Below are 56,686 nucleotides of genomic sequence, written 5' to 3'. Positions count from 1 at the left end.
CTGTTCGGTGTCGCTGCTCTCGATTGCCATCCCTCGTGCCCATCCCGGTTGACCGACGGTGGTCGAACCGATTCGTTCGAGATCGTACAAAGGATGCGTTCTACGACACAAACCGCTGTGCCAGCGGTTTCGCTGCCGACTGATGCCGCCGTGGGCGGGGTGGGCAGTGTTGGTGTTTATAAGAGGCAACGACAGGGAATCACCACGAGTAAGACCCACCGCGTGAGCCGCGGTGCCGGTCGACCAACCGCAGATCGACGAGGAGCCCGAATAATGGTCGCAGCCCAGCCACTGCCGACAGTTCGTACCGATTACACCAGCGATCCGGCGATCGACGCGACCACGGTCTACGACCGCATCCGGGTGCCCGCCGGAGTCTACGCACCTCAGGATGATTCGAAACTGCTGTTGACGGCGATGGCCGAACGGGACCTCGTAGCAGGGCGACGGGTGTTGGATCTCTGTTCGGGCAGCGGTGTGCTGGCCATCGGAGCTGCCGTCTTCGGTGCCGGTGAGGTTGCGGCGTATGACATCTCTGCTCCCGCCATCGCCTGCGCCCTCGACAACGCAGCGGCCTTCGGTGTTCAGATCGACGCGCGCCAGGGATCGCTACCGGAGGCGCTGGCGCATGGACCGTACGACGTGGTCGTCTCCAACCCGCCCTATGTGCCCGACAGCACCGCGCTGCCGGGCAAAGTCGGCCTGACCCGCGCCTGGCATGGCGGCCGGGACGGTCGATCGTTGCTCGACCCGCTGTGCATCGTCGCCCCGGAGTTGTTGACCGACAACGGAACACTGTTGCTGGTGCAGTCCGAGTTCGCCGATGTGGAACGCTCGGTGACGATGTTGGCCGCCGGTGGGCTGCAGGCCCGGGTGGTCGAACGTCTGCAGATCCCGTTCGGGCCGGTGATGAACACCAACGCGCCGTGGCTCGAAGCGGTCGGAATGCTGGAGCCGGGTCGACGTTTCGAAGAACTCTGCGTCATTCGTGCGGACAAACCGGGCCCGGACGCATGACGGATCCGTCCTCCGACCGGCGGGTGGTCCGGGTCGTGGCCGGCGGTCCGCTGATGGTGGAGGGACCGGTCAGCATCGAGATGCCCGATGGGCGGGTGGTCGATTCGGACCGGTTCATGGTCGCCATCTGTGCGTGCAAACGCAGCAAGAACTTCCCGTTGTGCGACACCAGTCACCGACGGAAAAGCTCAGCGAACAAAGCGGGTTGAGGTCTCGCTCCTCAACCCGCTCCATCCGTGTTCAGCTGGATGGGTTGAGGAGCGAGGTTCGGCCGTCGGTCCAGCAGGTCATCAGATGATCGGCGAACTTGTCCTCCAAGTGGAGAAACGCCTTCACACCGAATGCGACGTCGGCTTCGATCTCGGGCTCGCGGGTCAGTAGATCGCCGATCACGTCGTGGCGGACCACCTGTTCGTGCATGGCGTCGGCTTCGACATGTTCGCGATAGAACTGCACGCAGGCGTCAGGGGCGTCAAGGCGCTCGAGTGCGTGTACCAGTCGCTGCGACCCCGGTGGGGATGTGATCTCGGTGGCCGCGAAGTGCCCGACCGTGGCGCCCCGCCGGTTGCGGTGCAGCCCGAACATCGACATCACGTTCACCAGGGCCAGGGTCTCGCCCGGAACGTCTTCGAGATAGGCGAGGTAGTCCGAGCTCAGATCGGCGGCGTCGAGCAGATCCGCGAACAGCTTCTGGTGCACGTGGTTCCCGTGACCACCGCCGTACTCGTCGAACTCGATGGCCACGAACGACGCCTTGGCCTGGCCGGTGAGACGCGGGATCGCGAACGCGTGTGGGTCGGCTTCCTTGAGGTGATAGATCGAACGGTGGATGAAGTACTCCCGCATCTGTTCCCAGGTGCCCTGTTCCTTCAGGAACCACGACGGGCCGCTGCCGTGGGCGGGTTCGGTCAGTAGGGAGCCGATCGCATCACGGGCACTGCCGGCCAGATCGATGTCGGCGACGAGAGCACTGGTGAAGTGGCGCTCGAGTTCGGCCCGGAGTCGCAGCAGGTCCGGATTCCATTCCCAGTCGTCGTCGACATCTGTGAATCCGCGGTAGTGCAGCTCGTAGCAGACGTACAGGGCCAACTGCAGGTCCTGGCCGTAGGGGTCGGCCTCGCGGAGGTCGACCGACAAGCCGCTGCCCGTCGATGACGAGGCCGGACCGGACAGGGCAGAGAAGATCGTCGACGACAACGGACCGCTTGCTCGGGGCAGGGTCCGCGCGATGGAAGCCACAGATGTAGTCACTCGGTACTCCTACCCGCCGATGGGACGTCGGAAACCTGATCGGCACAGGTGAGACCATTGTCTCCCGCTTCTCAGCGCCACGCGAACACCGGCTGCTCGAGCTGGTCGACGCGGGTGTCGCGGCCGCCGAGGACGACCTCGGCGAACTGGTACATCACCGCGCCGGTCGGGGCGTGGATCAGCGAGCCGACCAGTGGCATCTGGACCACCGGGCGCTGCGATTCCGGGATGCTGATGAACCGCGGCTTCACCTGCAGGTCGTTCATCGGGATGAAGAACAGGTGGGCGACCTCACCGGGGTTCGGCGTGGTTTCCCGATCGGGTCCGGCCCAGCAGACGATGGGGGTGATGACGTATCCGGACCTGGTCACATAGTCGTCGAGCCGGCCGAGCACATCCGCGCGATCAACTTCCACACCCAGTTCTTCGTGCAGTTCGCGGAGCGCGGCGGTGGCGTAGTCCTCCCCGGGGTCGATCCGGCCTCCGGGCAGGGCGAACTGGCCCGGATGTTCCCGCATCTTCGACGGACGCTTGGTGAGCCAGATGCCGTACTCGCCGTCGCGACTGGTCACCGCGAGCACCACGGCGGCTGCCCGGGATCCGTCGAGTTCGGCAGAGGTGTGGTCGAAGTTCTCCAACGCGGCGACGATGTGGGCGCGGACCGCACCGGGATCGTCGGTCTCCCAGAATCTCGGACCCGGCGCCTGGGCTGTTTCACCATCCATGTTCCCTACTGTGCCGCATCGGCGAGGGGCCGGGGGAGGGCGAGGTGGGAAAGCCCGCGATGTCGTTGACGTGAGGCCGGATCGGAGTAGTTTGGCGGCATGGCTGATGCTGCTGTGTCGACAATTGATGTGGGTCCCCGCAAGGTCGCTCGCCAGGTTGTGGTGAATGCGCCTGCGGCCGAGGTTTTTGCGCTCGTCGCCGATCCGCACCGGCATCCCGAACTCGACGGGTCGGGCACGGTGCGCGACACTGCCGTCAAAGGGCCGGACAAGCTCAGTGAGGGCGCACGATTCAGCGTTGGGATGAAGCAGTACGGAGTCCCGTACAAGATCACGTCGCGAGTGACCGCGTTCGAGAACGACAGACTGGTCGAATGGCAGCATCCGCTCGGTCACCGCTGGCGTTGGGAATTGCAGCAGACGTCGCCGACCACCACCAAGGTCACCGAGACCTTCGACTACTCGACCGCCAAGTCGCCGAAGATGCTCGAGATCATGGGCTTCGACAAGAAGAACGGCGACGGGATCAGCGCGACGCTGCGGGCTTTGGCTGCGCGGTTCGCCTGAGTCGAACCGCCCGGGCGAGCGTTACGCGGACTCGTCGGACGCCGCGGCTTCCTCGTATCTTTTGTGGAGCCGGGCCCGGATGTCGTCGGGTGTATAGGAGTTCCGCTGGCGGACATCCCGTCCGACCAGCACCCCACCGGCGGCCACTCCGACAACGCCTGCGAGCCCGAGCCATTTCCACGCACTGTGCACCCGTCGAACAATAGCCGTCGAGTGATCGTCGCGCCGGTGATCGCTGCGGCGTTTAGTCTTTCGGGTGTGCATCCGAACAGGACCGAGGCGATTTCCCTCGACAAGGCGCTCGAGTCCACCCGTACCGGGGACGTATGGCTGTTCCGTGGGAAGTCCGGGCCCGACCGTGCGATTCAGGCGCTGACCAACAGTCCGGTGAACCATGTGGCGATGGCTGTTGTGCTCGACGACCTGCCGCCGTTGATGTGGCATGCCGAGCTCGGCAACAAGCTGACGGATATGTGGACGGGGACAAATCATCGCGGTGTCCAGCTCAACGACGCTCGGGAGGCGGCGTTGCAGTGGATGGACAAATACGGTCAGCGCTGCTGGATCCGTCAGATCACGCCGTATGCAGGTCGGGAACAGGAAGACCTGCTGCTGAAGGTGATCGCGCGCATGGACGGGACCGCATTTCCGACCACCGCCAGGTTGGCCGGACGGTGGTTCAAGGGTCGGGTTCCCACGGCCGCCGACCTCACCAGGGGTGTACCGGTCCTCGACAAAAAGGTGCGTAACCGGATCGACAAACGCAGGGAATCCGACGACAAGACCGGGCTCGAGACTGCCTATTGTGCAGAGGTCGTCGCGATGACCTATGAGGCGATGGGACTGCTCGAGACCCATAAACGCTCGAACTGGTTTGACCCGGGCCGGTTCTGGAGCGGCGACACGTTGCCGATGGCCCCGGGATATGCGCTCGGCGCAGAGATCGCCGTCGAAAGGTAGATGGTCGGCAGATAATGCCGTTGAGCGTGCTTCGTCGGACTCGAATGCTCCCCTGAAGGGCTCACCCGGTGGTGGACGAAGCACGCTCGGTGGCGTCAATCTGGCTGATTCGCAACCAGGACTGTCGTCTGTGGGTCGGGGGCGAGGACGACGAGAATCAAGCGTGCGCAATCCACCCCGTCTGCGTCGGCATCGAACTTCCGCTCCCGCAGGGTTTTCATTCTGACACAGAAGATCAAATATAGCGGCATTTTCCACATAAACGACAAACGAAATTCTCGAGTCGACGAGATGAAATCGCCGACCTGTCGAAGGACTCAGGACCGTGAGCCGCCCGACCATTCCAGTAGGCGCGGCAAAGTCCACGTGGTGACGATGCGGTCCGGTTCGATTCCCAGGCGTTCCGCGCGCTCGCAGCCCAGCGACTTGAAGTCGAGCTGGCCCGGCGCGTGGGCGTCGGAATCGATGGCGAACAGGCAGCCGAGATCCATGGCGATCCGGATGAGTTCGTCAGGAGGGTCGACACGTTCGGGCCGTGAGTTGATCTCGACCGCGGTTCCCGACTCGGCACAGGCCTCGAATACCTTGTGGGCGTCGAACTTTGACTGTGCCCGTTTACCGCGGCCGCCGGTCACCAGGCGACCGGTGCAATGCCCGAGCACGTTCACGTACGGATTGCGGGCGGCGGCCACCATCCGCCGGGTCATCGGTCCGGCATCCATTGCCAGTTTGGAGTGCACCGAGGCCGTGACGATGTCGAGCTGGCTCAGCATGGCTTCGGTCTGGTCCAGCGAGCCGTCGTCGAGGATGTCGACCTCGATGCCGCGCAGCAGCCGGAACCGGTCACCCAGGGCGTTGTTCATCTTGTCCACGACACCGATCTGTTCGGTCAGTCGCTCGGCGGACAGTCCGTTGGCCACGGTGAGCCGAGGGGAGTGGTCGGTCAGGGCCAGCCAGCTGTGATCGAGTTCCATCGCGGCCAGGACCACCTCGTCGATGGGCGATCCGCCGTCACTCCAATCGGAGTGGCAGTGCAGATCGCCGCGGGCGGCCGCGTAGAGATCGCCGCCGCCGGATGCCAGTGGTGCGTCGGCCTTTTGCTGCAAGGTGTTCAGATAGTCGGGTAGTTTGCCGTCCACTGCCTGGGTGATCACCGCAGCAGTCGATTTCCCGATGCCGGGCAGGTCCGTCAATACGCCGCTCGTGGCCCGCTGGTGCAACTCGTCCGGGGGCGTTTTCTGGACAACCTTGAGCGCCTTGCGAAATGCCTCGACCCGGTAGGTGCCCTCGCGGGCCCGTTCGAGCAGGAACGCGATGCGGCGCAATGCCTCTGCGGCACCGACCGGTGCACTCAGTGGCTCGACAGATCTCACTGGGAGAGTTTATCGCCGACTTTCGCGCTCTGGTCGGGCGTCGGCTCGTCTTCGTCCCGGTGCATCCCGTCGACTCGTGGAATCCACTCGAGCCAGCTGGGGAACCACCAGTTGGCCTTGCCCAGGATCTCCATCGTCGCGGGCACCAGCAGCAGTCGGACGATACTGGCGTCGATGAGCACTGCGACGGCCAGACCCACGCCCAAGATCTTCAGGCTGCGGTCGGGCAGGAATGCCAGCGAACTGAACACGCAGATCATGATCAATGCCGCGCAGGTGATCACCCGGGCCGTGCTCGCGAGTCCTTCGGCGACCGACGTGGTGGCGTTGCCGGTGCGTTCGTAGCGTTCCTTGATTCGTGAGACCAGGAAGACCTCGTAGTCCATGGCGAGTCCGATCGCGGTGACGAACAGCAGCATCGGAACCCAGCTGTCGATCGGACCGGCGCGTCCGACGCCGAATATCTCTGCGCCCCAACCCCATTGGAAGATGGCGACGATCACGCCGTAGGCTGCGCCGAGGGACAGGACGTTGACGATCACCGCTTTGATCGGGATGACGATCGACCGGAACGCCAGTACCAGCAGGATGAATGCCGCCGCCAGCACGGCCGCGATGGTCCAGGGGAGCAGGTCCAGGGTGACCTCGGCGTAGTCGATGGATCCCGCGCTCTGTCCGGTGATCTGGACGTTGACGTCGGAATCGGATCCGAGGGTGTTGGGGATTATCTCGTCACGCAGGCGGTCCACCAGCTCTGTGGTGGCCTCGTCCTGTGGGCCGGTGGCCGGGTTCAGCGAGATGATCGAGATGTCTTTTCCGTCGGCTTGACCAACCGGAAATGCCTGGTCCACTCCGTTTTCCGCAACCCCCGGATCGGCGGCGATCGCGGTGCGCAGGGCTTCGAGTTCGGACTGCGGGTTCGTGCCGGCCGGGTAGTCGGCGACCACGATCAGCGGTCCGTTGGCACCCACCCCGAAGCCTTCCGTGACGTAGTCGTAGGCGACGCGGGTGGTGGCGCTGGTGGGCCGGTTGCCGGCGTCGGAGAATCCGAGCCGTAGTTGGAACGCCGGGATCGACAGGACGATCAGGATGAGCAACGCGACCGAGACGCCGACCCACGGGGTCGCCTGGATGCGGGCGCTCCACCGCTTCGCCCACACGCCTTCGAGCGCCTTGTCGGGGTCTTTGCCCTTCCGTTTGCGGAGCCAGTGCAACGAAAGCCGATTGATGCGCATGCCGATGACGGCGAGCAGTGCGGGTAGTAGCGACACCGAGGCGATCAGGGTACCGAGCACGCCGGCGATGGCGGCGAAGGTCAGAGCCGGTCCGATGTCACCACCGGAGATGAGGATGCCGCACATCGCGATGATCACGGTGCCGCCTGCGAACAGCACCGACCGGCCGGCACGCAGCATGGCGATCGTCACGGCGGCGTTGACATCCAGTCCGTCGTGGAGGCCGGATCGGAAGCGGGTGACGATGAGCAGCGCGTAGTCGATACCGACGCCGATACCGATGATCAGTGTCAGCGAGATGGCGAAGTTCGGGACATCCATGAAGTTCTGTGCCAGGACCAGGACGGATGCGCCGACGCCGACGCCGAACAGTGCCGACAGGATCGGAAGTCCTGCTGCGACAACAGATCCGAACGCGATCAACAAGATGATGAGAGCAAGGAAGACGCCCACTGCTTCTGCGGTGCCGCTCGGTGGGACGTCGTCGAAGCGTGGATCGCTGAATTCGACGTCGACACCGGCTATTTGGTTGTCGTCCGCGATCGCCTTGATGTCGTCGATCCGGTCCTGGACCTCCGAGTCGGTTCCGGTGCCCACATCAAGTGGGGCCACTGCGATCCGGTCGTCAGCCGAGATCTGTGACTGCGGGCTATAGGGGTCGGTGACACTGACCTCGGGGGAACTGGCGGTGATCTCGTCCACCAATGCGGAGACCGCGGCCTCGACCTCCGGGTTTCGCACCCCGCCGTCGGCGTCGGGTGCGGCGATGACTATCTGTGTCGCGTTTGCCTGTTTCTCCTGGCCGGCTTGCTCCAGAAGCTCAGAGGCCCGGCCGGATTCGGTGCGGTCGTCCGAGGTGAAGGATGTGATGGTGGGTCCGGCCCACATCGCTGCGGCGAAAAGCGCGCCGATCAGGACCACCACCCAACTCCCGATGATCAGCCAGCGGTGGCGAATGATGTAGGCGGTATAACGGTCCATGGCGGCCTCCGGGGCTGCGGCAGATGGGACGGTTCACATCGACGTTCTCCATCCTGAACCCAATTGGAGCGTCGATCCATAAGGGAAGACCCTGAAGTTTCAAAAAATTCATCGCTCGCCCCGCGACAGAACCCCGGGCTTCTCCGTATGTGCGCTTTTACCGCTGTGGAGGTCTGTCCTCAGTTGTCGCCGGGGATCGCGACGTGAAATCCGCCGGGCAGTGGCGCGATGTGCAGACGGGTCAATTTCGATCGGCTGATCCGCCAGCCGTCATCGGTGCGGGTGTATTCCTCGTGATAGTGACCGGACCCGGTGAGGCCTTTTTCGGGGCTGCCGCCGGCGTGGAGTTCGTCGGCCATCGCCCAGATCGCGTGTGCGGTGGTCGGGGAGTCGATGGTGATCTCCGGGGTGTGGCCGTGGTGCACGGTGGTGATGCCCTCGAGTGAGGTACGGACCCGGTCTGCGATGGTCTGGGCACCGGTGATCGTCCAGGCGCCCGAATCGAGGATTGCATCGGGGGTGAACACCGCGGCGAAACCGTCCCAGTCCTTGGTGTCGAGCATGCGGAAGTAGCGAGCCTTGAGCTGCCGGATCTGCTCGATGGCAAGGAGTGTGAGCATGGCGTCCTGATTCGGCGACGCATCGGTATCCGGAAGTGACATGGGGTCGACGCTATCGAATACGTGGTCGGCGCGTGGCCGATCGGGAAACTCGTGATGTGGGCGCCGCCAAGGGGATTCGAACCCCTGACCCTTATCCGCGGATGGCGCGCAGTACCAGCCGGACAGCGTGGGTGACCACTGCGTCCAGATCGTCGCCGAGGTTCCCGGCGAGCCAATCCTGCGCGAGTTCGGCCATGGCGCCGGTGTACATCGAGGCGCCGACCCGGGCGGCAACCGGATTCGAATCGGGATGTGATTGCCCGCTTTCGGTGAGAACGACGTCGCGCAGCATGTCCTGGGTGAGCGCCCGCCGCGAGATGAGCACCGGATTGGCCCGTGCATCGGTGAACAGGACCCGGCCCCGGCGTGGATCGGCGGAACTGAATCCCAGCACTGCGCGGATTCCGGCGGCGGTGCGCTCGCGGACCGAACCGCCGGCACCGTCGATCGCCTGCTCGACGGCTTCGCCGAGACCCGCGGCCACGTCGTCGTAGACGGCGCCGAGGAGGTCATCGGTATCGGTGAAGCTCTCGTAGAAATAGCGCGTGTTCAGACCGCATTCGCGGCAGACGGAACGTACCGAGAGAGCGGCTTCGCCGCCCGCGCCGAACAGGGCGAACCCGGCTTCGACGAGCAGCGCTCGGCGCTCGGTGCGGCGATCACTCAGCGGCACACCGGCCCAGCGCGTGGGGGTCGACATGATCCGCAGCATACGTCCGGCGAGCGGACTTCTACGAACTTCTGGTCACAGTCGTCGCCAAACACTATTCTGGTCACAGACGTATCCACACATTGAAGGGATGCTCGATGTTGCCACCGCTACCGCACCAAATGGCTGGTCAGTGGATCAATCAGCGTTTCGACCGGGATGTACGCAGTCACTACTTCCGCGGGATGGAGTTCGCCGGCCCGGAAGGCGATCCGGGCTGGTTCGGGCCCGACAGCGCGGTGTGGCACGTCCACTCGCATACCCCGGCCCTGATCTTCGGGTTGCAATGCGCGTCCTATCTCGAGCGCCTCGACCCGAGCATCTTCTGGATGGGTATGCACCATTCGCGGCTGGTCGGAAAAGACGACTCGGGCCGGCCCAACGGTCAGCTCGACCCCGCCGGTCTCGCGGTGCGATTGGGTCATTCGGTGGCGTTCTTCATCGGGACCGCATATGGATCGACCGAAACCGCGGAGCGGCTGGCGCGGACCGTGCGGTCGATGCACCACACCATCAAGGGAACCCGGCCCGACGGCTTGCACTACGACGCCGACGATCCGAAGTGGTTGCGCTGGAACTACGCAACGGTGGCCTGGGGTATCGCGACCGCGCACGAGATCTATCACCCGCGGCCGCTGCGCGGCAAAGCACTTGACCGGTACTACGGCGAGTTCGTACGGGTCGGTCACGCCCTCGGCGGTGAGGATCTGCCGACCACCAAAGCCGAGACGTTGGACTGCCTGCAGACATATGTGCCGAAGCTCGGTCTGACCCACGGCAACGCGATGGCCACCGGCATCAACCTGACCGACCCGTTGCAGGGCGCTGTCGATTGGGCGGTCCGTGACACCATGCCGAGCTGGGCGGCTCAATTGGTCATGTACAAGCCGCCGAACTTTCTCGAGCGCACGGCTCGTCGATCAGCGGTGTGGACGTCCCTCAACGGCCTGTATGTGGCGATGGGATCGACTCCGGAGTTCGAGGAAGCGAAGGCTCGCGTCGCCGGGGGAACAACGGTTCCGCACACCGAGCCGACCTACGTCCTCGGTACCGATCCGGCGCTGGACCGCACGACCGTGGAGGCAGAACTCGTCTGAGCGGTCGGCGTTAGCGTCAGTCGACGTCCTGGATTCCGACGGTCGGCAGGAAGTAGCAGGTCCCGCTCGAATGGTTGACCGACCCGACGACAAGCGACAACACCATGCCCCGTCCGGTGTTGACCACAGCTGCCCTTGATCCTGCCTGTGGGAATCGGTTCAGGACGTTTTCCACAGCTGCCAGCGCGGCTCTGGCCGCGACCTGTTGGGGTGCGGGGAGCTTGGCGACCTGTTTCCTGATCGGCGTCAGTATCGCGTCGGACAGGCTGCCCATCGGAACAAACCCTCCCTGCAATGTATTGACGTTGAACCAACCCACATTCATACCGGATTTGTTCGCGCTGTCCTTGACGATGCCGGACGGGAAGAATCCGTAGAGGACCTCACCACTCTTGACGGCATTGAAATCAAAAGGCCGCATCGGGTCGGCGGCATTCTGCAGAGCGAGATATCCGAGGCCCGGGGTGTGCGGTCCCGACATCGCCCCGGCGACTGCGGGTACGACCCCGAGCGGGGTGCCCGGTACCTGTGAGCAGTTCACGGCGGCCGTCGGCCACAAGAAGGGGACAAAACCGAGCCTGCTGAGCTGCCTGTTGGCCGATTCGAGCTGGGTCATCAGGTCATTGGACAGGGCAGCGGGGGTCGCCGCGATGGCCGCCCGTGGGTCCGGGCGCGGCGCCGGGTCGGCCTGTGCCGCCGGCGTCACCGCGAGCGAAATCGCCATTGCGCCTGCGGCGCCGACAGTCATCAACCGCTTCAAACCCGTACGCATCAAGGACACCCCGATCTGTTTTGTAATTTGTGGGCCCAAAAGAGGAGACCATAAAACTATTTCAAGGACGTGAATTACTGCGAAATGACGAAACTGCATTCAACCAAATTCCGTGCAGGTCCACTGATCAGGTACCGATGCCACGCTGCTGTGCGCGGCGGGCGGACCCCGTGTGGAGCGCCCAGACCCGCCGAGCCCGATGCCCCGTTTTCGTCTGCGGCGGGTCCGTCTGTAAACTCCGTATCGCACTGAAACCGAAGGTTCCAGAGCATGCCCCTTTAGCTCAGTTGGTAGAGCTACGGACTTTTAATCCGCAGGTCCTCGGTTCGAGCCCGAGAGGGGGCACCGACAAAAACCCCCGGTTCGCTGGGGGTTTTTTCTATGTGGGCTCACTGCGGAGATCGCGGAGCACGCCAAGTTGCACTTCTGAGTTGCACACCGTGTTTCATTTGCCGGCTGGGCGGCTGCCGTCGGCCGACCCCCTGTGGTGTCCGGGCGTTGATCCGTCGAAACTGGCGAATCGGCCAAAAAACAGCACCTGGCCTGCTGATTTGGGAATTGATGTGTCCGTGTCATATTCTGATTCAGCTCCCAAACGGAGAACACCGGCCCCCTTCGTCTAGCGGCCTAGGACGCCGCCCTTTCAAGGCGGTAGCGCGGGTTCGAATCCCGTAGGGGGTACGCATTGCCACTGACAATGGCAGAGCACAGCAAGGCCCTGTGGCGCAGTTGGTTAGCGCGCCGCCCTGTCACGGCGGAGGTCGCGGGTTCGAGTCCCGTCAGGGTCGCAAGAAATTGCGACTAGGTATCCAGGTTCGCCTGGATATCGTTCGGCCAGGTAGCTCAGTTGGTACGAGCGTCCGCCTGAAAAGCGGAAGGTCGTCGGTTCGATCCCGACTCTGGCCACAGTGTGTAGGCCAGTCGGTTTCTGGCAATCAATCCGGTCCTCATCGAGGACCGGATTTTTGCGTTTCGCCGCCAGTAGCCAGGGGTGCTGTGCGCCGCGGAAAAGGTTAGCCCCTGCGGATGGTGGCTACACCTCAGAGATGCGCTCACCGATCGAGGACTACCTGGAACGCGTCTTGACCGAATGCCGGGATGATGACGCCGGCGAGGTGATGACCGGCAACCGGCAGCTCGAGGAAGCCGATCCCGACTTGTTCGGCATTGCGTTGGCGACCGTGGACGGCACTGTCTACGCGGCGGGCGATGCACACCACGAGTTCTCGATCCAGTCGATTTCCAAGGCGTTCGCGTATGCCCTTGCCCTTCGCGACGGTGGAATCGACCGGGTGCGGAAGCGCGTCGACGCTGAGCCATCGGGGGAGAAGTTCAACGAGATCTCGCTCGAGGAAGACACCGGACGGCCGCGCAATGCCTTCATCAACGCCGGCGCGCTGGCCGTCCACGACCTCATCGAGGGGGACGATGCGCAACACCGTTGCCGCCGCATCGTCGAGGAGATGAGCCGTCTGGCAGGCCGCGAACTCAAAGTGGACCAACAGGTGTACGAGGCCGAGCTCGCAGCCGACGACCACAACAAGGCGCTTGCCTATCTCCTTCGATCGACCGGTCAACTCGACAACGCACCAGACGAAGTGGTCGACGGCTACGCGATGCAGTGCGCAATCCGGGTCGACGCCAAAGACCTTGCGACCATGGGTGCGGTGATGGCGAACGGTGGGTGGTCGACCTCGTCGAACGAGCAGCTGCTGGAGGGCCCGATCAATCGTCATTTGCTCTCGGTGATGGCGACCTGCGGGATGTACAACGGCAGCGGCAGTTGGATGTCGACGGTGGGCATACCGGCGAAGAGTGGTGTGGCAGGCGCCATCATGGGGGTGCTGCCGGGACAGGTGGGACTTGCGGTGTTCTCGCCCCGGCTCGATCAGCAAGGAAACAGTGTGCGGGGAGTTGCGGTTTTCGAACGCCTGTCCCGAGACATGGAACTACACATGATGCACGTCGCTCCCACGGGACGATCGGCGCTGCGGTCGGTCGAAGAACGAGACGGGGCGACCGTGATCGCCTTACAGGGTGACATCCGGTTCGCCGGCGCGGAGATCTTCGCAAGCCGTGCCTGCGAGGGTTTCTCCGGCAACGAGGTCGTCATCGATCTTTCTCAGGTGCGCGTCATCGACAATGCCGCGCGACGACTGATCGGCGAGGTGCGGCACCGGCTGGCCGATGACTACACGACGACGGTGAAGGATCCGGAGGGACTGCTCGAGCACAGCGAGGAAGGGTAAGGACCTGCGGCGCTAACCGGTTTTGGAAGCGGCGAGCGATTCACTGATCTGTCGGGCCCACTTCGCGACCTCTTCGGGCGAGCGATTGTCACCATCGGCGGCATGAACCACCGACGCCACGATCCGCTCGGTGCGGCCGAGGGCGGACCGGTCGAGTTTGCCGCCGAAGGTGTGGTGGTCTTCGGCCCATTCCACGCGCTCCCACGGTGACTCGGGGATGGTTGTGTCCTCGGTGGCCACCGGCCCACTGGAGAACAACCAGACCGGGATTGCCTGCAGGGTCTCGGCTTCGCGATCGACGAGTTTGCGTGCGCTCTTGAGCCAGCGACCCATGTAGACAGCGCTGCCGAGTACGAGGGCGTCGTACAGGGCGAGGTCATCGACATCGTCGACGTCGCGCACATCGACGTTGACCTCGACGCCGTGTTCTTTCAGGCGGGCGGTGATCTCGGCGCCGATTTGATCACCGATTTCCCTTGTCGATCCATGCCGACTTGCAGTTGCAACCAAAACCTCGAGCACGGTGGTTCTCCGATCTGCACCCTGTCGGGGATGGCTCTGGGCAGTGCGGCGGAATCAGCTGCTCACCAGGGCGAATCGTGGGCAGTCACCGAAGATCTTGCCAGTGTTCGGTCCGGTTCGCACGGCGCGGAGGTTGTCGGTGGCACCGTCGCGTCGGCCGAACCATTCAGTCGCGAGGGATCAGGCGGATGATGGGGAGTTCGCGATCGGTCTTTTCTTGGTAACCCGCGAATTGTGGTGCACTGGTGGTGATGTCGTTCCACGCCTGCTCCCGCTCGGCGCCGTGGAGTTGGTTTGCCTTGACGTCGATACTGCGGTCGTCGAGCTCGATGCGGATCTTGTCCGGGTGGGCCTTGATGTTGTAGTACCAGCCCGGGTTCCCGGTGGCACCTGCTGCCGACGCCACGATCAGCCAGCTGCCGTCGGGGCCGGAAAACCAGTTGACCGGGTTCGAGCGTTCCTGTCCGGTCTTGGCGCCGATGGTGTGCAGGACGAGGGCCTTCACGCCGCGGAAGCTGCCATCGCGGCGAATCCGTTTGGCCGCGATCTTGTTGAACAGTCGGAACAAGGGGCCCGCCGGTCTTTTGTCGCCGCGAGTGCCGGCGCGTGTTTCAAAGCTCATGGTTCGTTCCTTCGCGTTGATTGACGAAACGTCATGGGTGTTGCATGCCATTGATTGTCGCGCTCCCGGCGGCGCGATGGACGGGGTTCGGCCGCCGAGATCGGGATCTGCCCTATGCTGATTCGGCTCCACAACGGAGACTGTCGGAGGGATGAACACAGCAGATGGCGTATCTCCGGATCAACGGGATGGATCTGTACTCGGAGGTCGAGGGCCGCGGCAGCCCGGTGCTGTTGCTTCACGGTGGTTACTGCTCTCTCGAGTCCCTGCGGGCGCAGTCCGATGCCCTGGTCACGGACCATCAGGTATTCGCGTACGAGCGCCCCGGCCACGGTCGATCGGCGGACATCGACGAGGAGTACAGCTATGCGCGCGGCGTCGCCGACACACTGGAGTACCTGGACGCGCATGGTCTCGACGCAGTGGACGTGATCGGTTACAGCGACGGTGCGATCATCGGACTGTTGCTCGCCCTCGATCATCCGGAGCGGATCCGGTCGCTGGTCGCCATCAGCGCGAACCTCGACCCGTCCGCGTTCACGCATTCGGCCGAGGCCGCGGGCGCTGTCGTCCTCGATTCGCCGGCGCAGTCCGCGGGTGAGAGTGCCGGCGAGCCCGATGTCGAGCGGATGCACTATGAGCGGCTCTCTCCGGACGGGCCGGCACATGCAGACGCGGTGCTGGCCAAGCTGTTTCGCCTCTGGGCGGCGGAGCCCGAGATCGCACCGACCGATCTGGCGAGAATCACCGCACGCACGTTGGTGATGTCGGGCGACCGTGACACCATCCGCCCGGACCACAGTTTGCTGATTGCTTCATCGATCCCCGGCGCGCAGCTGTGCATTGTGCCCGGAGCGACCCACAATCTGATTGCGGAACGTCCCGAGCTGATCAGTCTTCTCATCAAAGAGTTTCTGCAGCAGGAAAATTGATGATCGTCGGCGGGTTCGCCTGCTAGTCGCGTGAGCGGCTGAGCAGCCAGACGAAGTAGGGTGCGCCGACCAAGGCGATCATGAGTCCGGCCGGCACCTGCGCGGGCGCAATGAGAGTCCGGCCGAGGATGTCGGCGACACAGACGAGCAGTCCGCCGAGCAGCATCGAGACCGGGATGACACGTCCGTGACGGGAGCCGACGATGCCGCGAGCGAGGTGCGGCGCGACGAGACCGACGAATCCGACGACGCCGACTGCGATGACGCTGAGGGCGGCCAGTAGTGCCGCGATCGCGAGCAGGATCAGTCGGGTGCGTTCGAGCCGGATACCGACAATGCGCGGGGTGTCCTCGTCGATGGCGATGATGTCGAGTTGGCGCCGCATCCCGTACAGCATCGGTACCGCGACAACAAGCGCTACGGCGATCGGGATGACGTCGGGGAGCGTGCGCCCGTAGGTCGTGCCTGACAGCCAGGTGAAGATGCGGGGCGTGTCCCACGGGTTGGCCCGTAGGAGAAGGAAAGTCGTCACCGCACTGATGCCGTAGCTGCAACCGATCCCGATCAGCACGAACCGGTCGGGCAGGAGTCCACCGCGCCAGGCCAGCAGTGCAATCAGTGCGAACGTGGCCATACCCACGACAACAGCCATGACGATGATCGCCTGACGTCCGCCGCCTCCGTCGGACGTCACCACGCTGACCGCACCCAGGCCGGCCCCGGCCGTGATACCCAGGATCCCAGGTTCGGCCAGCGGATTGCGTACGGTGCCTTGCACAATGCATCCCGCCAGGGCGAGTGCTGCTCCGGCGAGCACGGCCGCAGCCACGCGTGGGAATCGTTCGTCGAGAGCTCGGCTGACGAGATCGGGTGCGGTGCCCTGGCTCCAGAGTATGAGGTCGCCGGTCCGCAGCCACAGGCTCCCCGCGAGCAGGTCGATGATGATGGCCGCGACCAGCAACACCGCCGCGACGATCAGCGTGAGGACGAATCGGCGACGCGAACGGATGCCGATCCGTTGCGCGGGCGGCTGCCGGGTAGATCCTGAATCACGAAGTCGCAGTGCGAGGATCACGATCATCACCGATCCCAGCAGGGCGGTGGGAATGCCGGTGGGAATCGAGGTGGCGGCCTGGGCTCCCATTGCCGCCCGCAACAAGACGTCGGCGAGCAGAATGAGCAACGCACCGAGCAACCCCGAGGCGGGTACGAGGAAGACGTGCCTGCGGAGTGTCGGGACCCGTCCGGCGATCAGACGGGCCAGCACGGGGGCGGCGAGTCCGAGGAAGGCGATCGGTCCGGCCAGGGTCACCGAGATGGCAGTCAGCAGGACGGCACAGATCACGGCGATCACGCGGGTGGACTGGATCGGTACGCCCACCGCTGAGGCGGCGTCGTCGCCGAGCCCGAGTACATCGAGACGGCGCGAGAGCAGTAGCGCCGCCCCGAACACCGCGACGATGATCGGTGCGGCGCGGACGAACGCGTCGATGTTCAGCTGGGCAAGTGAGCCACTGCCCCAGGCGAACAGGCCGGTGGTGTTCTCCTTGAACAGGATCAGGAACATCGCGGTCAACGCGTCGAGTGCCATCGCAATTGCGGCCCCGGCGAGGATGAGCCGGGTGGTACCGGTCCCTGCCGCCCGCCCGGAAAGTCCCAGAACCACAGCCGCTGCGGTGATGCCTCCGAGGAATGCAACGCCACCCGATGCCCACAGCGGCACCGAGAGGCCGAGCGCGGCGACCAGGGTGAGTGCGAAATACGAGCCGGCGGTGACGGCCAATGTGTCGGGAGAGGCCAGGGCGTTGCGGGTGATCGACTGCAGCAGTGCTCCCGCCACGCCGAGGGCGAAACCCACTGCCACACCTGCGAATAGGCGCGGCAGGCGGGATCCGGTCAGCACGTCCCGGACCGGCACGCCGCCGACATTGTCTTCCGCTCCGCCGAGAAGCCGCAGCAGGTCCCACATCCCGACACCGGATGTTCCCTGGGTGAGGTGCCACATCCCGATCAGGACAACCGCGACGAGAAGTGCGGCCAGCACGGCCACTCCGCCCACGCCGCGGCGAACGCCGACACCGGGCAGCGTCTGCTGCCCGGTGTCGGCGTCACGTGTGGCGATCAAGCGGTGGTGAGGATGTCGACGTAGGCGTCCACTGCCTGCTGGCAGGAGAGCGGGCCGCCGGCGCCCCAAACCCCCGGCGGGAACGGGTAGGCACGTCCCTGCTGCACGGCGGGCAACGAGGTCCAGATCGGGCTCTTCACAAGCTCGTTGACGTAGCTGTCGGCTTCGTCGTCGGTCGAGTAGAAGAGGTTGGCGTTACCGACGGCGGTGAGGCCTTCGATGTCGGTCTGGGCAAGTCCGTATGCGGGATCGACTCCGCCGCTTCCGTACGCCTCGTTGATCTCGTGCGTCCAAGCGGAGGTCATACCGAGCTCTTCACCCAGCGCGGTGAACAGGGCGCCGTCACCGTAGGGACGGACGATCACGTTGCCGCCTTCGATCCATCCGTCGAAGAACAGGAAGTCCCGTGTCGGGAGATCGACGTTCTCGACCTTTGCCTTTGCTGCTGCGAGATGGTCGTCGAACTCCTGCAGCACCTGATCGGCCCGCTCGGTGCGGCCGGTCGCCTCACCGATCATCGAGAACACGTTTTTCATGTTCCCGATGGGGTCGGAGCCGTCGGCGCCCAGTGTGGCGAGCACGGGCACGCCGCGCTCTTCGAGCTGGGCGATGATCTCGTCGTCGGCGCTGAACGCCTCGATGATGATGAGGTCGGGATTCGTGGCGTACAGCGTGTCGAGGTCGGGCTCGCCGCGGGTGCCGACGTCGGTGACGCCTTCGGGGAGCTTCTCGGCACTGACGTACGTGCTGTAGCCCTCGGAGTCCGACACAGCGACAGGCGTGACGCACAACGTGAGGGCATCCTCGATCTGCTGCCATTCCAGCACCGCCACCCGCTTCGCCGGCTGGTCGAGTTCGACTGTGCGGCCGACGCCGTCGGTCAGCGAGACCGGATCCGTGGACGTCGTTGTCGTGTCCTCGTTGCAACTCTGCGAGGGCGGTGGTGCCACGGTGCTGCTGTCGGCCTTGTCTTCACTGGTGGTGCCACAGGCGGTGGCGGCCAGCACTGCGGCAAAAGCCACTGACGCTGCAGCGATTCGGTTCAAGCGGGTCACGAAAGGTCCTCTCGAGTGGGGATGGAACAGGTTTGGGTGGCATCGCCCGGGATGCGGGCGGGATGCCGTCCGACCGGGTCGATGCGCAGACGGTTCGTGCGGCGGTCGACCTCGACTTCGACCTCGATCTCGTAGACGTCGCCGATGTTGCGAGCGGTGAGAACCTCGCGGGGCGACCCCGAGGCGTGAACGCGGCCGGAGGACAACAGGATCAGAGTGTCTGCGACACGCGCCGCGTGGTCGAGGTCGTGGAGCACGATTCCGACGGCAGCGCCGTGTTCCTCGGCGAGATCGCGTACCAGATCGAGGGTCTCGATCTGGTACCGAAGGTCGAGGTGATTCGTGGGTTCGTCGAGGAGGATGACTTCGGTGTCCTGGGCGACGCAGGCGGCCAGCCAAACACGTTGCACCTCACCGCCGGACAGTTCCCCGACGGAACGGGCGGCCATCTCATGCACTCCGGTGGCAACCATTGCGTGGTCGATGGCGCGGCGATCCTCGGCGGACAACCCCGCGAAGCCGCGGCGGTACGGGTGACGTCCGAACGCCACCACTTCGCGCACGGACAGGCCTTGCGGTGCGGGCCGCGATTGAGAGAACAGGGTGACTTCTCGGGCGAACTCGCGAGCACTGAGCAGTGACGCGGCCCGCTCGGGCCGGCCATCGGCTCCGCCGAGCCGCACGTGCCCCTCGTCGATCGGATGCAGACGAGCCAGGGAACGCAACAGGGTGGACTTGCCGCTCCCGTTGGGCCCCACGAGGGCGGTGATGCGGCCAGGTTGCAAGGCGATCGAGACGTCGTGGACCACAGCGGTCTTGCCGTACTTCAAGGTCAATGCGTCGCCAACCAGAGCTGGTGCGCTCGTCGTCGCGTCTGTGCGCGCAGCATCTGTGGAGGTCATGGAGTCAGCTCTGAGTCGAAGTGGCGGAGCACGTCACTTTCGGGGGCGTCGATCGACCACCAGCAGGTCCGCACGTGTTCAGCAGAAGGTTAGGTAACCCTTGCATAAGGACTATAGGGGCCGGATGACCTTGTCGGCAACAAGGACATTGGGACACCCGATACGGAATTCAGGACAATTGGCCAGGTCTCGGCGGTATCCCGACGAAGGTGCCCGGCGTCGCCCCCATCACCCGCCGGAAGGCGTCGATGAAGGTGCTGGGCTGTGCGTAGCCCAGCAATTCGGAGGTGGTTTGAACCTCGTAACCTTCAGTCAGCAGGGCGAGCGCCTGGTGAACTCGCAGCACCTGGCGCCACTGTGCGAACGGCAGCCCGGTGGTGCTGCGAAACGCTCGTGTGATCGTGCGTTCGCTGACGCCGAGGATGCGCGCCCATTCATCCAGCGCGCGGCCGTCCGCAGGGTTTTCGAGTAGCGCCTCGGCGATCGCGTTGATCCTCGAGTCGCCCGGGAGTTGCAGTGTGAGTTGATGTTTCGACGGCTCGAGTACATCGAAGACAACCGCCTCGGCCCTTGCTCGGGCGGCATCATCGAGATCGGTGCGTCCGAGATGGGTGAGCAGGGACTCCAGCACCGGGGTCATTTCGATGGTGGTTGGTCCTTCGAACGCAACGGATGTCTGATGGGGAGCGAAATACGCATCAGAGAATTGCGCATTCGCTGTCAGCCTTCCCGCGTGGACCGTCCCGGCCGGTAGCCACAGCGCGTATCCATCCGAGACGGTGAACACGCGCTTGCCGATGATCGCCGTCAGCGTTCCTTTACGCACCCACACCAGCTCGTGCGTCGGGTGCGAGTGCGCTTCGTACTCCAACGGCACACCGGCCGTTTCCGACTCGGCAAAGATCACGAATGACAGTGGCGTGCTGTCGGTGACCGTTGTGGCCCGGCGGACCACGGTGCCCTGCTCGCGACGCCACGATCCGCCGCCCGCGTGATCACGAGTCGGCGGGGCCATGGCGATGACGATACTGCAGCCCGGGGTGCCGGCGAGTTCGCTGAAGTTCGATCAGCCGTCGGGCGATCGGTACCTGTAGCTTCGGCCCGTGGGGTTTTCGCCGGTAGGGCTCATCATCAGTCTTGCGGTACTCGCTCCCAACCTTCTGCTGTTGTTCCTTCCGTCCGAGACCCCGATTCCATCGGCCACCGTGGCGCGGCCGCTGACATTGTTGGAACGCGGGGGACAGGCGTTGTGTCTGGTTGTCCCGGCAATCACCCAGTCGGGGACTGTCGTGCATTGGTGGGCTGCGCCGACTCTGGTTTGTCTCGTGCTCTACTACGCGCTCTGGGGGCGCTATCTCCTGGCCGGTCGCGCCGGTGCCGCGCTGTATCGGCCGTTGTGGCAGGTGCCGGTGCCCATGGCGATCTTGCCGGTCCTGGTGTTCCTCGGCACCGCGGCATGGCTCGGCAACGGTTGGATTGCGGCGGCGGCGGTCATCCTCGCAATCGGACATGTGCCGGCGGCGTTGAGTACCTCCGATGCCCTCCAACGTGGCCGATGACCGTGGAGTCTTCGCAGATCGAGGGCTCGATTTCTCGCATCCGGCTCCGTGTCATATGCTGATTCAGCTCCCAACGGAGAACACCGGCCCCCTTCGTCTAGCGGCCTAGGACGCCGCCCTTTCAAGGCGGTAGCGCGGGTTCGAATCCCGTAGGGGGTACGCATTGCCATCGTTCGCGATGGCAGAGCAAGCAAGGCCCTGTAGCGCAGTTGGTTAGCGCGCCGCCCTGTCACGGCGGAGGTCGCGGGTTCGAGTCCCGTCAGGGTCGCTTTAGATTTCCGGCTCGCCGGAGGGTCGCAAGCGATTGCGACTGACATCCAGGTTCGCCTGAGTGTCGTTCGGCCAGGTAGCTCAGTTGGTACGAGCGTCCGCCTGAAAAGCGGAAGGTCGTCGGTTCGATCCCGACTCTGGCCACCATTGTTCAACCAGTCCCGGATTTGCATTTGAATCGCAGATTCCACGTGGGCTGCCCGATGGTCTCGGGCCATCCCGACGGGCCACCGAATCAGTACCTGCTCAGTGCGAAGTGACCGTCACTGCGGCCACTGTCGAATTGCCAGGTCCAGGCTCTTCCGCCACTGTCTCCGGGGACCCAATCCAGCCGATACATGGGCCGCACGGGTTCGAGGGTGTAGTCCAGATTTGCGTAGTTCGCGCGCAGGGCGAGACGGGAGAGCGTTCCCGCCGTATCGAGGCGAGGCTGTAAGCGGTCGACGATGATCAATCCGCGGTCGGAGAACTCGTCGACGATCGTGCAATCGCAGAAGTAGGCCAAGGCGCCGATCTCTCCGGGCGAGCGGACGGGATCTTCTCCGACGATCGCGCCCACCTCGGTCGCCATCCGGGCGTAGTCCTCGGCGCCGGCCCAGTTTCCGAAGATCACCGGTTCGTGCCACGGCATTCCGCGTCCGGTATTCGACACCGTGGTGAGGAGCACCGCGGCGATGGCGAATGCAGCTGCGGTCAGTTGCGGTGCGTGCTCAAGGATGCCGGTGCGTCCGGTCCGGATCCGCGTGGCCAGCGTGCCCACCGCGAGTACGGCGAAGCAACCGAGGCTGAGCGTGGGAACGACGTAATACCAGTGATACGGCACGGTATCGAGCACCGAATAGGCGATGTAATAGAGGATTCCGGCGACGCCGAGCGCCCACAGCGGGGCCGGTATCGACCTCCGCACGCGCGGGATGAACATCCAGCTCACCGCCACGACCACACCGACCAGCGCCGGACCGAATGCGGCCAGCGTGGCGACCGGTCGGCTGTCGAAATACAGTTCGGGCCCGCTCAGGTAGTCGTATCCGCCGACATCGGAGGCCTGGCCTTCCTTGATCAGAAACGTGTCGGGTATCGCCGAACCGAGCACCACCCAGCTGAACAGGTACCAGGGGACCGCAACTGCGACAAATGCGGCACCGGTGCGCCACGACCAGATTGCGCGGGTGCCTCCGGCGACGACGGCCACACACACGATCAGATCCAGCCGGGTCAGAACCAACAGCCCGGCGACGACGCCGAAGCCGATCATGTTTCCGCGCAACGCCAGCGCGGTCAGGCTGAGCAGCCCGGCACCGATCAGCAACACCTCCAGTCCGATCGCCGACAGCACAAAGGGATTGAGAAGCGCCAGCAACAGCACGGCGGCGGCGTACCAGCCGCAGACGCCGACCGACCTGGTGATCGACCGCGCCGCGCACGCGATGACGATCGCGCAGATGGTGTTCGACGCCGCCAGCGCCAGTATCGGATCCGCCCCGCCGAACCAGGTGGTGGGCCAGGTCAATGCGCCGAGCACGAGAACGTTCAGCGGCGAGGTCGAGGTGTTGGCGGTGAGTTCCGGGACGACTCCCCAGTGCGCGTGCTCAGCAAGGTTGCGGCCGGCGGCAAGCGAGATGTAGGCGTCGTCGGTGAGGCTGTTGTGGGTGAACCACGAAACGAGAAGTCCGGCGGCTGCGCCTGACAATAAGAAAGGCCAATAGCGCTGTATGCTGGCCGCGACTGTCATCGCGCCTGATTGTATGGCAAGAATCTATGCTCACCATCTGCGCGCGAGGTTCCCTATCAAGGAGAACAGCAGAGCATGAGTGATGTCGCGGCGCCCGATGTGATCACCGACGTTCCGGCCGGGCAATTGCTGGTGCAGCGAGGTCTGTTCGGCTGTCCGGTCGACACGGTCAACCCGCGGATGTACTCGAGGTTGGTGCGCGGGAAGGCGGACTTGTCCCGCTCCACCGTGTCGTTGCGTGCCGGTGCCGAAGTGGACACCGATACGTACTTCGGCCGGTTCGCGGCGAGCTATTGGCAGCAGGCCACAGCGGCCCGGACCGTTCGGGTGACCCTGGCGTACACCACCACCGGCCGGTTGCGGGTGGACATCATCGCCGGTGACATATCCGGCCGCGGACGCACCGTGGCCACCGACACCGTGTTGGGCAGCGGAGAATTGCAGCTCGAGGCCTCGCTCAACGACTTCCTCGATGGCGGCGCATTGTGGTTGCGGTTCAGCGTCGCCGGCGGGGATGCCGACGTGAGCCGGGTGCGCTGGTCCGTGCCGCATTCCGGAACGCGGGCGCCCGTCGCGATCGGGATCTGCACCTTCAACCGGCCGGACGATTGTGTCCGGACCGTCAGCGCCCTGGCCGCTGATCTCGACGCGATCGCCCAGGTCAGTCTGGTGTTGGTGGTGGATCAGGGGTCGCTGGCGGTCGCCGACCATCCACAGTTCGCGGAGTTGTCCGAAACGCTCGGCGGGAGACTGGTCTATCTGCGTCAACCGAACCTCGGTGGCGCAGGCGGATTCACCCGCAGCCTCATGGAGGCCAACGCACGCCTGGAGGCGCCGGATGTGGTCCTGATGGACGACGACATCGTGTGCGAGCCCGAAACGGTGTTGCGGCTCAGCGCTTTTGCCGCCGCCACGGTCGAACCCACCCTGGTCGGTGCCCAGATGTTGTACCTGACCCGGCCCGATCGCCTCCATGTCGGCGCCGAGCACGCCGACCTGACCAGATTGCAGGCCGGTCGGTGGGCACCGAACGCACGACACGACTCATCGATGCTGAAAAAGCGGCAGAACCGACGGGTGGATGCCGGTTACAACGCGTGGTGGACCTGTCTGATCCCGTCGGCCGTGTTGGAGGGTACCGGCCTGCCACTGCCGGTGTTCTTCCAATGGGATGACATCGAGTTCGGAATCCGCGCCCGCGACAACGGTTTTGCCACGGTCACCCTGTCCAACGCCGGGGTCTGGCACGCCGAGTTCGACCGCAAGGACCGCGATGACTGGGCGAAGTACTTCAGTGTTCGAAATTCCCTGATCACCGCAGCGTTGCACAGTGACATCGACGCCAACGCGCTGGGCAAGCGGCTGGGTCGTGAGGTGATGCAGTATCTGGTCTCGATGCAATACGGACTGGCTCTCACCATGATCCGAGGTGTGGAGGACTTTCTGGCCGGACCGAAGATCCTCGAGGACGGCGGTACCGGTGTCCTGTCGGACATTCGCGCCGAGCGCGCGCGTCACCCCGAAACGGTGATGTACCCGGCAGCCGAGATCCCGGACATCCGGTTGGCCGACATGCAGACCTGGCTGCAGGGCCACGAGCCGCGTAAGGACCTGATCGATCTGGTGCTGGCCAAACGCCTTGTCCACCAATGGCGGGGACGCACGATCCCGGGCGTGATACGACTGCCCGCCGGGGACGCTTCGTGGTGGCACGCCTCCCTGTTCGAACATGTGGTGGTGACCGATTTGTCCCAGGCCGGAGTGCGGGTACGCCGCCGGAACCCGAAGGCGTTGCGCGAGTTGACGTGGCGAACCATCAAGCTGATCAGGCGATTTCGCGAGCAGGCACCGGTGGTCGCACAGGAGTACCGCGAGGCTCTGCCGGAATTGACCAGCGAGCAGAGCTGGAAGCGTCTGTTCGGTTGATCGTTCACATCGCCGAATGTCACTCCTGGTAGCGGCCCACTTGGTTGTCGTGAGTTCGGTGGAGAAAGTCTGCCCTTTTGGGAAATGGCTGCAGGGTCCGGTTGCGCGAAGATGGATGGAACGCAAATCGGCATCGACCATCGGGGACGGCAATGGAAACCACTCACGACACGTCAGGCCGCCTGCGCTCCAAAAATCTTGTCATCTGTCTGGACGGAACGGCCAACAGCATTCGTGTCAACGGCAATACCAACGTCGTTCGCGCGTTGCGCGCCTTCTCGGAGAACCGGGATGAAGAACATGATCCCGGTTGCACCGGGCAGGCGGCGCCGGGACATTCACCTTGTTGCCAGGGCTATCGTCCGCGACAACTCCTCTACTACGACCCCGGTGTGGGCACGTTCTCTTCCTCCAAGGTGTGGACGCCGATCGGGCGGCTGATGTCGCGGCTCAGCGGCCTGGCATTCGGCACCGGACTGAAAACGAATCTTGCCGAGGCCTATACGTTCCTCATGAACAACTGGAACCCGGGGGATCGGATATACATCTTCGGGTTCAGTCGGGGAGCGTTCACGGCTCGGGCCCTGGCCGGTCTGCTGCACAAGATAGGCATTCCGCGTCGATCGTCGGAGAATCTCGTGGAGTACGCGATCAAAGAGTATGCCCGCCGAAAGAAGGTGTGGGACGACGCCGACACAGAGGAGGCGCGCAGTTTTCGCGTCACGGTGTGCCGGCTGGCCGACCCCAAGAACGACACGGTGGTCGGCATGGGTGAATCGGGTGCTCTGACCGGTGATCAGATCGACGAGATGTTCTCGGTGCCAGTCGAATTCATCGGATTGTGGGATACCGTCAGTGCGCCCGGCATATTCGGCCGGTCGATGCTGTTCGACGATTCCGACGAACTGCCCAACGTCAGGCAGGGGCGGCACGCGATAGCCATCGACGAGTGGCGCAGGCCCTACAAAGAGCAGCCGGTGGGGAAAGAGTCCGCGGTCGAGGAGCTGTGGTTCGCGGGTGTCCACTCCGATGTCGGTGGGAGCAGCAGCAAAGGCAACGGGCTCGGCAACATCACCTTGATGTGGGTTCTGCGCGGTGCCATCCAAGCCGGGATAGTCCTCCGGAAGAACTCGATGGCCGGCGGATTGCCGCAGGTCGTGAATGAGATGGCCGGCGAGGACTGCAACAAGAACTCTTGGGTCTGGCGTCTGCTGATCCCGGTCCGTCGCACGCCCGCGGACGGCGCCGGCCGACTCCACTGCAGTGTTTCGGCACGCATCGCGCTTCGTCCGAAGGACAGGGCGGCTCGGCGCCTGGAGCATCTGCCCATCGCCGAGGACGCCGGCTGGTTCGAGGTTCCGGTTGAGAACAGGGCCGGCGCACTCGCACAATGACCGTCGGGCCTCGGTACGTGACGCGGTCACGGACGCCTGTGCAAAAACCGAGTAGCGCAGTACTCGTGTGGCCGGCCGAGCCGGATGGAAACGTCATGGCGACGATGCAGACGATTCGAGCTCGGGGTGATCGATATGGCGGCCAGTACCGAAATCCGGGATCGGAACCGGAAGGTTCTCTCCCGTGGTGTTGTCACCTGCGCGGCGGTGATCTGGGCCGGCGTCCTGATCGCGTACGGCGACGATCCGGACTCACCGCCTCGAAACCCGCCGCCGCCGGAGACGGTCAGTATGGAAACGACCGCCTACGAGTGAACGGCGAGTGCGCTGTCGACGACTCGGCGCATGTTTTCGCCGAAGGCCGTTCGGGAGAATCCCTCGGCCCACGAGCGGATCTCCCGTGAATCGAAACTGCCGGGATCGAAGGTCGTCATCGCCTCGGCGAGCCCGTCGATCACCCGATCATCGTCGCCGGTGGGGACAAGGATCCCGCTCTTACCCGGGATCACGGTGTCGAGTGCACCGCCCTCGCCCAACGCGATCACGGGTGTTCCGGTGGCCATCGCCTCGACCGGAACGATGCCGAAGTCCTCGACGCCGGGCATGAGTAGCGCTCGCGCTCGCCGGTAGAGATCCAATAGTTGTTGGTGGGGGACCCGTCCGACGAAGACTGTGTCATCGGCCGCCAGCTCTTGGCAGACGTCCATCCATCGGCCGTCACCGACGACGATCAATCGCTTACCGGCCTGCCGTGCGGCCCTGATCGCCAAGTCGGGACGCTTGTACGGCACCATTCGGCCGGCGAGCAGGAAGAAGTCTTCACGCTCGATCGAGTGATCGGGGGTGAAGCCGTGCGTGTCCACGGGCGGATGCACCACGGTTGCTTCCCGACCCCACCATCGCTGAATCCGATCGGCGACCTCGGTCGAGTTCGCGACGATCCGCTCGAGCCGTCCGACCGCTTTCAACTCGTCTCGGCGCGCCACTCGCGCCAGTCCCGCGAGCACTGCTGCACCGACCGAGCCCCCTGCTTCCTGCGCTCGGAAGGCCGGGTCCCACGCCCAGCGCGCCGGGCTGTGCACATAGGCGATCACCGGGGCGTCGGTGGCGAAGGCCACCTGCGTGGCGAATGCATGATGACTCACCACCACCGCATCGACCTCACCGAGTTTCATCCCCCGAAAGGCACTGGGCAGCAACGGCATCAGCGGCGCGTAAGAAGTCCTACCCAACAGGCGGTATGCGCCGTCGACCCAGGTCGTCACCGGAGGGGAGTGAAGTCCGGCCGGTATGCCGGACGGGCGGGCGAGTGGAACATGGACGGCGGCGTGTGGCCACGTCGACGACAGCTGCTCGACCACATGTTCTGAACCCGCGATCTCCGTGAATCGCTCATGGACTATTGCCAACCGCAGATCATTCATGATTGCGTCGATTGCCTGCGGCACGTGGCAATCAATCGGTGATTGCCCATTTTGTCCGCGGTGTACACCAATTGAGCATTGCGGATATCCACGCAAAGCCGCCCTTCGCTTACCGAGAATGTAACTGAAAATCTTCCGGGCTCCGAAGGAATCCTGGTTCGTTCGTTCCCGAACGTAGCAGTTTTTATTCGAGGTCGCGCATCACACGATACAGGCGATGGTTCAAGCGAATTGTCAGACCTGCGACAATGAATTTCGTGCACACTCCCCGGGTCGGCCATGCGAGCAGCGATCCTGCGTTGTCCGTTGACGTGTTGTTCGACGCCAGGCATATCCGGCAGAGCGGAATCGGGACCTACATCAGGACTCAGATCCCGGTTCTCGAACAGGTGCTCAACGATCGCGGATTTGGCCTCGCCATTCTCGCGGACCCGAACGCACTCCCTGTGACCAGTGCAAATACTCGCGTGGTGTTCTCGGATCCGGCCGACGCCCGGATGTATTCGCTCCAGGAGCAACGTGTGTGGTGGCGGGCATTGGCCGAAACGCGTCCACGGGCATTGTGGGTTCCGCATTACCCATTTCCGCTCGCGCTGTTGGCTCCCCGGCATCGAAAAACTCGATTCTTCTCGACCGTGCACGACACCCTTCATATCGAAGACAACAAATTGAGCGACCAGAATCTGGTCAAGAACGCGTACGCACGAACAATGCTGAAACTCGACGCGCGGCGGACGGCGACAGTTTTCACTCCATCCGAGGTGACCGCGCGATCCGTGGCAACGTTTGCCCCGTCTACCGAGGTGTTGGTGACTCCTATCCCCGTCGACGACATATGGTTTTCTCCGCCGGTGCCGGGACTGTCGCCGATTGAGTCCCCGTACGTGCTGTACGTCGGAAACATCAAACGTCACAAGAACTTGCCGGTATTACTCGAGGCATTTGCGGCGATCTCGGGTTCGGTTCCCCACACGCTGGTGATTGCTGGTGGCGATGAGTCGCTCAGAACACTCGACGACCGGGTCACCCGGCTCGTCGAGAGCCTCGGCGAACGCGTGCAGTTGACGGGCAGGCTTCCGTTCGACCGTCTGCGCGCACTGGTGGCACAGGCGGACTTCCTGGTGATGCCGTCACTGTACGAAGGTGCAGGTCTGCCTCCCCTCGAGGCCATGGCGTCGGGGACCCCCGTCCTGTCGTCGAATATCGCCGTCCTGCAGGAAACATGCGGTGATGGTGCCGACTACTTCGACCCGCACGACTGCCAGGCATTGGCCTGGCTCATGAAGAAGTACTGCGACGACGACGCTGCCAGGGCATTGTTGAGTGATCGCGGCCAGTTGCACGTCAAGCGGCGCCAGGCGGAGATCTCGGCGACAGCAACCGCCGAGGCGATTTGTTCGGCACTCGAGGAGGACACACATTGACTGACAGATCACCGGCACTGTCGCGCCGCCATTTCCTCGGGGCGCTCCCGGTGGCGGTGGTGCTCACCTCGTGTTCTGGTGCGCCGCCGGCGGAATCCACCCGCGATATCCGCCTCGTCGCCGATGACGGAGAGATTCGCGACGTCCGCGATTTCGGTGCTGTGGGGGATGGCGTGCAGGACGATTCCCTTGCCATCCGCAGCGCCGTCGCTGCGCTGAATCCCGGCGACGTCCTATGGTTCCCGGCCGGGACCTACCGCTTTGCCCAGCGTCATCCCGCAGGCAATGCCGCGATCGCGGTTGCGGGTATCTCTGACGTCTCCATCGACTTCGAGGCCGGGGCCGAGTTGTTGATGGACAACCTCGACGGCAACGGCATGGGTACCAGTCACGGCGTCGTGCTGCGCGGTCCGGCCGAACGTGTCTCCTTGAACAACGTGGCGGTGCGTTGGGCCACTGCGCCGGCGCAGCGCTCGATGGGGGACGGTATCCGCGTCGTGGGCTACCCATCGGAAACCGCTGCGGTGCCTGCCGGTTGGACCGGGTCGAATGGCCCGGCGGTTGGGGTGACGCTGCGCAACTGCCGGGTGGAGGCGAGCCCGCAGGCGGGCGTGATCATGATGGGCGTCGCCGACATCACCGTCGACGGCCTTCATGTCGAGGACACCATGGCCGACGGTCTTCATTTCAACGCGTGCCGCCGGGGGACCGTCGAGAACTACTCGGCAACGAATACCGGTGATGACAGCCTGGCGCTGGTGACCTATTACTCTGCACAACCCCAGTACGACAACGCGTCCGAGACGTTCTCGTTCCCGGCTCTGACCGAGTGGTCGAACACCGATTTCGACATCACAGATGTTGTCGTGACCGGTGGCGGAGCAAACGGGATGCGTCTGGCCGGCGTCAACAGATCGACGGTCACCGGACTGGCGGTCAGCGGAAAATCCGCCGGTGCAGGCGTGATGGTCGACTCGGCCTCGGTTGCCTCGACTGCCGGGTGGCACTACGTGGCCAGCCGCGGCGTGACCCTGGATGCACTGACCATCGAGAACTCACACATGGGACTGCATGTGCTCGCACGTCCGAACGGCTCTGTCGGTGACACGTTCAGCCGTTTCGACCTCGATATCTCCGGGGTTGCGGTAACCGACTGCAGTAGTTGGTCCGTACTCATGGAATCGGTTGCAGTCCAACCGGTCACCGGTGTTCAGCTGGCTGATTGCACGGTGATCGACACTGCGATCGCGCAGGGAACCGGGGCCGTGGGGTTACAGACGGCGCAGGGCATGTCGTGGGGAACCGTTTCCATCACGAGCGCGCAGCCCGGGCTGGCCTTCGCTGCCGACAACGCGGAACAGTTCGAGATCGACCAGCTCAATGTGACGGTGACCGGCCCGCCGATCCCCTCTGCAGGCGCTGGGCCGTTCGTCCAGTTCCTTCGCTCGTCCGGCACGGTGTCAACCGCGAATCTGGTCTGGACGCAGGCTCCTTCGTCGTGGCTGCCGATTCTGGTGTACAGCGACAGGTGCGTTGATGGGACGCCCCGCGACACAGAGGTGACCATCGGTGCCGTGACCACCACCCCGCCGAAGGGCGAACCGGTCTTCGTGGCCTGCCGATAGCGGACCGAACGGCGAACGGTCTATCCGTTCTCACACCGGTGAATCGATGGGTCGAGCCTCGGGTGCCAGTAGCCGGGTGGCCGACAACCGTGCGCGTCGGTTGACTCTGCTGCGGAACAGTGGTCGCGGGAAGTCGTTGAGCACAACGCCGCTCACGCATACATCGGCCAACGACAAACGTTCGATTGCCGCACCCACCTCGGCGTACCTGGTGTGGTCGGACCGGGCCACCAACAGAACGCCATCGGCCCATCGCCCGAGCACCAGCGCATCAGACCTGGCCCCCAACGATGCGGTGTCCACGATGAGGTAATCGGCGCGGCTCGCGAGGTCGACCAGTCCATCGCGCATCCTGGCGGTCCCGAGTAGGTCGGATCGGCTGCCCACTGCGGGACCGCCCGAGACCAGCGAGAGCCTCGGATGGCAACTGGTCGAGACGTATCGACCGATATCACCGTCACCCAGGAGGTAGCCGTTCAGTCCGGTTGCGGTGAGTCCGTCCTCGGGTCGGGTGCGATGGCGGTCAGCACTATCCGGGTCGGTCGTGGAGGCATCGACGTAGACCACCTCGTTGCCGCTCTCGGCCAGCGACACAGCCAAGTTTACCGCGACCGCTGTCTTGCCGTCGCCGTCGATGGCGCTCGAGACGATGATGGTCCGGCAGGTGCCCTGACCGGGTTCATGATCGGTGATCAGGGTGCGCAGCCGGCGGAATGCTTCGGCGACCGGGCTGTCCCTCCTGAAGTCGACCAGCCCTGATTCCAAGGCCTTTGCGGCGGGAATGCACGCCGGCACCGGTCCGGACAAGAACTTCGCGAGTGCGCCGGCATCCTGAACCCGTCGGCTCACCTGTGTGCGCAGGTAGGCGTAGAGCAGTCCCACGAGCAGTCCCGCAATCACGCCGAGTGCTGTGTTGCGCACGTACTTCGGGCCGCCCTCGGCATCGTCGGGTGCAGCGGGGCTGATCACCGCCAACCGCACGGGCTCGGTGGCCGCCGCCTCCGGCAGGCCTGTCGGGTCGGGCGCCGATGTGATCCCGTCCAACGTGGCGACGGTTTCGGGCAGTGCTTCGGCCAGTGCGTTGGCGAGCTGGGACGACGTCTCGGCATCCTCTGCGCGCACGGTCACCGTGAGGATCGCGCTACCGATATTTGCGCTGGCTGTGGTCTTTTCGCGGACGTCCGAGAACGACATCTCCAATCCGATGTCGTCCAGCGCGGTTTCGATGACCAGATCAGAGGTCAACAAACTCGTGTACGCATCGGTTCGCTGTCGACTCATGCCGTCGGTGTCACCGAAATGAGGCGTCTGGTAGATCACCGCCGACGATTCGTAGCTCGGTGTTTGTGTGGTCGTCAGAATGGCGCCCAGGGCTCCACCCAGTACGGCGCCGGCGAGCAGGACGATCCACCGATTGCGGACCGCCGCGACCGCCGACCGCAGCCACTCACTGCCCACCGTGGACGGCCGGTATGCCGCACCTGCAGAGTTGCTAGCCAATTGACTTCACATTTCCTTCCGGAACCAAATCCTCCGGTTTCCCGGTGGAGGGCAGTCGTGCTGCCAGGAATGCACAAACAAGCGTCAGGAGGACAAGGAAAATGGTCAGGCCCTGAGTCAGCAATTGAATACGCCACACTTCGGCGAAGCAGTAGGCGAGGACTCCGGCCGATCCGGCAATCACCGGACCGTAGGTCAGGAACCGGCCGAATACGTAACCGGCGAGCGGAAACAACAGCAGCGTGTAGAGCCATCCCCACGCCCCGAAATCTGCATACGTATCTGCGAACTCGGAGTTGGTGGTGAAATTCGGTGCAAATGAGACCGTGAAGTCGTACGAATCCGCGCCCAGCGATTCCTTGGCCCTGACCTCGTGCGCCGGGACCAGGAAGGTCGGCAGCGCCGCCGCCGCGGAGCCGACCACCGAACCGGGGTTGTCGAAGGATCCTCGCATGACGGCGTCCGATACTCCCACCGACACCTGCGCCGGTACGGCCAGGTAGGCGCCCGACTGGTAGAGGTTCATCGCAATCGGATTCGTGACTCCCGCGTCCCGGTAGTAGTTTCCGTTCCGGACGTAGTTGAGCGTGGTGAGCAGCGCGAACATGATCGCAACGGAGACGAGTATGTGCAACGGTCGCATCGATTTCCGGTCGGCGCCGAGTGGTTCTCGGGCCACCGCCGTCTGCAGGACGAGGTAGACCACCACCGCCATCAGCAGGGACAGGCGCGAGGCAATCATGGAGTTCGCCACCAGGAGGCCTACTGCGAACAGTGCGAAGCCCGGATGTAGCACCTTCTTTCGCCACAGATAGATGCTGATCGGCGCCGCGAGGATGGTCGCGTACCGAAGTGTCGCCAGGCCCGCAGAATCCGGAAGTGCCTCCGTGAACGTATTGCCGGCCTGGGTTGTCAGTGCCTCGGTGATCGACGTCGCCGACGCGATGCGGGAATACGCGTACCCGACCCCGGCCGTGGCCACCGCCAGGATGAGAAAGAAATAGCGTCGCTCGAACCCTGCACTGGACGTGCGGTCGACGGACCCCGATGACGGTGTCGTCCCGTGCCCCAGTCGCCAACCGATTGTCGCCAGGACAACAACCGTGATGTACCAGACCGCGAGCAACGTGACGCCGGCAAGTGTGAAAGGCGCCGGTCGAAGGAATCCACGCAAGTCCATCCAGGACCCTGCCGGACATCCGCCCGCCGAACACCAGCCGATCAGCGATGCCCAGGCAATGAATGAACCGAGGACGGGGACCATGATCAATACGGCCGGTGCGAGCCACCACGGCGGTGCACTCCGAAGTGATGAATCCTCGACGGTCACTTTCGGCGAAAAATCAAACCACATATTTGTCTGGATGTTTACTTGCACAATTCAGCGGACGCGCGAGAAAAGTCGGATCATCCGGAACGAATCTCGAACCAACCATCGTCGAGTCCCTCCATCGCAAAAAACAGCTCGATCTCCGCGAGCGCGGCAGCCAATCCGTGGCATACACTACTACAGGTGGAGCGTACCGTTTTTTACAGAAATGCATATCGGCACCGACTGCCGCAAAGTGCTTCCGTTGAATTGAATGCAGCCACGAATAAAACTCGCTCACCGAGGTCTGCAGTGCTCGATGGCCAATTCGGAGAATCCACGATATGGGACGTGTTCGGCGAGGCCGAGGTGTGCTGACGCGCATTCGCTCAGCGATCGACGTGAAGCATGTCGAGCCACTGGTGCAGATTCTCGCCGGGCTGGCGCTCAACGCTTTTCCCGCAGTATTCATCGCCGTCTTCGCGCGCGTTGCGCCCATCGAGCAGCAGGGCCGTCTGGCCGTGTCGCTGGCGATCGGAACCTATGTGGCTCAGCTGCTGTCGGCGTTCGTCGTCGAGTCCCGTCTGGCGACACCGGACGCCGACCACAAGATGAAGATGCCCTGGTGGATGGTGTTGCTGACTTCTGCGTCGGCGATCCTGCTGATCGTGAGTCCCGCGGTGCCGCCGACGGTGATCACACTGATCGGTGTACTGGGCCTGTCGTCGGGCCTGCTGATGGCCCGGACCATCGGGGTTGTGCGGGGCAGATGGAAGCTGGAATCGATTGCCGCAGCGACACTCATGGCGGGTTGCCTGGGTGCCCTGGTCCTCGCGGTGTACGGCAACCCCAACTGTGTCAGGGTGCTGGCAGCGGGCGCCCTGCTGGCCGTTCTCATCAGATGTTGGCCATTACCGGCCCGACGCGACAGTGGATTTCCGCCTGACCTGAGCAAAGCTGCGTGGGTCACCGGCGAAACCGCGACCGTTGGCATGGTGCAGCCGGCGTTGGCGTCCTTCATCCTGGCTGTTCTCGGTCCATCAGCAGCCGTGGGTTTCCGCGTGGTGTCGACCATTTCGGGAATCCTCGAACCGATCCTCGCTTATGGCCGGGTACGCCAACTCGCGCACGGCCACCGCGGTGAGGTGGCCAATGTCGCATTGATCCTGGTGGTCGGTACGGCGGCGATCTTCGGCGGCGCGTACCTGGGCATCTGGAGCCTGATCTTCGGTCCGGCCTGGAGCAGTTCACTGTATGTGGGGCTGGCGGTTGCATGCGGGTGGAAGGCCTGCATGCTGATCACGACCATTCCCTTTGCCGCGCTGCGGCGCGCCGGCCGGACCACGATGGTCTTCTGGCTCAGAGCGGCCAACGCCACGCTCTACGTGGTGTTGGGCCTGGCCTTCTTGTTCGGCTTCGGCTCCGGCACCGCGGTATTCGTCTCGTTTGTCATCACCGAGCTGCTCATGTTCGTGCCGTATCACGTGGCCGCAGCAAGGTTTGCGCCGGAATACAATTCGGCTTTCTCCAACCGTAAGCGAACTCGTGATCTGTCGGTCGGGAAGGCATGAGGACCGTCCCGTGGATCACTCGGCTTTCTTCAGCACTGCCAGCACGGTCAACACCAAGATCTTGAGGTCCAGCCAGAGCGACCAATTCTCGATGTAGTAGTTGTCCCATTCGGCGCGGTCGGCGATGGATGTCTGTCCGCGCAAGCCGTTGACCTGCGCCCATCCCGTGACGCCGGCCTTGACCCGGTGTCGCTCGCCGTATCGGCGGATCTGCGCCTCGAAAAGGGTTACGAACTCCGGGCGTTCGGGCCGAGGACCGACAAGGCTCATCTCACCCCGCAGGACATTGAGCAACTGGGGGAGTTCGTCCATCGACGTCGACCGCATCAGTTTCCCGATCCGTGTCCGTCGATCCACGCCCTCGACGCCTCCCGGTGCACTGCCCGTTTTCGGGATGAACTCCGGTGTGGCGGGATCGGGCAGCCGCATCGACCGGAACTTGAGACAGCCGAAAACCTGCCCGTCACGCCCCACCCGTTGTTGGGCGAAGAAGATCGGCCCGGGGGAACTGAGCCGCACCAGCAAGACGAGCAACAGGAAGATCGGCGAGATCGCCAGCAGGATCAGGCCGGCGGTGATGCGGTCGCTGATGTGTTTGGCCCGGAACTGCCAACCTCGTGGATTGGTGTGGGGCACAGACAACAGGGGCATACCGCCGATGTGGTCGACGGCGCTCTTCGAACCGATCACCTCGTACATGCGGGGTACCACCCACACCCGGAGTCCGTGACGGTGCGCGATGCGGACCGCTGCCGTCAGCATCTCCCAACGAACGTTTGTGAATGCGACGACGAGACGTTCGGCACCGGTGTCGGCGATCGCTTGTTCGAGTTGGTCGACAGTGCCCAGGTGCGGCGCGTGGCGGGTGGCGATTGCCTGGTCACCTCGGGTGGGGGACTCGGCTGACAACACACCGACCGGATGCATGCCGTGTTCGGGAGCCGCGATCATCCGATCGATCACGTGTTGGGTGACCTGACCTGACCCGATGACCAATGTGGGGGACACCAGGTGGGAGCGCCGTTGCAGTCGGCGTTGGATCAACACGCGAACAAGGCGCCCGAAGGGCATGAGGATGCTGGCACACACCCACAGCTTTGCCACGGCTGCCCCGGGCCGATCGGTGATCCCGAGCATGACCAGGTTGCCCAACAACAGCATTGACGCGATCGCAGTGGACGAGAGGATCCCGAAGAACTCGTCGAGGAATCGGCGATTGAGGGAGCGGCGGTACATCGAGCGTGCACCCATCACCACGATCACCGCGGGTACGTAGAGCACAAACCACCACAGGGGTGGATGAGGTGACTGCGATGCGATCACCCACCACCAGGCGAGCGCCACGGCAACTGCTGCGGCCAACGCATCGATCGAAATCGTCGTGATGGTACTGAGGGGATCGGTTCGAATGAGCTCCCCGAAATTCCTGCGGGCCTTTGGGGAAATGGATGGGGCACCGCTGGGGGCCGTTGCGGTTTCGACCTCCAGTAATTGTGGCAATTCCCACTCCATTCATGACAAACCCAGACAAACATCAAATTGGCGCACTCACAATTAACCACACTCTATCTGGGCTGCCGAAATCCCCGCCGGGTTCGAGCACGATTCACTGCTCCCGGTGGTCACACAAATCTATTGCGACGCCAAGATTTCATTGATCGAAGAGCGTGTTCTGAACAACGTGGGCAAGGTCGGTCATGATCTGAATCTCGCCGCTCGACCAATGATGCGGTTGAGTGTCCCAGGCGCAGAGCGTACCGACAGCGTGACCGGCGTCGTCGATGATGGGAATGCCGATGTACGAGCCGACCGCGCCGCTGCGAGCGGCCGAATGATCCGCGAGCACCGGATGGTCGACGATATCGTCGATGATGAGCGGGGCTCCGCCGGCCACCGCGTACACGCACAGCGAATCGGTGAGGGGATACGTCCGCCGGTCCCCGATGTCATCTGAGCGGGAGGCGATCCCGACGGTCACCTGCTCAATGTCGGTGATCATGTTCAGGGCAGCGTACGGAATCCCGATCGCTTCGACGGTCATGCCGACAATCTGATCGATGGCCGGATGAGGTCCCTGCTCGAGCAGCCCGGTCTCGTGAACCGCGCGCAGCCGTTCGCTGTCGTTGAGCACCGACCACGCCGAGGACGGCGCACCGTTCTCGGCCGCCCGCAGTCCTTCGAGGACCGCGATGAGTGCGGGATCGGCATATGCGCCGGTGATCGCAGAGAAGTGATCGCGAGGGCTGCGAACGGATCGCTCCGGGGAATCGGAGGCCCTCTCGGACTGATCACCGGCTCCGTCGTCGCCCGGGTTTGCAGAACCGCTCGCGTCCGTCGAATTCAGGGAAGTCATTTGGCATCTTTCGTGAATCGATAGCAATTGTTTTTACTACCGAGATGGGCTGGCAAGGATATGCGGGTTCCGCGATATTCCGGTCGATCCGAAACCCCGGCCGGCCACGCAGCACCGACATGAGTATGCCGCGAGGTTGCCTTGTGCAAACACTGGGTGATTCGTCACGAGCCGACCTTGACGGTGTGGCGAATGCACCGAAAGGCCCTGGCCTGCATCTCTGCAGGCCAGGGCCTTCGATATGGTCAGACCTGGGACGGCCGAACGTCGTGTCCGGTTGCGTCGCCGCTCGTCAGTCGGTCAGCCACATTTCTTCGGGCAGTGGCGATCCGAGCCCGTACATGACGATGCCTTGCACGTTGTCACCGGCGATCACCGAAGGCGTCGACCGGACGAAGAACACGCCGGGAACAACCTCGGCGATGCGCTCCTGCGCGGTGTCGTAGGCCGCTTTGCGTTCCTCGACGGTTGTGCCGACCCGACCGGCGTCGAGCGCTGCGTCGAGCTGCGGGTCACTGATCCCACTCATGTTGCCCTTCGACTGGGAATGGAAGCTGGTCCACAGTTCGGTGTCCGGGTCCAGGACATTCGCCGAGGTGACCACCATCTGGAAGTCCCGTCCCGCCACGACAGAGCCGATGGCGCTGGAATCGAGGGCATTGATCCCGACCTTGACGTTGTCGAACGCGCTCAGCTGGGCCTGAACCGCCTCGCCGGTCTGCTTGTTCTCCGTGGTCGAGAACGAGGTGAAATCGAACGACACGGGCTTGCCCTCGGCCGCCAGTTCGTCGAACAGGGCCTGGGCTTCGTCTTTGTTGTTCTCGATCAACGGGATATCGCTGTAGAACGGGGAGACCTCAGGAAACAGGGTGGTCGGTACAACACCCGCACCGTTGTAGACGACGGTGTTGATGGTGTCGAGATCCAGGGCGAGTGACACCGCCTTGCGGGCCCGCTCGTCGTCGAATGGTGCGCGACGGGTGTTCATCGCCATGTAGTAGCCACCGCCGGCATCGACGAGTTTGTTTGTGAGTCCGCCACCCTCGGCCTTCTGCAGGTTCGCGGCGTTCGATTCCGAGGCGAGGTCGACGGCGTTGCTCAACACGGCGTTGTATCGCTGGGCGGCGTCCGGGACGAACTGGATCGTGAGTGTGTCGAGGTACGGCTTCGGTGCGTCCCAGTAACCCGGGTTCTTCGTCAGCGTCATCTCGTCCTGGCGGGACCAGCTGGTCAGTGTGAACGGCCCCGCGCCGACCGGCGCCTTGTCGAACTCCTGCTTGCCCTTCTGCAATGCGGTCGGGGATGCGATCCAGTTCAGGGCGCTGGTGACCACCGCTTGGGCGTAGTGCGAGTTCGGTTGGACCATCGTCACTTTCAGCGTCGTCGGGTCGATGACCTCGGTGCCGGCGATCTGTGGACTGACCTTGCTGGCCCCCGCCCCCAGTGCCGGGTCGCGCATGCGTTCCCAGTTGAACTTGACCGCTGCCGCGTCGAGGGGTGTCCCGTCGGTGAACATCAGCCCGGGCCGAAGTTTCATCGTGTAGGTGCTGCCGCCGTCGGTGGTCGAAAAGTCCTCGGCCATCTTGTATTCGATATCCAGCGAGTCGGGTGTGTTGATCATCAGAGTCCCGTAGAGCGCATTGCCGAGCTCGGGTTGACTCGCCCACACATTGCCCAGTGCCGCCGGATCCAGGGTGCGTGGCTCGCTGACCTGGATGATGCGTCCGGCGCCACCGGCCACCGGATCCCCGGCGTCCGCGGACGATCCGCCGGAGGAGTCGGCCGAACCGCATGCGGTCAGCAGGAGGGTCGCAGAACACACCGCAGCAATTGCCGCGGTGAGTAGACGTCGTTGTCGAATCATCGTCGACCTTTCAGTGAATTATCTTGTGGGCGAATCAGATAGAGGAGAGTTGTGAAACGCGAAGGGCGATCCGGGGCCGGCGACTCACATCGGTTCCCGATGCGGGCCGGCGAGCTGGCCACCGTCGACGACGAGAGAGGTGCCGGTGCAGTAGGAACTCTCGTCGGAGGCGAAGAACAGAACTGCGTTGGCGACGTCCTCCGGCTTGCCGAATCGGGCGATCGGTTGCTTCTCCATCGCCGAGACCAGGCGGGTGCGCACCGTTCCGGTGGCTTTGAGCATCATCGGGGTCTCGATGAACCCGGGATGGACGGAGTTGACCCGCACGTTGTACGGGCCGCCCTCGAAGGCAACGGCTTTGGTGAGCCCGGTGACCGCGAACTTGGAGGCGACGTAGGTCGTCATCCCGGCCACGCCGACAAGTCCGTCGATCGACGAGATGTTGACGATCGAACCACCGCCGTTATCCCTCATGATGGGCAGCGCGGCACGTGTGCCCATCCACACCGAGGAGACGTTCAGCTCCATGATGTTGTGATGACCTTCGTAGACCTCGTCGACGATGTTGCCGACACCGCGCCCGCCACCGGCGTTGTTGACGAGCACGCCGGGTGGTGCGAAGTGTTCACTCGTCACCCGTAGCAGCTGATCCCAATCGTCCTGGGAGGTCACGTCGGTGTGCACGAACAGTGCTCCCGCCCCCAGCTCGTCGGCGACCGTCTTGCCCAGTTCGTCATTGACATCGGCGATCACGACGCGGGCGCCCTCACTCAGGAACCGTCGCGCTGTTTCTGCTCCGATGCCGCTGGCCCCGCCTGTCACGACCGCGACTTTGCCTTCAAGCCTTGTGCCCATGTATCCGGTCCTCTTCTCCGCTTCCGCGGATCGCTGTGTTCCGCAGTGGTTTCGCTCCACGGATGGTGTCTGTCGTCGATATCGGTCTTGGTGCCGAGGCCTAGGCCATGAATGAACCACCGTTGACCCGTACCACCTGGCCGGTGATGAACGAGCCCGCCGACGAGGCGAGGTGCAGCGCCGACAACGCGATGTCACGGGTGGTGCCGACCACCCCGAGTGGGGACGCCGTGGTCATCGTCATGATGTACCGCTCCCGCTTGTGGTGATCGATGGAACCGTCGGCATCGGTCCAGTGCTGGTTCGTCATCCCCGTCTCGACCCACCCCGGGGCGATGGCGTTGACCCGGATCCCGGCCGGCCCGAGTTCCAGTGCAAAGGTGCGGGTCAGTTGCACCACACCGCCTTTCGAGATCGCATAGGTGACGCGTCCGGGACTGGACCGGTCGACGATGGCCGAGGTGAGATTGATGATGCTCCCGCCGGCCGGCATGACCCGCCCCGCCGCCTGGCAGGCGAAGAAGGTGCCGCCGACGTTGATGCGAAGTACCTTCTCGAGTTCCTCCGGCGTCACCTCGAGTGCATTTCGCATGATCATGATGCCGGCGGCGTTGACGAGGATGTCCAGCCGACCATGTTGGGCGACAACATCTTCGACCGTTCCGGACACCGCTGCGGGATCGGCGACGTCCAGGTGGCGCGTGGTGATGCAGAGACCCACCGCCTCGGCGCGTGAACGGGTTTGTGCCAGTCCGGATTCGTCGACGTCCGTGGCAATCACCTGCGCACCCGCCGACGCGAGCACAATTGCCGTCTCCTGACCGATGCCACCACCCCCGCCGGTGATCAGCGCGACTTTGCCGGTGACGAGATAGGCGTCCGTCACGGCCGGGATCTGGCTGGTCATACGATGCTCCGTTCCGGCCGCGAGGGCCCGATCACTGAAGTTCAGCCGGTCGAGCTAGGACGTCGCGTTCGAGAATGCGGCGTTGCGGCCGATCTGGTCCTCGGTCATGCGCCAGGGACTCTGGATCACTGCGCCACCATCGACGATGAGCGTCTGACCGGTGATCTTCGAGGAGAGCCCGGAAGCGAGAAACAGGACAGCATCGGCGATGTCGCGGCCACGTGGCGGCGCGAGTGCATTGACGACGTCCTCGCCGAACGGGATCTCCGGGAGATCCCAGTTGCCGCCGCCGACGTTGCCGGGGGCGATCGAATTGGCCCGTACGCCGCGTTCGCCGTATTCATCGGCGATCGTCTTCACGAGCGAGACGACGCCGGCCTTGGCCGCTCCGTAACCGGCGTGGAAGCGGGACGAACCGATACCGTCGACGGAGGTGATCGCGATGAGTGAGCCGCCGGTGGCGTTCCGGATCAGGTGCGGGATGGCAGCTTTGAACACATAGAAGACCTGCGTGAGATTCAGGCGGATCTGCGCGTCCCAGTCGTCGTCCGGGATGTCGGCGACCTTGCTCCACATGGCGCCGCCGACGATGTCGACGCACACGTCCAGTCCGCCCATGTGTGCGGCGGCCTCGTCGACCGCCCGTCGCGCCTCACCGGAGTCGAGTACATCGGCGACGATCGCGAATGCCTTACCGCCCTCGGCTGCGATCTCCCGGACGATCTCGTCGGCGCGGTCGGCGTCCTTGTCGACGCAGGCGACTGTGGCGCCGGCGCGGGCCAGCTGCAGCGCGGAGCCACGCCCGTTGCCGGCACGCATCGGGATGAACCCCGCACCGATGACAATGGCGCGGGCGCCGTCCAGTCCTAGATCGATCATGTGTTCTCTTCGCTTTCTGTTGGTCGGTGCGGCAGACGTCGGATCGTGGTGTGTGCCGGGACGCCTCAGGCAACCGTTTCGAGTTTGTCGTTGTCGTCGGGCGAGCTGCCATCCGAAGTTGCCTGCGCGGCAGCGGAAAACATGAAGTCGGACCGATTGAGATGCAGTAGCCGCGTTGCGAGCTCCAAGCCTGACAGCGGAGTGCTCGTTCCGAGCCGCCCGTGTTCGTTGACGTAATAGTTTCGGGTCGGATTCGCGGCGGGATCGAGCCAGATGAGTTTGCTCGCCTCTTCGTCGACTGCGTTGTTGTATTCCCAGAACGCCTCCTCGGTGACCTCGGCGCAGGTGTTGCCGTCCTCCACGACGGCAACGATGACCCTGGCGATGTACCCGACCCAGGACTCCATCCACGCGGGCAGTCCGCCGACACCGATGCCGCCGCCGGTGGCCGGCTGCGCGTTGGGTCCGTAGAGCACGAACAGGTTCGGGAACTCGGGAATCGCGAGACCGAGGAAGGCCCGCGGTCCACCCGGCAGGTTCCAGCGGTCTTCGATGCTCACACCGTCGCGTCCCCGGAAGTCGATCGGCCACAGCCACTTCGTCACCTCGAAGCCAACAGCGCTCAGTACCATGTCGATTCGTCTCTCGGTGCCGTCGGCGGTGACGATCCCGTGCTTGCTGAATCTCTCGATGCCGTCGGTCACCAGTTCCACGTTGTCCCGGGTGAGCGATCGGTACCATCCGTTGTCCACCACCGGCCGTCGGGCTGCGGGGGTGTAATCGGGCACGAGTTTGTCGACCAGATCGGCCCGGTTGTCGACCTGGGATCGGATGTACTGGGTCAGATTCTCCCGCAGTCGGTCGTTGCTCTTGCTGAAAATGCCTCCGGCAGCGCGCCATTCGGGGTCGGGCTGGATCGTGTCGCGGGGGTTGTTGGGTTTGAGCGCGGTGGTGCGGGCCCAGTTCCAGTAGTGCGGGATGTTGTCGAGAATCCACCGCATCTCCGGGCTCACCGTTTCGCCGTATCCCTCTCGGGGTGCGATCCACTGCGGTGTCCGCTGGAAGACGTGAACCTGCTCGGCGTCTTCGGCGATCCGCGCCAGGATCTGGACGCCGGTGGAACCGTTGCCGATGATGGCAACCGATTTGCCGTTCGCGCTGTGCTGGTCCGTCCACTCGGTCGTGTGGAGGACCTCACCGGTGAAGTCGCCGATGCCCTCGGTGTCGAGTCTTTTGGGAGTCGAGAACAACCCGGTGGCGGTCACCACGAAATTACTGTCGATGTGCTGGGACAGACCATCTCGGTCGGCCACCTGCAGGGACCACATCGACGACGACTCGTCGAACTCCGCGGCCTGCACCTCGTGTTCGAACCTGATGTTCTCGAATACGTGGTATGTCTTCGCCACCATCTCGAGATAGCCGCGCACCTCGGGTTGCCGGGCGAACTGCTCGGTCCACGGATGGTTCTTCACGAAGCTGTATTCGTATGTGGTGCTTGCGGTGTCGACCCGCGCATCCGGGTAGGTGTTGATGGCCCAGGTGCCGCCGACATCGGGGCGCCGCTCGTAGATCACGTACGAGATGCCGAGTTGCTCGAGCTGGACGGCCATCGCGATTCCGCACAGGCCTGCGCCGATGATGACAACCGTGAACTCGTCCGCGCGGTCGGGGCGCTGGTCGGTCCACTGCGTGAACAGCGGGAATTCGTCCACCGCGGGCATGGTCCGCGCCACCGCGAACTCCGCGTCGGTGAGCTCCTGACCCAGGGCGAGCTCCATCATCGAGCGGAGTTCGTCCTCGCCGAGTTCTCGCGGGATGTACGTCGCGGCCTGGGTTGCGACGAACTCTTCGGCTTTGCGGAACAGGTCCGCGCGAGAGTCCTCGGCAATCGTCATCTCGAACGCGGCGCCACTTCTGATGGGTACCAGTTCGAGCTTCATCGCTGCGAGCTCCTGATCGCCTGTTGCGTGCAGCAGTGCCAGGCGCAGGGCGTGCAGATTTGAACATTCCAACGCTTTTCGGGTGAAGGCGGTATTTGCCATTTCCTACCTTTTTTCAGCATTTCGAAATCAGTTTCGGAACTTGGTGGATTACGCTAGCCTGAGACAAACATCACGTCAACGATTTGGCATAGAAGGAATTGGATGTCCCTCTCGGCGCGACGCGCACTACAAGTACTGGACTTTCTGACGGTGAACGAGCGCGGCACATTCACCCTCAGTGAGCTCTCGAAGGCTCTGGATGTGAGCCCGGGTTCGATGTTCGCGGTGCTCAAGGCGATGGGCGACGGGGGTTATGTGTCGCGGCACCCTCGCCACAAGACGTACACACTCGGTCCCGCCGTGCTCGCTGCCGGCCACGCCGCCGCCGGCGCCAATCCGGTGATCGGAATGGCGCGCCAGGAGCTGGCCGCGCTGGCGGCGTCGACCGGTCATGAGTGTTCGGGCACCGTGATGGTCGGCCGGGACATCCTGTGTATTGCGGTCGAAGGCAAGCCGACCGGGCGACAGCTCGAGCTCGCCCCGGGGCAGCGCATACCGCTGCAGCCCCCGTTCGGGCAGCCCTTCATGGCGTGGATGGCGCCGGCGGAGTTGCGGGAGCGAATCCTGGAAATGCCGGCAGATCTGCATGAACGGGTGACCGACTACCTTCAGTCGTACGGTCCGGCGGTCCGGCAACGGGGTTACACGGTCGGCCTGGACGATCCGAATCCCGTGCGTCGCTCGCTGACCCATGACCTCGCCGAACGCCCGAATGATCTCGGACTGCGCGAAGCCCTGCTCGAACAGTTCTTCGACGACCAGCCCAACTATGCGGTCCTGGAGGTAGATCCGGATGCCGAGTACACCGTCGGGAACATCGCGGCTCCGGTCTTCGACCCCGACGGCCGGGTTGTCTTCTGCCTCACCCTGCTTCACCTCGGCAAGCTCGTCGGGAAAGAGATCGCGACGGCGGCGCAGCCCGTCATCGCCTCGGCGCAGTTGTTGACGAGACAGATCGGCGGTCGTGCGCCGACCCATGACTGGAATGAACCTCTCTGACAAGGCGGAAAATGACCGAAACAGACCATCTGACAGTCGATCCGGACGTCGTGGCGGAGATCGAGGAACTCGAGTTGGCCGGTGTCCCCGTTTTGCGGATCCGGCCACCCGGAGCGAGCGCCGACACCGCGTTGTTGCACTTCCACGGGGGTGGCTACCGCAAGGGTTCCCCGCAGATGTTCGCAGACAGTGTCTCTCGGATCGCAGCTGCCTGTCAGACCCAGGTGTTCTCGGTGGGTTATCGCCTCTCGACCGAGTGTGCGTTCCCGGCCGCGGTGGATGACGCGCTGACCGCTTATCGGGCGGTCGCCGAGCAGATCGGTCCCGACCGGTTGGTGTTGTGGGGTGATTCCGCGGGCGGGGGATTGGCCGCGGCGCTGTTGCTGCGGCTGCGGCAACTGGAGATCCCGGCCCCCGCCGGCGCGTTTCTCTTCTCGCCATGGGCCGACCTGCGCAACACTGCCGCAAGCTTCACCGAGAACGCGGCGACCGACGCCCGCTTCTCACTAGACCAGGCGACCGAAGCCGCAGCGGGTTATCTTGCCGGGAGCCCGGTGAACGATCCGCTGGCTTCACCCGTGCTCGGAGATTGGGTCGGCCAGCCACGAATCATCGTGCAGGTCAGCGATTCCGAGGTACTCCGGGACGATTCTCTTCTGCTGTGTCGCGTCGCTGCCGAGGCCGGGGTCGATGTGCGGTTGAAGGTACACGAGGGTCAACCGCACATCTGGAATCTCTCGTACCCCTCAACCCCCGCTTCGAACCTCGCCATCGACTACATGGTCGAGCAACTCGGTGAGTTGCTGGATCCCACTGCCCAAATCTGAGCCGAACTCACCTCGGCAGGCTCGCCGCTCGATCTACAGATCGTGAAAGGAACTGTGAAACAGATGGATTCGACGCAGAACACGATTGCGGTTCGGCACGTCCCCGACCACCTCAGGCTGCACTACGAGTCGATGGGGTGGTGGACGGACGAGTCGCTGGGTGAGATTCTCGGTAGGGGTTTGAAGGACTCTGCCGGTGTTCACTTCCGGATTCATTCGAAGGTGCGCCCGTACTCGGGAACATTGGCAGACGTCGAGCTGGTCGCCCGCCGGCTCGCGGCCGGGTTGCGGGCCCGCGGTGTCCGCGCCGGCGATGTCGTCGCCTTTCAGCTCCCGAACTGGATGGAGGCCGCAGCCACCTTCTGGGCGTCGTCGTTTCTCGGCGCAGTGGTCGTACCGATCGTGCATTTCTATGGCCCAAAGGAATTGGGCTTCATACTCGAGCGCGCCAGACCGCGGGTGTTCATCACTGCCGAGCGGTTCGGCCGGATGACATACGTTCCCGAGGTCAGTGCAGCTGTGCCGATCGTCGGTGTGGTCGGCCTGAACTTCGATGACCTGCTCGAAGACGTTCCGATGGCGGGCGCCCTCGAGGTCGATCCCGCCAACCCGGCACTGATCGCCTACACCTCCGGGACGACGCGTGATCCGAAGGGCGTCATCCACACTCACCAGACGCTCGCGTTCGAGACCCGCCAACTGCTGTCCAACTATCAGTCGGATCGGGGCCGGCAACTGACCGCGCTGCCGGTCGGGCACTTCATCGGCATGCTGGGGGCTTTTCTGGTGCCGGTTCTGGAGGGCACGCCGGTCGACCTGTGTGATGAATGGGACCCGACCCGGGTGATCGCCCTGATGGATTCCGATGGTGTTGCGATCGGCGGTGGGCCGACGTACTTCGTCACGAGTCTGTTGGACCATCCCGACTTCACGCCCGCCCATCTGAACTACCTCAAGTACATCGGCCTCGGCGGGTCGACTGTTCCCGCCGCGGTCACCCGGCGTCTTTCCGACCTGGGCATCATCGTCACCCGGTCGTATGGGAGTACCGAACATCCGTCGATCACCGGTTCGGTCACCACTGCTCCCGAGGACAAGCGATTGCTGACCGACGGTAACCCGAAGCTGGGTGTCGAGATCAGATTGGGAGACGACGGCGAAATCCTCAGTCGGGGACCGGATCTGTGCCTGGGTTATACCGATCCGGAGCTGACGGCACAGGCGTTCGACGACGACGGTTGGTACCGCACCGGTGACATCGGCGTGATCGACGACGACGGCTATCTGATGATCACAGATCGTAAGTCGGACATCATCATTCGCGGCGGCGAGAATGTCAGCGCCGCGCAGGTGGAGGACGTCCTGCTCGAGATGCCCGCGATCGCGGAGGCAGTTGTCGTCGCGGCGCCGGACAAACGATTCGGCGAACGCACGGCCGCCGTCGTGCGAGTCAAACCCGGACTGGTGATGCCGACGCTTTCCGAGGTCCAACAGCATTTCGCCGACGCCGGAACCGCCAGGCAGAAGTGGCCGGAGGAACTGCACGAGGTGGAGGACTTCCCGCGGACCGCGTCCGGCAAGGTCCAAAAACACCATGTGCGACGGCAGATCGCCGATCTCCACGCCGAAGGCGCCAGATGAGATCACAAGAGCTCGAACATCAGAGCCTGTCGGAATCGACCGGCCGTATCGCATACTGCAGCTTTCAATATGGTGTGGTGGCGCCTATTCGGCGCGCCGATTTGAATATTTGATCGGTATCGCCCTTTCACGATCGCGTGCATCTTTCGGCATTCCTCATGCTCGAAATCAAGGCCGTTCGGCTCCGTGGCCATTTCTGTTTCGTGTGCCACAGATGTCTTCGTCAGAAAAGTCCGATTCGGGTATTGCCATCGAGAGTGGCGCTCTTCTATGGTGAGAACACACCGCAGTGCGGCGTAGATCACACAGCCCAGCGAAAGCGCTGGGAGTCACATCGCGTGGAGCACAGCCCATTTCACGCGCGCATCGAGATGGCCCGGCACGTCGCTGATTCCTCCAGGCGTCTGCTCAGGACGAAAGTTGACTATCAATGCTTCACACAATTGCGACGCGTCTCGGGCGCAGCATTGCGGTGGTCTTACTGGTGACCATTGCAGTGGTGGGTTTGCTGAGTTTGGCCCCCGGTTCTGCATCGCAGGTCATTCTCGGCGACAATGCGACCCCGGAAGCCGTTGCGGAAATGGATGCGGAACTGGGGCTTGATCAGCCGGTGTGGTCGCAGTACCTGGACTGGTTGGGCAACGCGGTGACCGGCGATCTCGGTACCTCACCCCTGACCAATCAATCTGTCTCGGAGGCGATCTTCGAGCGGCTGCCGGTGACGTTGGAGCTGGCGGCATTGGGCTTGTTGATCGCCCTGTTCGTCTCGATCGTGATGGGCGTGATCTCGGCGTCGCGGCCGGGGTCGGCAGTCGACCGCGGTATCAATGCGCTGTCGGCGGTGTTCTTGTCGGTACCGGCATTCATCGCAGGTCCCATCCTCATCTACTTCTTCGCGATCCAGCTGCAGATTTTTCCGGTGCTGGGCTGGTCCGATATCAGTGACGGGCTGAGCGCGAACCTGCAGAGCGCGCTGTTGCCGGCGATCGCGATCGCATTGACCGAGATCGCCTCATTCCACCGGTTGCTGCGCACGGACTTGATCAGCACGCTCGGCGAGGACTACATCGCCGCGGCCCGCGCGAAAGGGATGTCGCGCACCTACGTCATGTTCCGGCACGCCTTCCGGCCGTCGTCGTTCTCACTGATCACCCTGGCGGGTATCAACCTGGGCCGGCTGATCGGCGGCACCGTGATCGTCGAGACCCTGTTCGGCCTACCGGGTTTGGGGCAGCTGATCGCCGCATCCATCACCACCCGCGACCTGATCATGGTGCAGGGCATCGTGGTGTTCGTCGCGGTCGTCTACGTCACCATCAACACCATCGTCGATCTGAGCTACGGACTGATCGACCCACGCGTCCGGAAGGTGGCGGCCACCGCATGACCGACATGATTTCCAAAGAATCCATTCCCACCGTCGGCCCGCCCACGCCGGCACCGGAGTTGGTCGTCCCCACGATTCGCAAACCCCGGTCGGTTCTGGTGTACCTGTCCGTGGGCTGGCTGGTGGCACTCATCTTGGCCGCGCTGTTCGCCGACCTGCTTCCCATCGCCCCCTACGACACCCCGGTGGGCGCACCGCGCCTGAAGCCCGCGTTCGGGTCGCTCGATCTGATCCTGGGCACCGACAACTTCGGACGCTCAGAACTGTCTCGCATCATCTACGGTGCTCGCGTCTCGCTGGTCGTGGGAACCGTTGCCGGACTGATCGGGTTCATCATCGGGTCGTTGATCGGGTTGGTCGCCGGCTACTTCGGCCGTCACCTCGACAACGGCATCTCTCTGCTGGCCGACGCCATGCTCGCTTTCCCGCCACTGATCCTGTTGCTGGCACTGGCCTCGATCTTCGAACCCAGCATCACGACCATGCTCGCCGGACTGACCCTGGTCGTCATCCCCGCGTTCATCCGCCTTTCCCGGGCCAACACGATGGCGTGGTCGTCCCGCGAGTTCGTCCGGGCCGCAAAGAACATGGGCGCAGGCCACTCCCGGATCCTGTTCAAGGAGATCCTGCCCAACGTCATCGCACCGCTGGCCTCGTACCTGCCCATCGTGATGGCCGCGCTTATCGTGGCCGAAGGCTCCCTGAGCTTTCTCGGCCTGGGCATCCCACCGCCCACACCGAGCTGGGGCGGCATGATCAGCGATGGCAAAGACGCGCTCGCAACGTCGCCACACCTGGTCTTCGTGCCATCGCTGGCCATCTTCTTCACCGTCTTCGCCCTCAACCAGCTCGGCGATCACCTGCGAATCAAGTTCGACAAGACAATTCAGCACTGAGACATGATCGAGTCCAGGAAGAGTGACCATGAGCGTTGAGTCCGAGATGGAACGGCCCCGCACCCCGCCAGACCTCGCCGAAGTGCGCCCTACCGGGCCGCTGCTCGAGGTGAACAATCTTCGGGCATACATCGGTACCGCTCGTGGGACGGTTCGGGCAGTCGACGATGTATCGCTCTGTCTCGGCACCGGTCAGGCGCTGGGAATCGTGGGGGAGTCCGGCTCCGGCAAATCGGTGATGGCGCGGGCCATCATGGGTTTGATGCCGCCGCGCTCGGCACGTTCGGGAGAGGTGACCTTTCAGGGCCGGGATCTGTTGGCGCTGAACAAAAAAGAAAAGCTGGAGATCTGGGGCAAACAGATCGCCATGGTGTTCCAGGACCCGGGCCGCTCCCTGAATCCGGTGGTGCGGGTGGAGCGTCAGCTCACCGAGGGCATGCGAAAGCACCTGGGCGTCAGTCGCTCCGAGGCGAACAGCCGGGCACTCAACCTCCTGCAAGAGGTGGGGGTGCCCGATCCGCAGCGTCGGCTACGGAACTATCCGCACGAGATGTCGGGCGGGATGCGCCAGCGGGTGATGATCGCGATCGCGCTGGCGTGCGAGCCGGACCTGCTGATCGCCGACGAACCGACGACCGCGCTCGATGTGACCATCCAGCGCCAGATCCTGGACCTGCTGCGTCGGGTGCAACGCGAACGTGACATGGGCATGATGCTGATCAGCCACGACTTGGCCGTCGTGGCCGGGCGAACCGATCGGGTATCGGTCATGTACGCGGGAAGACTGGCCGAAGTCGGCTCCACCCGTGAGGTTTTCGAGGCGCCGATGCATCGTTACACCCACGCGCTGCTGGGCGCCACACCGACGATCGACCATGCCCGGCATGCGCCGCTGCGGGTGATCTCCGGATCGTTGCCCGACCCCACCGGGCCACCACCGGGGTGCCGGTTCGCGCCGCGGTGTGAACATGGGCAATCCGACTGCCTCACACCGGGTCCGACGCTGCAATCCGTCGGTGGCGATCATGCGGTGGCCTGTCTGTATCCGGTCCAGCCCCAGCCCGTCAAAACTCTCGAACTGTCAGGAAGGTAGAACCCCATGGCCGGCAGCGGCACCGCACATCTCCGCGGCGATCAGGCTCTCCTGCGCGTCGAGGACCTCGTCGTCGAATATCCGACCAGCGCCGGCACCGTACAGGCGGTGTCAAAGATCAGCTTCGACGTCCTGCCCGGTGAAACCCTGGGTATCGTCGGCGAATCCGGCTGCGGCAAGTCGACAACCGGGCGGGCGGTGCTGCGCTTGGACCGGGTCACCGCGGGCCGGATCCGGTTCGGTGAGGACTGGATCGAAAAAGCTGATGAAAAGGCCATGCGCGTGCTTCGGCGCGATATGCAGATGATCTTCCAGGATCCGGTCAGCTCCCTGAACCCGCGTCGATCCGTCAAAGACATCGTCGTGGAAGGGATGGCGGTGGCGGGTGCTCCGAAAGCCGACCGCGCCACCACTTCGGCACAGGTTCTCGATTCGGTCGGGCTGTCTCCGGAACGCTATTCCGACGTCCTCCCACGAGCGCTGTCCGGCGGTCAGGCCCAGCGGGTCGCCATTGCCCGCGCGCTGGCGCTGAACCCGCGGCTGCTGATCTGCGACGAACCCGTCTCCGCACTCGATGTGTCGGTCCAGGCCCAGATCCTCAATCTCATCGAAGAACTCAAGGCCGAGTTCGATCTCACCGTCGTCTTCATCGCCCACGACCTCGGTGTCGTGCGCACGGTCAGCGACAACGTCATGGTGATGTACCTGGGTAAGGTCTGCGAGTTCGGCGACTCGATTCTGGTGTACGACAACCCGGCCCACCCCTACACCCGCGCCCTGCTGGATTCGGTGCCGTTGACCGACCCTGACAAGGGTTTCGCCGGGCCGGCACTCGAGGGCGACGTACCGTCGCCCCTGGCACCGCCGACCGGATGCCGCTTCCGCACCCGCTGCCCCAACGCTCAGGACCTCTGCGCCACAACGGAACCCGAGGTCAGGGAGATCCGTTCCGGACAGTTCGCCGCCTGTCATTTCCCGCTGGAGTCGGCCTAGCGGCGCAAGCCACTCCATCCACAGCGAATCCGCTCCAGTTGCATGGTGCTGCAACTGGAGCGGATTCGTAAAGGTGGAGCGGATCAGCGAATGATCAATCAGGCCTGCGCGGAGGCGAGGGCCTCGTTGAAGGTCTTGCTCGGTCGCATCACGTTCGCGGTGGCCTCGGGATCCGGCAGGTAGTAGCCGCCGATCTCGACGGGCTTGCCCTGGGCGTCATTGAGTTCCTTCACGATGGCGTCTTCGTTCTTCGCCAACGTATCCGCCAGTGCCGCAAAGTGCTTGGCGAGTTCCTCGTCCTCGGTCTGGTTTGCCAGCTCCTGTGCCCAGTACAGGGCGAGGTAGAACTGGCTGCCCCGGTTGTCGAGTTCGCCGGTGGTGCGTGAAGGACCCTTGTTGTTCTCCAGCAGCTTGCCGGTCGCCGCGTCGAGCGCCTTGGCCAAGATCACGGCCCTGGTGTCGCCGGTCTTCTTGCCGAGATCTTCCAAACTGACTGCGAGGGCGAGGAATTCGCCGAGCGAATCCCAGCGCAGGTGATTTTCTTCCAGCAACTGCTTGACATGCTTGGGAGCCGAACCACCGGCGCCCGTCTCGTACAGACCGCCACCGGCCATCAGTGGCACGATCGAGAGCATCTTGGCGCTGGTGCCGAGTTCGAGGATGGGGAACAGGTCGGTGAGGTAGTCACGCAGGATGTTGCCCGTGGCGGAGATGGTGTCCAGGCCGCGGATAACACGCTCGAGGGTGTACCGCATCGCACGGACCTGCGACATGATCTGGATGTCGAGACCCTCGGTGTCGTGGTCCTTGAGGTACGTCTTGACCTTCTTGATCAACTCGTTCTCGTGCGGACGGTACGGATCGAGCCAGAAGATGACCGGCATCCCGGAATCGCGGGTGCGGGTGACGGCCAGCTTGACCCAGTCGCGGATCGGTGCGTCCTTGACGATGCACAGGCGGAAGATGTCACCGGCCTCTACGTTCTGCGACAGCAGGACCTCACCGGTCGCCAGGTCGGTGATGTTGGCGACGCCGTCCTCGGAGATCTCGAAGGTCTTGTCGTGTGAGCCGTACTCCTCGGCCTGCTGTGCCATCAGGCCGACGTTGGGAACGGTGCCCATGGTGGTCGGGTCGAACTGACCGTTGGTCTTGCAGAAGTTCACGATTTCTTGGTAAATACGCGAGAAGGTCGACTCCGGGTTGACGGCCTTGGTGTCTTTCGGCCGACCGTCGGCGCCCCACATCTTGCCGCCGGCCCGGATCATCGCGGGCATGGACGCATCCACGATGACGTCGCTGGGGGAATGGAAGTTCGAGATGCCACGCGCTGAATCGACCATGGCGAGTTCCGGACGGTGCTCGTGGCACTTGTGCAGATCTTCGATGATCTCGTCACGCTTGGACGCGGGCAGCGTTTCGATCTTGCTGTAGAGGTCCGAGAGGCCGTTGTTGACGTTGACGCCGAGCTCGTCGAACAGATCGCCGTGCTTGGCGAAAGCGTCCTTGTAGAAAACGCGTACGGCGTGGCCGAAGACGATCGGGTGCGAGACCCGCATCATCGTCGCCTTGACGTGGAGCGAGAACATGACGCCCGTCTCGTAGGCGTCCTCCATCTGCTCCTCGTAGAACTTGATCAGGGCTTTCTTGCTCATGAACATGCTGTCGATGACATCGCCATCGGTGAGGGAGACCTTGGGCTTGAGGACGATCGTCTTGCCGCTCTTGGTCAGCAGTTCCATCTTCACGTCGCGGTCGCCCTCGACGGTCATGGACTTCTCGCCGTGGTAGAAATCGCCTTCACGCATGTGGGCCACATGGGTGCGCGAAGCCATCGACCACTCGGTCATGCTGTGCGGATGCTTACGGGCGAACTCCTTGACGGCCTTCGGTGCGCGTCGGTCCGAGTTGCCTTCGCGGAGCACCGGATTCACGGCGCTGCCGAGGCACTTGGTGTAGCGCTCCTTGACCTTGGCCTCTTCTTCGGTCTTCGGGTTGCCCGGGAAGTCGGGGAGTTTGTAGCCCTTGGCCTGGAGTTCCTTGATGGCTTCAACCAGCTGCGGCACCGAGGCGCTGATGTTCGGCAGCTTGATGATGTTGGTCTCGGGCAGTTGTGTCAGACGGCCGAGCTCGGCGAGGTTGTCCGGCACCCGCTGCTCGTCGGTGAGGTAATCGGGGAATTCGGCCAGGATGCGGCTCGCGACCGAGATGTCGCTCGACTCGATGTTGATGTCGGCCGCATCGGCAAACGCACGGACCACCGGGAGGAATGCGTGTGTCGCAAGCATCGGCGCCTCGTCCGTCAGTGTGTAGATGATGGTCGGCTGCTTTGCGTTCATATTCGCCTTCGTCTCCAGTTTCGTCGCGTCATGCATCGGTCCGTCTTCCCCCGTCTCCGTAATCTTAGGACGCGGGAGGCCTGTGAGCGCGGACACCTCCGATGCACTCTATAGCTGCCGCCACAAATGCGGACCGAAATTGTCCTCTATCGGTCATAACGTGGGCACTGTTCCCATCAGTTCCCGAAAGGACTCGATCATGGCCGGTACCTATACCCCCGTCGTTCTCACCGTCCCCGTCACCGGCGAAAAAGCGGACATTTTGACCCTCCTGTCCGACCAGCGGGCCCTGCTGAAAGTGGCGGCCCGCGACCTCACCGACGCGCAGGCCCGCACCCGGACGACTGTCAGCGAACTCACCATCGGCGGTCTGATCAAGCACCTCGCACAAGGCGAGCGTGCGAATGCCCAGACGATCCGCGACCGGGACGAGACTGCCGAGTTCGACATGGCCGACGTCGGCGACGCGTACACGCTCCGCGAGGACGAGACCCTGGCGGACTGGCTCGCTGAATACGATCGTGCCGCGGCCGACTACGACCACGTCATCGCGGAGGTGGCGGGCCTCGACGAGCTGATCCCACAGCCGACTGCGCCCTGGCAACCCGAGCGGGAGTGGTGGACAGTCCGCAAGATGGCGTTGCACCTGCTGCGCGAGACCGCGCACCACTGCGGGCACGCCGACATCATCCGTGAGGCCCTCGACGGCCAGACCACTATGGGGGCCATCTCGGAGGGCTCGGATTGGACCGACATCGCGGCGAAGTGAGTCGCGGTCAGGTGTCGGTGCGGCTGCGTTCACGCACCGCACCGAACGTGACGGTGACACGGTCGTTGCGATGCCGTCCGTAGGTCACCAGGAGCACCCGACCGTCGTCGTCGAACAGGGTGGATTCGAGGAAGAGAAGGGGAGTGCTCTCGGGTATGCCCAGGATGGTTGCGACACCCGCGTCGGCGGCGACGGCCGAGACCGCCCGGGCCGCCGATGCGATGCACCGCCGCTGTCCCATCTCGATGTACGCGTATACATCGCCGGCCGCAATCGTTTCGTCGATGACATCGGCATCCACGAGGGGAAGCAGGTAGGTACGTAGTTCCACCGGTGTGCCGGCGGCCGCCTCGACGCGCTCGAAGACCGCCAGACGCGTTGCGTCTGCAGGCAGGTCCAGGCTGGTGCGCAGCGTGTCCGGAATCGATTCGAGGACACTCAATCCGAGGAGGACGGAATCGAGCCGTGCGTAGCGCCCGGCGATCTCTGAGCCGTCCAGCAACCTGTCGAATCTGTACCGGCTCGGGATCATGGCGGGGAAACTGCCGGTTCCGACCTGTCGGCGGATGCGGCCTTCATCGGCCAGCAGATGCAAGGCTTCGCGGACGGTGTTCCGGGACGTGCCATGGCCCTTCGAGAGGGCGGACTCGTCTGGTAACCGGCTCAGTTGGTCGGGTTGGTGCTCGAGTGTGCCGCTGAGGATGTCGCGCAGGCGACGCGCTTCTTCGCGCCGACGCTCGCCGGTGTGAACCCGAAGGGAATGGCCGGTCACGCGTCGAGGAAACTTTCCGTACTCCACACCATGTACATCTACCGAAGTGGTGTTGCTGCAACGCAACGGTGAGGTTACCAACGCGGATGCCCCGGCGCGCTCACCTCTCGAGGGTGGCGAAGCCGGCTTGGTCGACCGGGTTCGCAACCGGCGTGAGCTGGGGCAACACGCTCGCCGACGGCATCCGATGCCCGGCGAAACGCGAGTGTTACGGCATCGCGATGGTCGGGCAATCTGACTGGTCAACGATCTCCTATAGCAAGATCGCATCGCATTCTTCGAGATGCGGTCACCGTCCAGTCATGTGCGCTCAGGAGGATTACCCGTGATTTTTACGCGTCCAGCAGTTCGGACCTATGGAGCCGCCACTGCGGTCGCGGCCACGTTGATGGTGGCCGCGTGTGGTGGCGACAGTTCTTCGGCCCCGGCCGGTTCCGCCGATCCCGACGCGCCCATTGCGGTGAAGGTCAGCAGCCTCAACCTCTGTGATGAGCGTTACCTCTACTGGGGTGTCGAGAAAGGTGTGTTCGCCGACCACGGGCTCGATGTCACCGTTGTGCCGGGGGTCGGCGGGGCGCCG

The 56,686-nt window shown here is 63.9% G+C and carries 51 protein-coding genes and 7 tRNA genes (2 of these 58 running past the window's edge); 30 read left to right on the top strand and 28 right to left on the bottom strand.

What is annotated here, in order from left to right:
- Positions 1-30, bottom strand: partial view of an NCS2 family permease gene (locus tag AC51GR_RS12055; protein WP_496324878.1) — the 5' portion only. Its footprint begins 1,443 nt before the window's first position; the window shows 30 of its 1,473 coding nt (coding positions 1-30); the start codon lies at positions 28-30; the stop codon falls past the left edge of the window.
- A 243-nt stretch (positions 31-273) separates the two neighbouring features.
- Between AC51GR_RS12055 and AC51GR_RS12050 the strand changes: the two genes are divergently transcribed.
- Together AC51GR_RS12050 and AC51GR_RS12045 are read left to right on the top strand one after the other, a co-directional pair.
- Complete coding sequence (locus AC51GR_RS12050; RefSeq protein WP_496324877.1) at positions 274-1,017, top strand: HemK2/MTQ2 family protein methyltransferase; 744 nt, start codon at positions 274-276, stop codon at positions 1,015-1,017.
- Positions 1,014-1,226 (top strand): CDGSH iron-sulfur domain-containing protein, encoded by a 213-nt coding sequence (locus tag AC51GR_RS12045; protein WP_496324876.1) that lies wholly within the window; start codon positions 1,014-1,016, stop codon positions 1,224-1,226. Before AC51GR_RS12050 ends, AC51GR_RS12045 begins: the two co-directional genes overlap by 4 nt.
- Before the next feature lie 31 nt (positions 1,227-1,257).
- On the opposite strand, the gene AC51GR_RS12040 is transcribed toward AC51GR_RS12045, so the two are convergent.
- On the bottom strand, positions 1,258-2,268 hold the full coding sequence (locus tag AC51GR_RS12040; RefSeq protein WP_496324875.1) for an iron-containing redox enzyme family protein: 1,011 nt from the start codon (positions 2,266-2,268) through the stop codon (positions 1,258-1,260).
- Between the two features lie 71 nt (positions 2,269-2,339).
- On the bottom strand, positions 2,340-2,993 hold the full coding sequence (locus AC51GR_RS12035; RefSeq protein ID WP_496324874.1) for an NUDIX hydrolase: 654 nt from the start codon (positions 2,991-2,993) through the stop codon (positions 2,340-2,342).
- Between the two features lie 99 nt (positions 2,994-3,092).
- Between AC51GR_RS12035 and AC51GR_RS12030 the strand changes: the two genes are divergently transcribed.
- On the top strand, positions 3,093-3,560 hold the full coding sequence (locus AC51GR_RS12030; protein WP_496324873.1) for an SRPBCC family protein: 468 nt from the start codon (positions 3,093-3,095) through the stop codon (positions 3,558-3,560).
- A 21-nt stretch (positions 3,561-3,581) separates the two neighbouring features.
- On the opposite strand, the gene AC51GR_RS12025 is transcribed toward AC51GR_RS12030, so the two are convergent.
- Entirely contained in the window at positions 3,582-3,752 is a 171-nt protein-coding gene (locus AC51GR_RS12025) for a hypothetical protein (RefSeq protein ID WP_496324872.1), read from the bottom strand.
- A 90-nt stretch (positions 3,753-3,842) separates the two neighbouring features.
- Between AC51GR_RS12025 and AC51GR_RS12020 the strand changes: the two genes are divergently transcribed.
- Entirely contained in the window at positions 3,843-4,520 is a 678-nt protein-coding gene (locus AC51GR_RS12020; protein WP_496325054.1) for a guanylate cyclase, read from the top strand.
- Positions 4,521-4,837: 317 nt separating this feature from the next.
- Here the strand turns inward: AC51GR_RS12020 and AC51GR_RS12015 are convergent, their stop codons facing one another.
- The 4 genes from AC51GR_RS12015 to AC51GR_RS12000 all read right to left on the bottom strand — a co-directional run bounded on the left by AC51GR_RS12015 (position 4,838) and on the right by AC51GR_RS12000 (position 9,471).
- Entirely contained in the window at positions 4,838-5,893 is a 1,056-nt protein-coding gene (locus AC51GR_RS12015) for a PHP domain-containing protein (RefSeq protein WP_496324871.1), read from the bottom strand.
- The gene (locus tag AC51GR_RS12010) at positions 5,890-8,109 is read right to left on the bottom strand and encodes an MMPL family transporter (protein ID WP_496324870.1); all 2,220 of its coding nucleotides are present in this window, start codon (positions 8,107-8,109) and stop codon (positions 5,890-5,892) included. Before AC51GR_RS12010 ends, AC51GR_RS12015 begins: the two co-directional genes overlap by 4 nt.
- 179 nt (positions 8,110-8,288) lie before the next feature.
- A complete protein-coding gene (locus AC51GR_RS12005) occupies positions 8,289-8,771 on the bottom strand; it encodes a nuclear transport factor 2 family protein (protein ID WP_496324869.1) in 483 nt (160 codons plus the stop codon).
- Between the two features lie 91 nt (positions 8,772-8,862).
- On the bottom strand, positions 8,863-9,471 hold the full coding sequence (locus tag AC51GR_RS12000; RefSeq protein WP_496324868.1) for a TetR/AcrR family transcriptional regulator: 609 nt from the start codon (positions 9,469-9,471) through the stop codon (positions 8,863-8,865).
- A 107-nt stretch (positions 9,472-9,578) separates the two neighbouring features.
- Here AC51GR_RS12000 and AC51GR_RS11995 point away from each other — a divergent pair, with 107 nt between their 5' ends.
- Entirely contained in the window at positions 9,579-10,577 is a 999-nt protein-coding gene (locus tag AC51GR_RS11995; protein ID WP_496324867.1) for an oxygenase MpaB family protein, read from the top strand.
- Positions 10,578-10,593: 16 nt separating this feature from the next.
- Here AC51GR_RS11995 and AC51GR_RS11990 read toward each other — a convergent pair whose 3' ends face one another.
- Complete coding sequence (locus tag AC51GR_RS11990; protein ID WP_496324866.1) at positions 10,594-11,349, bottom strand: hypothetical protein; 756 nt, start codon at positions 11,347-11,349, stop codon at positions 10,594-10,596.
- Between the two features lie 272 nt (positions 11,350-11,621).
- Here AC51GR_RS11990 and AC51GR_RS11985 point away from each other — a divergent pair.
- From AC51GR_RS11985 to glsA, 5 genes are all read left to right on the top strand, one after another.
- A tRNA-Lys gene (locus tag AC51GR_RS11985) sits at positions 11,622-11,694 on the top strand.
- Positions 11,695-11,957: 263 nt separating this feature from the next.
- Positions 11,958-12,030 (top strand) — tRNA-Glu (locus AC51GR_RS11980).
- Between the two features lie 33 nt (positions 12,031-12,063).
- A tRNA-Asp gene (locus AC51GR_RS11975) sits at positions 12,064-12,137 on the top strand.
- Between the two features lie 44 nt (positions 12,138-12,181).
- Positions 12,182-12,255 (top strand) — tRNA-Phe (locus AC51GR_RS11970).
- A gap of 140 nt (positions 12,256-12,395) precedes the next feature.
- Positions 12,396-13,598, top strand: coding sequence for a glutaminase A (glsA, locus tag AC51GR_RS11965; RefSeq protein ID WP_496324865.1), 1,203 nt, complete (start codon positions 12,396-12,398; stop codon positions 13,596-13,598).
- Positions 13,599-13,610: 12 nt separating this feature from the next.
- On the opposite strand, the gene AC51GR_RS11960 is transcribed toward glsA, so the two are convergent.
- Together AC51GR_RS11960 and AC51GR_RS11955 are read right to left on the bottom strand one after the other, a co-directional pair.
- Entirely contained in the window at positions 13,611-14,120 is a 510-nt protein-coding gene (locus AC51GR_RS11960; RefSeq protein WP_496324864.1) for a flavodoxin domain-containing protein, read from the bottom strand.
- Between the two features lie 166 nt (positions 14,121-14,286).
- On the bottom strand, positions 14,287-14,742 hold the full coding sequence (locus tag AC51GR_RS11955; protein ID WP_496324863.1) for a nitroreductase/quinone reductase family protein: 456 nt from the start codon (positions 14,740-14,742) through the stop codon (positions 14,287-14,289).
- Between the two features lie 164 nt (positions 14,743-14,906).
- Between AC51GR_RS11955 and AC51GR_RS11950 the strand changes: the two genes are divergently transcribed.
- Positions 14,907-15,674, top strand: coding sequence for an alpha/beta fold hydrolase (locus tag AC51GR_RS11950; RefSeq protein WP_496324862.1), 768 nt, complete (start codon positions 14,907-14,909; stop codon positions 15,672-15,674).
- A gap of 22 nt (positions 15,675-15,696) precedes the next feature.
- Here AC51GR_RS11950 and AC51GR_RS11945 read toward each other — a convergent pair whose 3' ends face one another.
- The 4 genes from AC51GR_RS11945 to AC51GR_RS11930 form a co-directional block, all read right to left on the bottom strand.
- Complete coding sequence (locus AC51GR_RS11945) at positions 15,697-17,799, bottom strand: iron ABC transporter permease (RefSeq protein ID WP_496324861.1); 2,103 nt, start codon at positions 17,797-17,799, stop codon at positions 15,697-15,699.
- Positions 17,796-18,854 carry an iron-siderophore ABC transporter substrate-binding protein gene (locus AC51GR_RS11940; RefSeq protein ID WP_496324860.1) on the bottom strand — a complete coding sequence of 353 codons (1,059 nt, stop codon included), beginning with the start codon at positions 18,852-18,854 and terminating at the stop codon, positions 17,796-17,798. Before AC51GR_RS11940 ends, AC51GR_RS11945 begins: the two co-directional genes overlap by 4 nt.
- Positions 18,851-19,756: an ABC transporter ATP-binding protein gene (locus AC51GR_RS11935; RefSeq protein WP_496324859.1), complete on the bottom strand. Its 906-nt coding sequence runs from the start codon at positions 19,754-19,756 to the stop codon at positions 18,851-18,853. The genes AC51GR_RS11940 and AC51GR_RS11935 overlap by 4 nt, the downstream gene beginning before the upstream one ends.
- Positions 19,757-19,925: 169 nt before the next feature.
- Positions 19,926-20,771: an AraC family transcriptional regulator gene (locus AC51GR_RS11930; RefSeq protein ID WP_496324858.1), complete on the bottom strand. Its 846-nt coding sequence runs from the start codon at positions 20,769-20,771 to the stop codon at positions 19,926-19,928.
- 88 nt (positions 20,772-20,859) lie between these two features.
- Between AC51GR_RS11930 and AC51GR_RS11925 the strand changes: the two genes are divergently transcribed.
- The 4 genes from AC51GR_RS11925 to AC51GR_RS11910 all read left to right on the top strand — a co-directional run bounded on the left by AC51GR_RS11925 (position 20,860) and on the right by AC51GR_RS11910 (position 21,732).
- Positions 20,860-21,315, top strand: coding sequence for a hypothetical protein (locus AC51GR_RS11925; RefSeq protein WP_496324857.1), 456 nt, complete (start codon positions 20,860-20,862; stop codon positions 21,313-21,315).
- Between the two features lie 86 nt (positions 21,316-21,401).
- A tRNA-Glu gene (locus tag AC51GR_RS11920) sits at positions 21,402-21,474 on the top strand.
- Between the two features lie 35 nt (positions 21,475-21,509).
- Positions 21,510-21,583 (top strand) — tRNA-Asp (locus tag AC51GR_RS11915).
- A gap of 72 nt (positions 21,584-21,655) precedes the next feature.
- Positions 21,656-21,732 (top strand) — tRNA-Phe (locus AC51GR_RS11910).
- A gap of 88 nt (positions 21,733-21,820) precedes the next feature.
- Here the strand turns inward: AC51GR_RS11910 and AC51GR_RS11905 are convergent.
- Positions 21,821-23,275, bottom strand: a complete 1,455-nt coding sequence (locus AC51GR_RS11905) for a hypothetical protein (RefSeq protein ID WP_496324856.1) — start codon at positions 23,273-23,275, stop codon at positions 21,821-21,823.
- Positions 23,276-23,392: 117 nt separating this feature from the next.
- Here AC51GR_RS11905 and AC51GR_RS11900 point away from each other — a divergent pair, with 117 nt between their 5' ends.
- The 3 genes from AC51GR_RS11900 (at position 23,393) to AC51GR_RS11890 (ending at position 26,952) form a co-directional block, all read left to right on the top strand.
- Complete coding sequence (locus AC51GR_RS11900) at positions 23,393-25,243, top strand: glycosyltransferase (RefSeq protein ID WP_496324855.1); 1,851 nt, start codon at positions 23,393-23,395, stop codon at positions 25,241-25,243.
- Positions 25,244-25,395: 152 nt separating this feature from the next.
- The gene (locus AC51GR_RS11895; RefSeq protein WP_496324854.1) at positions 25,396-26,637 is read left to right on the top strand and encodes a T6SS phospholipase effector Tle1-like catalytic domain-containing protein; all 1,242 of its coding nucleotides are present in this window, start codon (positions 25,396-25,398) and stop codon (positions 26,635-26,637) included.
- 135 nt (positions 26,638-26,772) lie between these two features.
- Entirely contained in the window at positions 26,773-26,952 is a 180-nt protein-coding gene (locus tag AC51GR_RS11890; RefSeq protein WP_496324853.1) for a hypothetical protein, read from the top strand.
- Here the strand turns inward: AC51GR_RS11890 and AC51GR_RS11885 are convergent.
- Positions 26,943-28,061, bottom strand: a complete 1,119-nt coding sequence (locus AC51GR_RS11885) for a glycosyltransferase (protein WP_496325053.1) — start codon at positions 28,059-28,061, stop codon at positions 26,943-26,945. The two genes, AC51GR_RS11890 and AC51GR_RS11885, sit on opposite strands and share 10 nt — an antisense overlap.
- 257 nt (positions 28,062-28,318) lie before the next feature.
- Between AC51GR_RS11885 and AC51GR_RS11880 the strand changes: the two genes are divergently transcribed.
- Both AC51GR_RS11880 and AC51GR_RS11875 read left to right on the top strand, forming a co-directional pair.
- Positions 28,319-29,485, top strand: a complete 1,167-nt coding sequence (locus tag AC51GR_RS11880; protein ID WP_496324852.1) for a glycosyltransferase family 4 protein — start codon at positions 28,319-28,321, stop codon at positions 29,483-29,485.
- Positions 29,482-31,110: a glycosyl hydrolase family 28-related protein gene (locus AC51GR_RS11875; RefSeq protein ID WP_496324851.1), complete on the top strand. Its 1,629-nt coding sequence runs from the start codon at positions 29,482-29,484 to the stop codon at positions 31,108-31,110. Before AC51GR_RS11880 ends, AC51GR_RS11875 begins: the two co-directional genes overlap by 4 nt.
- Positions 31,111-31,140: 30 nt before the next feature.
- Here AC51GR_RS11875 and AC51GR_RS11870 read toward each other — a convergent pair whose 3' ends face one another.
- Positions 31,141-32,610 (bottom strand): tyrosine-protein kinase domain-containing protein, encoded by a 1,470-nt coding sequence (locus AC51GR_RS11870; protein WP_496324850.1) that lies wholly within the window; start codon positions 32,608-32,610, stop codon positions 31,141-31,143.
- A complete protein-coding gene (locus tag AC51GR_RS11865) occupies positions 32,603-33,964 on the bottom strand; it encodes a hypothetical protein (RefSeq protein WP_496324849.1) in 1,362 nt (453 codons plus the stop codon). The genes AC51GR_RS11870 and AC51GR_RS11865 overlap by 8 nt, the downstream gene beginning before the upstream one ends.
- Before the next feature lie 326 nt (positions 33,965-34,290).
- Between AC51GR_RS11865 and AC51GR_RS11860 the strand changes: the two genes are divergently transcribed.
- Positions 34,291-35,490 carry a polysaccharide biosynthesis protein gene (locus tag AC51GR_RS11860; RefSeq protein ID WP_496324848.1) on the top strand — a complete coding sequence of 400 codons (1,200 nt, stop codon included), beginning with the start codon at positions 34,291-34,293 and terminating at the stop codon, positions 35,488-35,490.
- 15 nt (positions 35,491-35,505) lie between these two features.
- Here AC51GR_RS11860 and AC51GR_RS11855 read toward each other — a convergent pair whose 3' ends face one another.
- From AC51GR_RS11855 to AC51GR_RS11825, 7 genes are all read right to left on the bottom strand, one after another.
- Positions 35,506-37,002, bottom strand: coding sequence for a sugar transferase (locus AC51GR_RS11855; RefSeq protein WP_496324847.1), 1,497 nt, complete (start codon positions 37,000-37,002; stop codon positions 35,506-35,508).
- Positions 37,003-37,141: 139 nt separating this feature from the next.
- A complete protein-coding gene (locus AC51GR_RS11850; protein WP_496324846.1) occupies positions 37,142-37,843 on the bottom strand; it encodes a GAF domain-containing protein in 702 nt (233 codons plus the stop codon).
- A 292-nt stretch (positions 37,844-38,135) separates the two neighbouring features.
- Complete coding sequence (locus AC51GR_RS11845) at positions 38,136-39,707, bottom strand: ABC transporter substrate-binding protein (protein WP_496324845.1); 1,572 nt, start codon at positions 39,705-39,707, stop codon at positions 38,136-38,138.
- Between the two features lie 84 nt (positions 39,708-39,791).
- Positions 39,792-40,562: an SDR family NAD(P)-dependent oxidoreductase gene (locus AC51GR_RS11840; RefSeq protein ID WP_496324844.1), complete on the bottom strand. Its 771-nt coding sequence runs from the start codon at positions 40,560-40,562 to the stop codon at positions 39,792-39,794.
- 100 nt (positions 40,563-40,662) lie between these two features.
- Positions 40,663-41,469 (bottom strand): SDR family NAD(P)-dependent oxidoreductase, encoded by an 807-nt coding sequence (locus tag AC51GR_RS11835; protein WP_496324843.1) that lies wholly within the window; start codon positions 41,467-41,469, stop codon positions 40,663-40,665.
- Between the two features lie 54 nt (positions 41,470-41,523).
- Positions 41,524-42,348 (bottom strand): SDR family NAD(P)-dependent oxidoreductase, encoded by an 825-nt coding sequence (locus tag AC51GR_RS11830; protein WP_496324842.1) that lies wholly within the window; start codon positions 42,346-42,348, stop codon positions 41,524-41,526.
- A 65-nt stretch (positions 42,349-42,413) separates the two neighbouring features.
- Complete coding sequence (locus AC51GR_RS11825; protein ID WP_496324841.1) at positions 42,414-44,393, bottom strand: flavin-containing monooxygenase; 1,980 nt, start codon at positions 44,391-44,393, stop codon at positions 42,414-42,416.
- Positions 44,394-44,495: 102 nt separating this feature from the next.
- Here AC51GR_RS11825 and AC51GR_RS11820 point away from each other — a divergent pair, with 102 nt between their 5' ends.
- The 7 genes from AC51GR_RS11820 (at position 44,496) to AC51GR_RS11790 (ending at position 52,229) form a co-directional block, all read left to right on the top strand.
- A complete protein-coding gene (locus tag AC51GR_RS11820) occupies positions 44,496-45,392 on the top strand; it encodes an IclR family transcriptional regulator (protein ID WP_496324840.1) in 897 nt (298 codons plus the stop codon).
- 11 nt (positions 45,393-45,403) lie between these two features.
- The gene (locus AC51GR_RS11815) at positions 45,404-46,219 is read left to right on the top strand and encodes an alpha/beta hydrolase fold domain-containing protein (RefSeq protein ID WP_496324839.1); all 816 of its coding nucleotides are present in this window, start codon (positions 45,404-45,406) and stop codon (positions 46,217-46,219) included.
- Between the two features lie 63 nt (positions 46,220-46,282).
- The gene (locus tag AC51GR_RS11810) at positions 46,283-47,860 is read left to right on the top strand and encodes an AMP-binding protein (RefSeq protein WP_496324838.1); all 1,578 of its coding nucleotides are present in this window, start codon (positions 46,283-46,285) and stop codon (positions 47,858-47,860) included.
- A gap of 430 nt (positions 47,861-48,290) precedes the next feature.
- The gene (locus tag AC51GR_RS11805; RefSeq protein WP_496324837.1) at positions 48,291-49,247 is read left to right on the top strand and encodes an ABC transporter permease; all 957 of its coding nucleotides are present in this window, start codon (positions 48,291-48,293) and stop codon (positions 49,245-49,247) included.
- On the top strand, positions 49,244-50,143 hold the full coding sequence (locus tag AC51GR_RS11800; RefSeq protein WP_496324836.1) for an ABC transporter permease: 900 nt from the start codon (positions 49,244-49,246) through the stop codon (positions 50,141-50,143). The genes AC51GR_RS11805 and AC51GR_RS11800 overlap by 4 nt, the downstream gene beginning before the upstream one ends.
- Positions 50,144-50,171: 28 nt before the next feature.
- A complete protein-coding gene (locus AC51GR_RS11795) occupies positions 50,172-51,236 on the top strand; it encodes an ABC transporter ATP-binding protein (protein ID WP_496324835.1) in 1,065 nt (354 codons plus the stop codon).
- Between the two features lie 6 nt (positions 51,237-51,242).
- Entirely contained in the window at positions 51,243-52,229 is a 987-nt protein-coding gene (locus AC51GR_RS11790) for an ABC transporter ATP-binding protein (protein ID WP_496324834.1), read from the top strand.
- A 98-nt stretch (positions 52,230-52,327) separates the two neighbouring features.
- On the opposite strand, the gene AC51GR_RS11785 is transcribed toward AC51GR_RS11790, so the two are convergent.
- The gene (locus tag AC51GR_RS11785) at positions 52,328-54,565 is read right to left on the bottom strand and encodes an NADP-dependent isocitrate dehydrogenase (RefSeq protein ID WP_496324833.1); all 2,238 of its coding nucleotides are present in this window, start codon (positions 54,563-54,565) and stop codon (positions 52,328-52,330) included.
- 199 nt (positions 54,566-54,764) lie between these two features.
- Here AC51GR_RS11785 and AC51GR_RS11780 point away from each other — a divergent pair, with 199 nt between their 5' ends.
- Positions 54,765-55,334 carry a DinB family protein gene (locus AC51GR_RS11780; protein ID WP_496324832.1) on the top strand — a complete coding sequence of 190 codons (570 nt, stop codon included), beginning with the start codon at positions 54,765-54,767 and terminating at the stop codon, positions 55,332-55,334.
- A 7-nt stretch (positions 55,335-55,341) separates the two neighbouring features.
- On the opposite strand, the gene AC51GR_RS11775 is transcribed toward AC51GR_RS11780, so the two are convergent.
- Positions 55,342-56,106, bottom strand: a complete 765-nt coding sequence (locus AC51GR_RS11775) for a GntR family transcriptional regulator (RefSeq protein ID WP_496324831.1) — start codon at positions 56,104-56,106, stop codon at positions 55,342-55,344.
- Positions 56,107-56,431: 325 nt separating this feature from the next.
- Between AC51GR_RS11775 and AC51GR_RS11770 the strand changes: the two genes are divergently transcribed.
- On the top strand, positions 56,432-56,686 hold the start of the coding sequence (locus tag AC51GR_RS11770; RefSeq protein ID WP_496324830.1) for an ABC transporter substrate-binding protein. 756 nt of this gene lie beyond the right edge of the window; 255 of the gene's 1,011 nt are visible here — the first part of the coding sequence; it begins with the start codon at positions 56,432-56,434; its stop codon lies beyond the right edge, outside the window.

Source organism: Williamsia sp. z71 (assembly GCF_059553375.1).
Note: the sequence above shows the minus strand (reverse complement) of the source record. Positions and strands in the feature narration are given on the sequence as shown.

What these genes read in the sequence shown, in the direction of transcription:
- AC51GR_RS12050 (WP_496324877.1), top strand. Translation starts at nt 274, where the DNA reads ATGGTCGCAGCCCAGCCACTGCCGACAGTTCGTACCGATTACACCAGC.
- AC51GR_RS12045 (WP_496324876.1), top strand. Translation starts at nt 1,014, where the DNA reads ATGACGGATCCGTCCTCCGACCGGCGGGTGGTCCGGGTCGTGGCCGGC.
- AC51GR_RS12035 (WP_496324874.1), bottom strand. Translation starts at nt 2,993, where the DNA reads ATGGATGGTGAAACAGCCCAGGCGCCGGGTCCGAGATTCTGGGAGACC.
- AC51GR_RS12030 (WP_496324873.1), top strand. Translation starts at nt 3,093, where the DNA reads ATGGCTGATGCTGCTGTGTCGACAATTGATGTGGGTCCCCGCAAGGTC.
- AC51GR_RS12010 (WP_496324870.1), bottom strand. Translation starts at nt 8,109, where the DNA reads ATGGACCGTTATACCGCCTACATCATTCGCCACCGCTGGCTGATCATC.
- AC51GR_RS12005 (WP_496324869.1), bottom strand. Translation starts at nt 8,771, where the DNA reads ATGTCACTTCCGGATACCGATGCGTCGCCGAATCAGGACGCCATGCTC.
- AC51GR_RS12000 (WP_496324868.1), bottom strand. Translation starts at nt 9,471, where the DNA reads ATGTCGACCCCCACGCGCTGGGCCGGTGTGCCGCTGAGTGATCGCCGC.
- AC51GR_RS11995 (WP_496324867.1), top strand. Translation starts at nt 9,579, where the DNA reads ATGTTGCCACCGCTACCGCACCAAATGGCTGGTCAGTGGATCAATCAG.
- AC51GR_RS11990 (WP_496324866.1), bottom strand. Translation starts at nt 11,349, where the DNA reads ATGCGTACGGGTTTGAAGCGGTTGATGACTGTCGGCGCCGCAGGCGCA.
- glsA (WP_496324865.1), top strand. Translation starts at nt 12,396, where the DNA reads ATGCGCTCACCGATCGAGGACTACCTGGAACGCGTCTTGACCGAATGC.
- AC51GR_RS11955 (WP_496324863.1), bottom strand. Translation starts at nt 14,742, where the DNA reads ATGAGCTTTGAAACACGCGCCGGCACTCGCGGCGACAAAAGACCGGCG.
- AC51GR_RS11950 (WP_496324862.1), top strand. Translation starts at nt 14,907, where the DNA reads ATGGCGTATCTCCGGATCAACGGGATGGATCTGTACTCGGAGGTCGAG.
- AC51GR_RS11935 (WP_496324859.1), bottom strand. Translation starts at nt 19,756, where the DNA reads ATGACCTCCACAGATGCTGCGCGCACAGACGCGACGACGAGCGCACCA.
- AC51GR_RS11930 (WP_496324858.1), bottom strand. Translation starts at nt 20,771, where the DNA reads ATGGCCCCGCCGACTCGTGATCACGCGGGCGGCGGATCGTGGCGTCGC.
- AC51GR_RS11900 (WP_496324855.1), top strand. Translation starts at nt 23,393, where the DNA reads ATGAGTGATGTCGCGGCGCCCGATGTGATCACCGACGTTCCGGCCGGG.
- AC51GR_RS11895 (WP_496324854.1), top strand. Translation starts at nt 25,396, where the DNA reads ATGGAAACCACTCACGACACGTCAGGCCGCCTGCGCTCCAAAAATCTT.
- AC51GR_RS11890 (WP_496324853.1), top strand. Translation starts at nt 26,773, where the DNA reads ATGGCGGCCAGTACCGAAATCCGGGATCGGAACCGGAAGGTTCTCTCC.
- AC51GR_RS11885 (WP_496325053.1), bottom strand. Translation starts at nt 28,061, where the DNA reads ATGAATGATCTGCGGTTGGCAATAGTCCATGAGCGATTCACGGAGATC.
- AC51GR_RS11865 (WP_496324849.1), bottom strand. Translation starts at nt 33,964, where the DNA reads ATGTGGTTTGATTTTTCGCCGAAAGTGACCGTCGAGGATTCATCACTT.
- AC51GR_RS11855 (WP_496324847.1), bottom strand. Translation starts at nt 37,002, where the DNA reads ATGGAGTGGGAATTGCCACAATTACTGGAGGTCGAAACCGCAACGGCC.
- AC51GR_RS11850 (WP_496324846.1), bottom strand. Translation starts at nt 37,843, where the DNA reads ATGACTTCCCTGAATTCGACGGACGCGAGCGGTTCTGCAAACCCGGGC.
- AC51GR_RS11845 (WP_496324845.1), bottom strand. Translation starts at nt 39,707, where the DNA reads ATGATTCGACAACGACGTCTACTCACCGCGGCAATTGCTGCGGTGTGT.
- AC51GR_RS11840 (WP_496324844.1), bottom strand. Translation starts at nt 40,562, where the DNA reads ATGGGCACAAGGCTTGAAGGCAAAGTCGCGGTCGTGACAGGCGGGGCC.
- AC51GR_RS11835 (WP_496324843.1), bottom strand. Translation starts at nt 41,469, where the DNA reads ATGACCAGCCAGATCCCGGCCGTGACGGACGCCTATCTCGTCACCGGC.
- AC51GR_RS11830 (WP_496324842.1), bottom strand. Translation starts at nt 42,348, where the DNA reads ATGATCGATCTAGGACTGGACGGCGCCCGCGCCATTGTCATCGGTGCG.
- AC51GR_RS11825 (WP_496324841.1), bottom strand. Translation starts at nt 44,393, where the DNA reads ATGGCAAATACCGCCTTCACCCGAAAAGCGTTGGAATGTTCAAATCTG.
- AC51GR_RS11820 (WP_496324840.1), top strand. Translation starts at nt 44,496, where the DNA reads ATGTCCCTCTCGGCGCGACGCGCACTACAAGTACTGGACTTTCTGACG.
- AC51GR_RS11815 (WP_496324839.1), top strand. Translation starts at nt 45,404, where the DNA reads ATGACCGAAACAGACCATCTGACAGTCGATCCGGACGTCGTGGCGGAG.
- AC51GR_RS11810 (WP_496324838.1), top strand. Translation starts at nt 46,283, where the DNA reads ATGGATTCGACGCAGAACACGATTGCGGTTCGGCACGTCCCCGACCAC.
- AC51GR_RS11805 (WP_496324837.1), top strand. Translation starts at nt 48,291, where the DNA reads ATGCTTCACACAATTGCGACGCGTCTCGGGCGCAGCATTGCGGTGGTC.
- AC51GR_RS11800 (WP_496324836.1), top strand. Translation starts at nt 49,244, where the DNA reads ATGACCGACATGATTTCCAAAGAATCCATTCCCACCGTCGGCCCGCCC.
- AC51GR_RS11795 (WP_496324835.1), top strand. Translation starts at nt 50,172, where the DNA reads ATGAGCGTTGAGTCCGAGATGGAACGGCCCCGCACCCCGCCAGACCTC.
- AC51GR_RS11790 (WP_496324834.1), top strand. Translation starts at nt 51,243, where the DNA reads ATGGCCGGCAGCGGCACCGCACATCTCCGCGGCGATCAGGCTCTCCTG.
- AC51GR_RS11785 (WP_496324833.1), bottom strand. Translation starts at nt 54,565, where the DNA reads ATGAACGCAAAGCAGCCGACCATCATCTACACACTGACGGACGAGGCG.
- AC51GR_RS11780 (WP_496324832.1), top strand. Translation starts at nt 54,765, where the DNA reads ATGGCCGGTACCTATACCCCCGTCGTTCTCACCGTCCCCGTCACCGGC.